This window comes from Methylobacterium sp. WSM2598 (assembly GCF_000379105.1).
Taxonomy (GTDB): Bacteria; Pseudomonadota; Alphaproteobacteria; order Rhizobiales; family Beijerinckiaceae; genus Methylobacterium.
Genome location: NZ_KB900609.1, coordinates 1,086,240 through 1,141,438, shown reverse-complemented (window position 1 = coordinate 1,141,438; position 55,199 = coordinate 1,086,240). Strand labels below are relative to the sequence as shown.

The 55,199-nt window shown below is 73.8% G+C and carries 51 protein-coding genes and 1 pseudogene (1 of these 52 only partly in view); 26 read left to right on the top strand and 26 right to left on the bottom strand.

What is annotated here, in order from left to right; all coding sequences use genetic code 11:
* From MET2598_RS0105520 to MET2598_RS0105485, 8 genes are all read right to left on the bottom strand, one after another.
* Window positions 1-445, bottom strand: the 5' end (the start) of a protein-coding gene (locus MET2598_RS0105520; protein ID WP_012333377.1) for an SIR2 family NAD-dependent protein deacylase. The gene continues 449 nt to the left of window position 1, outside the view; the window shows 445 of its 894 coding nt (coding positions 1-445); the start codon lies at window positions 443-445; the stop codon falls past the left edge of the window.
* A 4-nt stretch (window positions 446-449) separates the two neighbouring features.
* Window positions 450-668, bottom strand: a complete 219-nt coding sequence (gene nifT / locus MET2598_RS0105515) for a putative nitrogen fixation protein NifT (protein ID WP_012333378.1) — start codon at window positions 666-668, stop codon at window positions 450-452.
* The gene (locus MET2598_RS0105510) at window positions 665-988 is read right to left on the bottom strand and encodes a nitrogen fixation protein NifZ (RefSeq protein ID WP_026190532.1); all 324 of its coding nucleotides are present in this window, start codon (window positions 986-988) and stop codon (window positions 665-667) included. Before MET2598_RS0105510 ends, nifT begins: the two co-directional genes overlap by 4 nt.
* A gap of 115 nt (window positions 989-1,103) precedes the next feature.
* Complete coding sequence (locus MET2598_RS0105505) at window positions 1,104-1,856, bottom strand: 4Fe4S-binding leucine-rich repeat protein (RefSeq protein WP_018260138.1); 753 nt, start codon at window positions 1,854-1,856, stop codon at window positions 1,104-1,106.
* 168 nt (window positions 1,857-2,024) lie between these two features.
* Entirely contained in the window at window positions 2,025-2,231 is a 207-nt protein-coding gene (locus MET2598_RS0105500; RefSeq protein WP_018260137.1) for a 4Fe-4S dicluster domain-containing protein, read from the bottom strand.
* Between the two features lie 99 nt (window positions 2,232-2,330).
* Window positions 2,331-3,827 (bottom strand): nitrogenase cofactor biosynthesis protein NifB, encoded by a 1,497-nt coding sequence (gene nifB, locus MET2598_RS0105495; protein WP_012333382.1) that lies wholly within the window; start codon window positions 3,825-3,827, stop codon window positions 2,331-2,333.
* A 191-nt stretch (window positions 3,828-4,018) separates the two neighbouring features.
* On the bottom strand, window positions 4,019-5,341 hold the full coding sequence (locus MET2598_RS35970) for an amidohydrolase family protein (protein WP_018260136.1): 1,323 nt from the start codon (window positions 5,339-5,341) through the stop codon (window positions 4,019-4,021).
* A gap of 5 nt (window positions 5,342-5,346) precedes the next feature.
* Window positions 5,347-5,748 carry a nuclear transport factor 2 family protein gene (locus tag MET2598_RS0105485; RefSeq protein WP_018260135.1) on the bottom strand — a complete coding sequence of 134 codons (402 nt, stop codon included), beginning with the start codon at window positions 5,746-5,748 and terminating at the stop codon, window positions 5,347-5,349.
* A 255-nt stretch (window positions 5,749-6,003) separates the two neighbouring features.
* Here MET2598_RS0105485 and MET2598_RS0105480 point away from each other — a divergent pair, with 255 nt between their 5' ends.
* The 4 genes from MET2598_RS0105480 (at window position 6,004) to MET2598_RS0105465 (ending at window position 10,242) form a co-directional block, all read left to right on the top strand.
* Window positions 6,004-6,867 carry an ABC transporter ATP-binding protein gene (locus MET2598_RS0105480; protein WP_018260134.1) on the top strand — a complete coding sequence of 288 codons (864 nt, stop codon included), beginning with the start codon at window positions 6,004-6,006 and terminating at the stop codon, window positions 6,865-6,867.
* 2 nt (window positions 6,868-6,869) lie between these two features.
* On the top strand, window positions 6,870-7,643 hold the full coding sequence (locus MET2598_RS0105475) for an ABC transporter permease (protein ID WP_012333386.1): 774 nt from the start codon (window positions 6,870-6,872) through the stop codon (window positions 7,641-7,643).
* A gap of 79 nt (window positions 7,644-7,722) precedes the next feature.
* Window positions 7,723-8,760, top strand: coding sequence for an ABC transporter substrate-binding protein (locus tag MET2598_RS0105470; RefSeq protein WP_018260133.1), 1,038 nt, complete (start codon window positions 7,723-7,725; stop codon window positions 8,758-8,760).
* Between the two features lie 6 nt (window positions 8,761-8,766).
* Window positions 8,767-10,242, top strand: a complete 1,476-nt coding sequence (locus MET2598_RS0105465) for an amidohydrolase family protein (RefSeq protein ID WP_018260132.1) — start codon at window positions 8,767-8,769, stop codon at window positions 10,240-10,242.
* A 109-nt stretch (window positions 10,243-10,351) separates the two neighbouring features.
* Here MET2598_RS0105465 and MET2598_RS0105460 read toward each other — a convergent pair whose 3' ends face one another.
* The gene (locus MET2598_RS0105460) at window positions 10,352-11,092 is read right to left on the bottom strand and encodes a GntR family transcriptional regulator (protein ID WP_018260131.1); all 741 of its coding nucleotides are present in this window, start codon (window positions 11,090-11,092) and stop codon (window positions 10,352-10,354) included.
* A 2,006-nt stretch (window positions 11,093-13,098) separates the two neighbouring features.
* Window positions 13,099-13,377 carry a hypothetical protein gene (locus MET2598_RS0105455; protein WP_236728667.1) on the bottom strand — a complete coding sequence of 93 codons (279 nt, stop codon included), beginning with the start codon at window positions 13,375-13,377 and terminating at the stop codon, window positions 13,099-13,101.
* Window positions 13,378-14,117: 740 nt separating this feature from the next.
* On the opposite strand from MET2598_RS0105455, the gene MET2598_RS0105450 reads away from it, so the two are divergent.
* The 6 genes from MET2598_RS0105450 to MET2598_RS0105425 all read left to right on the top strand — a co-directional run bounded on the left by MET2598_RS0105450 (window position 14,118) and on the right by MET2598_RS0105425 (window position 20,920).
* The gene (locus tag MET2598_RS0105450; RefSeq protein WP_018260129.1) at window positions 14,118-15,056 is read left to right on the top strand and encodes a DMT family transporter; all 939 of its coding nucleotides are present in this window, start codon (window positions 14,118-14,120) and stop codon (window positions 15,054-15,056) included.
* Between the two features lie 148 nt (window positions 15,057-15,204).
* On the top strand, window positions 15,205-16,428 hold the full coding sequence (pepT, locus tag MET2598_RS0105445) for a peptidase T (protein ID WP_018260128.1): 1,224 nt from the start codon (window positions 15,205-15,207) through the stop codon (window positions 16,426-16,428).
* Between the two features lie 126 nt (window positions 16,429-16,554).
* Entirely contained in the window at window positions 16,555-17,574 is a 1,020-nt protein-coding gene (locus tag MET2598_RS0105440; RefSeq protein ID WP_018260127.1) for an adenylate/guanylate cyclase domain-containing protein, read from the top strand.
* A 27-nt stretch (window positions 17,575-17,601) separates the two neighbouring features.
* On the top strand, window positions 17,602-18,735 hold the full coding sequence (locus MET2598_RS0105435; RefSeq protein WP_018260126.1) for an FAD-dependent monooxygenase: 1,134 nt from the start codon (window positions 17,602-17,604) through the stop codon (window positions 18,733-18,735).
* Window positions 18,736-19,001: 266 nt separating this feature from the next.
* Window positions 19,002-20,522, top strand: coding sequence for an aldehyde dehydrogenase (gene adh, locus MET2598_RS0105430; RefSeq protein WP_012336432.1), 1,521 nt, complete (start codon window positions 19,002-19,004; stop codon window positions 20,520-20,522).
* Between the two features lie 110 nt (window positions 20,523-20,632).
* Window positions 20,633-20,920, top strand: a complete 288-nt coding sequence (locus MET2598_RS0105425; RefSeq protein WP_018260125.1) for a hypothetical protein — start codon at window positions 20,633-20,635, stop codon at window positions 20,918-20,920.
* Window positions 20,921-20,984: 64 nt separating this feature from the next.
* Here the strand turns inward: MET2598_RS0105425 and MET2598_RS0105420 are convergent, their stop codons facing one another.
* The 5 genes from MET2598_RS0105420 to MET2598_RS0105400 all read right to left on the bottom strand — a co-directional run bounded on the left by MET2598_RS0105420 (window position 20,985) and on the right by MET2598_RS0105400 (window position 27,603).
* The gene (locus tag MET2598_RS0105420; protein ID WP_012333397.1) at window positions 20,985-22,121 is read right to left on the bottom strand and encodes an FIST signal transduction protein; all 1,137 of its coding nucleotides are present in this window, start codon (window positions 22,119-22,121) and stop codon (window positions 20,985-20,987) included.
* A 151-nt stretch (window positions 22,122-22,272) separates the two neighbouring features.
* Entirely contained in the window at window positions 22,273-23,235 is a 963-nt protein-coding gene (locus MET2598_RS0105415; RefSeq protein ID WP_018260124.1) for an FAD:protein FMN transferase, read from the bottom strand.
* The gene (locus tag MET2598_RS0105410; RefSeq protein WP_018260123.1) at window positions 23,232-25,367 is read right to left on the bottom strand and encodes a 4Fe-4S binding protein; all 2,136 of its coding nucleotides are present in this window, start codon (window positions 25,365-25,367) and stop codon (window positions 23,232-23,234) included. Before MET2598_RS0105410 ends, MET2598_RS0105415 begins: the two co-directional genes overlap by 4 nt.
* Before the next feature lie 50 nt (window positions 25,368-25,417).
* Window positions 25,418-26,392, bottom strand: a complete 975-nt coding sequence (locus tag MET2598_RS0105405) for a YVTN family beta-propeller repeat protein (RefSeq protein WP_018260122.1) — start codon at window positions 26,390-26,392, stop codon at window positions 25,418-25,420.
* Window positions 26,392-27,603 (bottom strand): ABC transporter substrate-binding protein, encoded by a 1,212-nt coding sequence (locus MET2598_RS0105400; protein ID WP_018260121.1) that lies wholly within the window; start codon window positions 27,601-27,603, stop codon window positions 26,392-26,394. Before MET2598_RS0105400 ends, MET2598_RS0105405 begins: the two co-directional genes overlap by 1 nt.
* Before the next feature lie 322 nt (window positions 27,604-27,925).
* Between MET2598_RS0105400 and pedF the strand changes: the two genes are divergently transcribed.
* The 3 genes from pedF (at window position 27,926) to MET2598_RS0105385 (ending at window position 31,089) form a co-directional block, all read left to right on the top strand.
* The gene (gene pedF, locus MET2598_RS0105395; protein ID WP_018260120.1) at window positions 27,926-28,360 is read left to right on the top strand and encodes a cytochrome c-550 PedF; all 435 of its coding nucleotides are present in this window, start codon (window positions 27,926-27,928) and stop codon (window positions 28,358-28,360) included.
* An 8-nt stretch (window positions 28,361-28,368) separates the two neighbouring features.
* Window positions 28,369-29,226, top strand: a complete 858-nt coding sequence (locus MET2598_RS0105390; RefSeq protein WP_018260119.1) for a substrate-binding periplasmic protein — start codon at window positions 28,369-28,371, stop codon at window positions 29,224-29,226.
* Between the two features lie 105 nt (window positions 29,227-29,331).
* A complete protein-coding gene (locus tag MET2598_RS0105385; RefSeq protein WP_026190529.1) occupies window positions 29,332-31,089 on the top strand; it encodes a PQQ-dependent methanol/ethanol family dehydrogenase in 1,758 nt (585 codons plus the stop codon).
* Window positions 31,090-31,164: 75 nt separating this feature from the next.
* Here the strand turns inward: MET2598_RS0105385 and MET2598_RS0105380 are convergent, their stop codons facing one another.
* Window positions 31,165-31,425, bottom strand: coding sequence for a hypothetical protein (locus MET2598_RS0105380; protein WP_018260117.1), 261 nt, complete (start codon window positions 31,423-31,425; stop codon window positions 31,165-31,167).
* Window positions 31,426-31,965: 540 nt separating this feature from the next.
* Between MET2598_RS0105380 and MET2598_RS0105375 the strand changes: the two genes are divergently transcribed.
* Complete coding sequence (locus MET2598_RS0105375; RefSeq protein WP_236728666.1) at window positions 31,966-34,401, top strand: HWE histidine kinase domain-containing protein; 2,436 nt, start codon at window positions 31,966-31,968, stop codon at window positions 34,399-34,401.
* Window positions 34,402-34,447: 46 nt separating this feature from the next.
* On the opposite strand, the gene MET2598_RS0105370 is transcribed toward MET2598_RS0105375, so the two are convergent.
* Window positions 34,448-34,642, bottom strand: a complete 195-nt coding sequence (locus MET2598_RS0105370; RefSeq protein ID WP_012333407.1) for a hypothetical protein — start codon at window positions 34,640-34,642, stop codon at window positions 34,448-34,450.
* 208 nt (window positions 34,643-34,850) lie between these two features.
* Here MET2598_RS0105370 and MET2598_RS0105365 point away from each other — a divergent pair, with 208 nt between their 5' ends.
* From MET2598_RS0105365 to MET2598_RS0105325, 9 genes are all read left to right on the top strand, one after another.
* Window positions 34,851-35,381 carry a YsnF/AvaK domain-containing protein gene (locus tag MET2598_RS0105365; protein WP_026190528.1) on the top strand — a complete coding sequence of 177 codons (531 nt, stop codon included), beginning with the start codon at window positions 34,851-34,853 and terminating at the stop codon, window positions 35,379-35,381.
* Between the two features lie 3 nt (window positions 35,382-35,384).
* On the top strand, window positions 35,385-36,302 hold the full coding sequence (locus MET2598_RS0105360) for a YsnF/AvaK domain-containing protein (protein WP_018260113.1): 918 nt from the start codon (window positions 35,385-35,387) through the stop codon (window positions 36,300-36,302).
* Between the two features lie 178 nt (window positions 36,303-36,480).
* Window positions 36,481-36,777, top strand: coding sequence for a hypothetical protein (locus MET2598_RS0105355; protein WP_012333410.1), 297 nt, complete (start codon window positions 36,481-36,483; stop codon window positions 36,775-36,777).
* A 188-nt stretch (window positions 36,778-36,965) separates the two neighbouring features.
* A complete protein-coding gene (locus tag MET2598_RS0105350; protein WP_018260112.1) occupies window positions 36,966-37,814 on the top strand; it encodes a transporter substrate-binding domain-containing protein in 849 nt (282 codons plus the stop codon).
* Between the two features lie 22 nt (window positions 37,815-37,836).
* A complete protein-coding gene (locus MET2598_RS0105345) occupies window positions 37,837-38,499 on the top strand; it encodes an amino acid ABC transporter permease (RefSeq protein WP_012333412.1) in 663 nt (220 codons plus the stop codon).
* A complete protein-coding gene (locus MET2598_RS0105340) occupies window positions 38,496-39,287 on the top strand; it encodes an amino acid ABC transporter ATP-binding protein (protein ID WP_018260111.1) in 792 nt (263 codons plus the stop codon). Before MET2598_RS0105345 ends, MET2598_RS0105340 begins: the two co-directional genes overlap by 4 nt.
* Window positions 39,284-40,033, top strand: a complete 750-nt coding sequence (locus MET2598_RS0105335; protein ID WP_012333414.1) for an SDR family NAD(P)-dependent oxidoreductase — start codon at window positions 39,284-39,286, stop codon at window positions 40,031-40,033. Before MET2598_RS0105340 ends, MET2598_RS0105335 begins: the two co-directional genes overlap by 4 nt.
* A gap of 20 nt (window positions 40,034-40,053) precedes the next feature.
* Complete coding sequence (locus tag MET2598_RS0105330; protein ID WP_442919003.1) at window positions 40,054-41,157, top strand: enolase C-terminal domain-like protein; 1,104 nt, start codon at window positions 40,054-40,056, stop codon at window positions 41,155-41,157.
* 7 nt (window positions 41,158-41,164) lie between these two features.
* Window positions 41,165-42,436 (top strand): NAD(P)/FAD-dependent oxidoreductase, encoded by a 1,272-nt coding sequence (locus MET2598_RS0105325; RefSeq protein WP_018260109.1) that lies wholly within the window; start codon window positions 41,165-41,167, stop codon window positions 42,434-42,436.
* Window positions 42,437-42,733: 297 nt separating this feature from the next.
* On the opposite strand, the gene MET2598_RS0105320 is transcribed toward MET2598_RS0105325, so the two are convergent.
* The 8 genes from MET2598_RS0105320 to MET2598_RS0105285 all read right to left on the bottom strand — a co-directional run bounded on the left by MET2598_RS0105320 (window position 42,734) and on the right by MET2598_RS0105285 (window position 50,233).
* Window positions 42,734-43,984 carry a flavin-dependent oxidoreductase gene (locus tag MET2598_RS0105320; protein ID WP_018260108.1) on the bottom strand — a complete coding sequence of 417 codons (1,251 nt, stop codon included), beginning with the start codon at window positions 43,982-43,984 and terminating at the stop codon, window positions 42,734-42,736.
* Between the two features lie 4 nt (window positions 43,985-43,988).
* Complete coding sequence (locus MET2598_RS0105315; protein WP_012333418.1) at window positions 43,989-44,447, bottom strand: cupin domain-containing protein; 459 nt, start codon at window positions 44,445-44,447, stop codon at window positions 43,989-43,991.
* 141 nt (window positions 44,448-44,588) lie between these two features.
* A complete protein-coding gene (locus tag MET2598_RS0105310; protein WP_012333419.1) occupies window positions 44,589-45,290 on the bottom strand; it encodes an ABC transporter ATP-binding protein in 702 nt (233 codons plus the stop codon).
* Entirely contained in the window at window positions 45,290-46,039 is a 750-nt protein-coding gene (locus MET2598_RS0105305) for an ABC transporter ATP-binding protein (RefSeq protein WP_018260107.1), read from the bottom strand. Before MET2598_RS0105305 ends, MET2598_RS0105310 begins: the two co-directional genes overlap by 1 nt.
* Window positions 46,036-47,040 (bottom strand): branched-chain amino acid ABC transporter permease, encoded by a 1,005-nt coding sequence (locus MET2598_RS0105300; protein ID WP_018260106.1) that lies wholly within the window; start codon window positions 47,038-47,040, stop codon window positions 46,036-46,038. The genes MET2598_RS0105305 and MET2598_RS0105300 overlap by 4 nt, the downstream gene beginning before the upstream one ends.
* The gene (locus tag MET2598_RS0105295) at window positions 47,037-47,957 is read right to left on the bottom strand and encodes a branched-chain amino acid ABC transporter permease (protein WP_012333422.1); all 921 of its coding nucleotides are present in this window, start codon (window positions 47,955-47,957) and stop codon (window positions 47,037-47,039) included. The genes MET2598_RS0105300 and MET2598_RS0105295 overlap by 4 nt, the downstream gene beginning before the upstream one ends.
* Window positions 47,958-47,964: 7 nt before the next feature.
* The gene (locus MET2598_RS0105290) at window positions 47,965-49,155 is read right to left on the bottom strand and encodes an ABC transporter substrate-binding protein (protein WP_012333423.1); all 1,191 of its coding nucleotides are present in this window, start codon (window positions 49,153-49,155) and stop codon (window positions 47,965-47,967) included.
* 187 nt (window positions 49,156-49,342) lie between these two features.
* Window positions 49,343-50,233 (bottom strand): methyltransferase domain-containing protein, encoded by an 891-nt coding sequence (locus MET2598_RS0105285; protein WP_018260105.1) that lies wholly within the window; start codon window positions 50,231-50,233, stop codon window positions 49,343-49,345.
* A 183-nt stretch (window positions 50,234-50,416) separates the two neighbouring features.
* On the opposite strand from MET2598_RS0105285, the gene MET2598_RS0105280 reads away from it, so the two are divergent.
* From MET2598_RS0105280 to MET2598_RS0105270, 3 genes and pseudogenes are all read left to right on the top strand, one after another.
* Window positions 50,417-52,195 carry a c-type cytochrome gene (locus MET2598_RS0105280; RefSeq protein WP_018260104.1) on the top strand — a complete coding sequence of 593 codons (1,779 nt, stop codon included), beginning with the start codon at window positions 50,417-50,419 and terminating at the stop codon, window positions 52,193-52,195.
* Window positions 52,196-52,238: 43 nt separating this feature from the next.
* Window positions 52,239-53,258: pseudogene (locus MET2598_RS35965) on the top strand (zinc-dependent alcohol dehydrogenase family protein).
* A 56-nt stretch (window positions 53,259-53,314) separates the two neighbouring features.
* Window positions 53,315-54,292 (top strand): phosphoribosylaminoimidazolesuccinocarboxamide synthase, encoded by a 978-nt coding sequence (locus MET2598_RS0105270; protein WP_012333427.1) that lies wholly within the window; start codon window positions 53,315-53,317, stop codon window positions 54,290-54,292.
* A gap of 92 nt (window positions 54,293-54,384) precedes the next feature.
* Here the strand turns inward: MET2598_RS0105270 and MET2598_RS0105265 are convergent, their stop codons facing one another.
* Window positions 54,385-54,861: a VOC family protein gene (locus MET2598_RS0105265; RefSeq protein WP_012333428.1), complete on the bottom strand. Its 477-nt coding sequence runs from the start codon at window positions 54,859-54,861 to the stop codon at window positions 54,385-54,387.
* Window positions 54,862-55,199 lie beyond the last annotated feature (338 nt).

Sequence of the window (55,199 nt, the reverse complement as noted above, 5' to 3'; positions counted from 1 at the left end):
CGCCCCAATCCGTCCGGCCGCTCGCCGCGAAGGCCGCCCGCAGCGCGCCGTCGTACCAGGTGTCGACGATCAGCCCGAGGCCGCGCCCCGCCAGCGCGGTCTGGAACGGGGTCGGGGCGAGCGGGGGCGCGAAGATCTCGGCCATCCAGGCGGCGAGGGTGCGGCGGTGGCGGCGCTGCTCGATGAACTGCGCCACGGCCCAGAGGTTGGTGCGGATCCGGCCCGGCGCCGCCTGCCGCTGGCCGAGCGCCGCCGCGAGCGCCTCCGGGCTCAGCGGCACCGTGCCGCCCGCGCCCGCGGCGGCCTGGAGGCCGGGCCCGAGATAGGGCACGAGCCGGTCGTCCGCGAGCAGCGCCGCGGCCTCCCGCAGCGGCGCGAGGCCGTCCGGCGCGGCGAGGGAGCGGGGCGCGGCGAGCGGGGGCGGCGCCTGGATCGACGGGTCCATCGGGTCACTCCTCCTCGTCGCCGAGCTTGCGGGCGTTGACGGTGATCGGAAGGCGGGTCTCGGCCGGCAGCGCCGGCAGCACGAAGGTCCAGCCGTTCTTCAGCCGCACCCAGCCGCCCCAGAGGGCGTCGTGCTCCATGGCGACGATCGGCTCCTCCAGGTCCTTCTTGGGCGCGTAGGCCGAGAGGCCGCCGCGGGGCGATCTGCGGATCATCAGCTTCACGGGCGGGCCTCCTCGCTGGCGGCGCGCGCCGGCGCGGCGCCGGACGCCGTCGGCCGGTCGAGGCTGACCAGCTCCTTGCCGCGCATGCCCACGATGGTGCCGCGGTCGACCCACTCGACCGCGTAGATGTAGAATTGCTGCAGGAAGACCCCGATGTCGCGCACGTAGCCGGTGTCGCCCTTGCGCACCAGGGTCTTGCCGATCTCCCTGTGCGGATAGGTGCCGTCGTTCTTGACGTGCTTGGTCGCGCGGACCTTCTCGCCGGGCCGGAAGGCGGGCTCCCGCCGGATCTCGATCTCCTGCTCGCGTCCCAGTCCCATGCTCTCCTCCTCATCCCCCATCCGCTCGATCCCGTCGGGATGGCGGAATCGGGCTTCGCTCAGGCGCCGCGCGGGCGCGCGATCCGGGATCCGCTTGGATCAACCGGGTCCCGGATCACTCGGCGAGGCGGCGGGACGCCGTCTCGCGGATGGCCGGCACCTCGTCCGCGAGGAGCGGCGCGAGGTGCCGAGGATCGATGCGCTCGGCCACCGCGTGGCGCACGCGCATGTCGGGGTCGCGGATCAGCGCGACGAGGCGGGGCGCAGGCAGCCGCTCGGCCGCCGCGCGCCGCACCAGCGGGTCGGGATCGGCCGCGAAGGCCATCAGCGCCTCGGGCACGACCCGCGCGGCTGCCGCGCGCCGCACCTCGGCCTCGGGGTCGCGGGCGAGCAGCAGGAGCGCGGCCGGCGGCGCCCGGCGGGCCGCCGCGAGCCGCACCGCGTAGTCCGCGTCGCCGAGCAGGGGCACGAGGTCCCGGCCCGAGAGCCGCTGCGCCACCGCCATCCGCACCCGCCGGTCGGGATCCTCCCGCATGGAACCGGCCCGGGCGAGCGGCAGCCGGAAGGCCACCATCGCGCGCACCTCCGGCTCCGGGTCGTCCCGCAGCCGCCCGATCAGGAACACGCTCGCGTGCTTGGCCGCCAGCGTGCGCACCTCGAAATACGGGTGGTCGAGATAGGCCGCCGCGAGGTCCGGGTTGCGGGAGAAGAAGCGGTCGATGCGCTTCCCCCGCCGGTCGAGCACGCAGGCCCGGCCGAGGTCGCAGCGCCCCTCGGCCTGGAGATCCTCGTGGGGGCAATCCTGGCAGCGCAGCGGCCGGCCCTGCCAGTCGAGCGCCTCGGGACCCGGCTCGGCTCCGCCCGCCATCGCCGCCTCCTTGGCATGAAGAGACCAAGCAGAATTGCCCCATGCCGTTCTGCTTTGGCGCATCCCGCGCCGGAGCGTCCGCCGCGCCCGCGTCGCCGAGGGTGAGGGCGAGGGTGAGGGCGAGGGTGACGGACCCGCGACGCCCGGCAGACCCGCCCGGCGGCCCGCTCAGGCCGCCGGGGCGGCCTTGACGCAGGTGTTCGGCACCGGGCAGACCGCCGCGCATTGCGGCTCGTCGAACTGGCCGTCGCATTCCGTGCACTTCTTGGGATCGACGATGTAGATGTCGCCCTTCATGCGGATGGCGCTGTTGGGGCATTCGAATTCGCAGGCGCCGCAGACGGTGCATTGCGAGGCGATGATCTTGAGGGCCATGGCGGTCTCCTGGTGGAAGGGCCGGGCGCGCCCGGCGGGGAAGAGGGGAGGGCGAGGGGAGACGGGGACGGCGCGGGCGGCCCCGCGCCGGGCGCCGCGTCAGGCCGAGAGCATCAGCGGCGCGTCGGTGACGCGGCGGCCGAACTGCTCCGCGTAGACCGCGCCGATCGCCGCCTCGATGTAGTCGAGGGCGTAGCGGTCGGTGGCGCGGATGCCGGCGGCCTCCAGGCTCTCCTTCGGGCAATCGCCGATCTTGGCGCAGAGGACGACCTCGACCCCCTCCAGCGCGGCGATTACGCCGTCGAGCGTCGCGTCCTCGCCGAATCCGCCCAGGCAGTAGGAGTCGACCTTGCGGTGGCCGACGAAGGTCACGCCGCCCGGGCCCGCCTCGTAGACCTGGAACTCCTTGGCGTGGCCGAAATGCTCGTTGATCCGGCCGCCGCCCTTGGTGGCGACCGCGACGAGGAGCGTCTGCTCCGCCCCGAGCGCCCTGAGCTGCGCCACCACGGCCTGCTTGTTGACCTGGTGGTCGCCGCGCTCGTGCGCCACGACCTCCCGGTAGGCGGCGCGCTTGCTCGGATCGTAGCGGATCTGCGCGGGCAGCTGGTCGAGGGTGAATTCCTGGCCGCGATCCTCGCCGAGGAGCCCGACCGCGTCGGCCCGGCACTGGCGGCAGTGGCGCATCAGCTTGGCGCCGCCCTCCAGCTTGTCCTGCAGGGCCTTCAGCTCCATGGCGGTCGGGCCGCGCTGGCCGGTCAGGCCGAAATGCGTGCCGTGCTCGGGCGCCGAGATCAGCGGCATCACGTTGTGCAGGAAGGCGCCCCGCTCCTTCACCCACGCGTTCACGTCGAGCAGGTGCTCGTCGTTGATCCCGGGGATCATGACCGAGTTCACCTTCACCAGGATGCCGCGGTCGCGCAGCATCTCCAGGCTCAGCATCTGCCGCTCGTGCAGGATGCGGGCGGCCTCGACGCCCGTGTAGCGCTTGTGCTGGTGGAAGATCCAGGGATAGATCTTCGCCCCGATCTCCGGATCGACCATGTTGATGGTCACCGTGACGTGATCGACGTTCATCTCGGCGATCTCGTCGACGTGGTCGGGCAGGGCGAGCCCGTTGGTGGAGAGGCAGAGCTTGATGTCGGGGATCTCCCGGGACACCGCGTCGAAGGTGGCCTTGGTCTTCTTCCAATCGTAGCAGCTGTCGCCGGGGCCGGCGATGCCGAGCACCGACAGCTGCGGCACCTCGTTGGCCACCGTCACCACCTTGCGCAGGGCCTGGTCCGGCGTGAGCTTCTCCGACACCACGCCGGGCCGGCTCTCGTTGGCGCAATCGTACTTGCGATTGCAGTAATTGCACTGGATGTTGCAGGCCGGCGCCACCGCGACGTGCATGCGGGCGAAGTAGTGATGCGCCTCTTCCGAGTAGCAGGGATGATCCTTGATCTTGTCCCAGACGTCCTCGGGCATCTCGTCCGGCTTGGCCGAGGAGCCGCAGGACGTGGACGAGCAGCCGCCCTCCTGCAGTTTCGCCCGCATCGCGTCGACCGAGATCGGTGCCGAGACGAGGGCCTCGAGGGAGAACACCGGGGAGGACATGTCTTCACCTCTGCGTCAGTCCGGTGAAGGTTCCGCAAGCGCCGTGCCATCCATCAAGTCATTGTAGTACTTGGAAAATCGACGATCCGCGGCGGGTACACGGATGTCTCGTCCTGTCGGATTCGCGACATCGCGCGTCGGGCCCCGACGCGCCCGCGCGGCGGGCCGGGGCGGCGTGCGCCGGGCGCGGCTCAGCCCAGGGCAGGACCCAGGGCAGGACCCAGGGCAGGACCCAGGGCAGGACCCAGGGGCGGACCCAGGAGCGGGCCCGGGGCGCGGGCGGCCTCGCCGGGCGGCGACAGGAGCGGCATCGGCCGCGCGAAGCTCCGGCGCCCGTTCTTCATGCCCTGGAGCGGCCAAGCCAGGGTGCAGACCGCCTCGGCGGGGCTGCGCGCGTCGAGCACGACGAGGTCGGCCCGGCGGCCCGGGGCGAGGCCGTAATCGGCACACCGCATCAGCCGCGCCGCCTGGTCGGTGACGAGGTCGAGGCAGAGGGCGAGGTCCGGCTCGGACGAGACCTGGGCGACGTTGGCGTAGAGGTTCGCCATCCGCAGCAGCGAGGCGTCGCCGTAGGGCGTGAACGGGTTGAGGACGTTGTTGGTGGCGATCGAGCAGGTGACGCCGGCCCGCGCCAGCCGGTGCGCCGCCGCCACGCCGCGCGGCACGTTGCAGGCGGCCTCGCGCCCCATCAGGAACAGGTCGGTCGCGGGCAGGACCGTGACGGCGACGCCCGCCCCGGCGAGGCGCCGCGCCGCCCGTCCGAAGGCCTCCGGTGGCAGGGCCGAGAGCTTGGTCGCGTGGCCGATGGCGACGCGCCCGCCCCAGCCGGTCCGGTCGGCCCAGCGGCAGACCTCGTCGAGGCGCAGCCAGGTCGGGTCGAGGTCGAAGTCGAGGTGGAAGTCGATGTCGACGTCGAAGCGCCGGGCGAGCGCGAAGATCCGCGCGACGTGGCCGTCCGCGTCCCGGTCGATGTAGGGGACGCCGCCGACGAGGTCCGCCCCCTCCTCAAGGGCCGCGACCAGCACGTCCTCGCAGCCCGGATCGTCGAGCAGTCCCTCCTGCGGGAAGGCGCAGAGTTCGAGATCGACCGCCCAGGCGTAGTCGGCCTTGAGGCGCCTCAGCGCCCGGAAGCTCGTCAGCCCGATGCGGGGATCCACCTCCACGTGGGTGCGGATGCGGGTGGTGCCCTGCGCGACGGCGCGCTCCAGCACCCGGCGCGCCCGCTCGTAGACGTCCGCCTCGGTGAAGCCGCGCTTGGCCGCCGTGACGGCCGCGATCGCCTCCCCGACGCTGCCGGCGCCGCAATCGCAGCGCCCGAGGAGGCAGGCCTTGTCGAGGTGGAGATGCGTCTCGACGAAGCCCGGGATCACCAGCCGCCCGCCGAGATCCTCGCTCGGCCCGTTCGGCGGCAGCCCGGGCTCGACGGCCGCGAAGCGCCCGTCCCGCACCGCGAGGTCCACGAGGCCGTCGCGCCCGGGCAGGCGGGCGTTGGTGAACAGGTGATCGAAGTCCATGGCGGTCAGGCGCCGAGGCTCGGGTCGAGGATGCGCTCGGCGCTGTCGTTCCAGACCTCCTGGCTGACGATGAGCCCGTCGCGCACCACGAAGCGGTCGACGTAGCGGTTGCCCTCGAAGGGGCGCCCGTCCGGCCACGCGCCGTAGAGCGTGCCGAGATTGTACACGACGGTCTCGCCGTCGCCGGGCACCACGTCGTTGCACAGGATGCGCTTCTTCACCCAGCGATAGCGGCCGGCATTGAAGGCGGTGGCCTCGCCCGGATGACCGAACACCCGCCCGCCCGTGAAGACGATGCGCACGTCCGGCGCCATGAAGGCGGCGGCGGCGACGGGATCGGGGCGCATCGAGGCCTCCAGGAAAGCGTCGACGATGCGGGCCGCCTCGGCGGGATCGGATGTCGGCATGGCGGGTCTCCTGAGCGGGCGGCGGCGCGCCGCCCCGGCCCGCGGCCGACGCGGCGGCGCCGAGTGTAAGGCCCTGTCCCGGCAAATCGTATACCGTTTGTGCGGCAAATCGTGCTCGAAAATTGACACAAGTGCCGCTTCGGCGAGCGGATCGCCCGCTTTCCAAGCTCAAGCTTGGCCGCGCGCGCGGCGGGAGACCGGTCTGCGCCGCACCTCGATCGTATACGCTGGCACGGAACCTGCCTTGCCGGCGGCATGAACGCGACCGCCTCGCTGCCCCGGCCCCCCGACGAGACGTCCTTCGCGCCCGGCCGCGTCAAGGCGGTCGAGCTGGAGGGCGCGTCCGTCACCTTCGGGCAGGGGGCCTCCGCGGTCGCGGCGCTGGCGCCGACCAGCCTCGACATCCGCGAGGGCGAGTTCGTCGCCCTGGTCGGCCCCTCGGGCTGCGGCAAGTCCACGATCCTGCGGCTCGCCGCCGGCCTGATGCGGCCGGGCGCCGGCGCGGTGATCGTCGGCGGCCGGGAGGCGAGCGCCAAGGCGCTGCGCATCGGCATGGCCTTCCAGAACCCGACGATGCTCCCCTGGCTCACGATCGAGCGGAACGTGATGCTGCCCCTGCGCATCGTCGCGCCGTACCGGTCGGAATTCCGCGCCAAGCGCCGCGGCGCCTTCCGGGACCGGGTCCACGCCCTCCTCGACCAGGTCGGGTTGAAGGACTTCGCCAGGAGCTACCCCTGGCAGCTCTCGGGCGGCATGCTCCAGCGCGCCAATCTGTGCCGGGCGCTGGTCCACGAGCCGCGGCTCCTCCTCCTCGACGAGCCCTTCGGGGCGCTCGACCAGTTCACCCGCGAGGAGCTCTGGGGCATCCTCCAGGACCTCTGGATGGCGCGGCGGCCGACGGTGATCCTCGTCACCCACGACCTGCGCGAGGCCGGCTACCTCGCCAGCCGCATCTGCGTGATGAGCGCGCGGCCGGGCCGGATCCTCGACGATTCGCCCGTGGCCTTCCCGCGCCCGCGCAGCGTCGCCATGACCTACGAGCCGGGCTTCGTCACCCTCACCCACCGCCTGCGCGACCTCATCGTGAGCGCCCGGGCGGCCCCGGCCGGGAGCCCCTGACCATGCCGGCCCTCCGCCTGCGGCAGCGCGGTCTCGCGCTCCTGATGATCCTCGGCTTCTTCGCCGCCTGGGAGGTGCTGTGCGTTGCCCTCGGCGTGTCGGATCTCGTCCTGCCGCGCCCGAGCCAGATCCTCGCCACCTTGGTCGCCCGCGCGCCGGTGCTCTGGCCGCACATGCTCCAGACCCTCGGCACGACGATGCTCGGCTTCGTCCTCGGCGTGCTCACCGGCCTCGTCATCGGGGCGGTGATCGGCGTCTCGCGGCTCGCCTACGACACCGCCTACCCGCTGCTGATCGGCTTCTCGTCCATCCCCAAGGTCGCGGTGGTGCCGATCTTCGTGCTGTGGTTCGGCTCCGGCACCGTCCCGGCGGTGCTCACCTCGCTGGTGATCTGCTTCTTCCCGATCGTCGTGAACATCGCCACCGGCCTCGCCACCACGGAGCCGGAACTGGAGGACGTGCTGAAGGCGCTCGGCGCCTCGAAGCTCGACATCCTGTGGAACGTCGGCCTGCCGCGCACGATGCCGTTCTTCTTCGCCTCCCTGAAGGTGGCGGTGACCTACGCCTTCGTGGGCACGGTCCTGTCCGAGACCGTCGCGTCGAACCGTGGCATCGGCAACGTGATGATGGCCGCCTCCTCGAATTTCGACGTGCCGCTCGCCTTCGCGGGCCTGTTCATCCTCGCCGGCCTCGGCATCGCCCTCTACGCCGCCTTCTCGCTGGTGGAGGCGCGGGTGACCGGCTGGGCGACGCGCAAGCGCGAGATCGCGGTCTGAGCGGGGCGGGCCGCCGCGCCGCGGCCGGCCCCACCACGGCAACACGGCGCCGGGGAGCGCCCAGAGGGGAGAGCCGACGATGATCCGACGTCTTGCCGCAATCCGGTATCTTGCCGCCACGCTGGTCCTGTGCCTCGCCGCCGGGACGGCGCTGGCCGACACCACGATCAAGTTCACCCTCGGCTGGAAGACGCAGGGGAGCGACGCGGCCTTCTTCCTCGCCCGCGACAAGGGCTACTTCAAGGAGGAGGGGCTCAGCGTCGTCATCGATCAGGGCGAGGGCTCGGGCGCGACCGTGACCCGCATCATGGGCGGCGCCTACGATGCCGGCTTCGGCGACATGAACGCCATCATCCAGAACGCGGCGACCCGCCCGGCCGACGCGCCCGTGATGGTCTACATGCTGTGGAACCAGCCGCCCTTCGCGATCGTCTCGAAGGCGGCGAGCGGCATCCGCGGCCCCAAGGATCTCGAGGGCCGGACGCTCGGCGGCGCCCAGGGCACCCCGACCACCCGCATGCTGCCGGTCTTCGCCAAGACCAACGGCCTCGATCTCGCCAGGATCAAGGTCAGCAACATGGCCCCGAACCTTCAGGAGCCGATGCTGCTCCAGGGCCAGATCGACGCCGCGCTGGTCTTCACGATCACGAGCTACTTCAACCTCGTGCTCAACCGGCAGGATCCGGACAAGGATTTCAACTGGATCTCGTTCGGCGATCACGGGCTCGATCTGTACTCGAACGGGGTGATGGTGTCGCGCAAGCTGCTGAAGGAGAACCCGAAGGCGGTGGCCGGCCTCGTGCGGGCGATCAACCGGGCGGTGGTGGAGATCGGCCGGGACCAGGATCTCGGCATGCAGGCCGTCGTGGCCTTCGACAACCTCGTCAACGCCGCGGTCGAGAAGCGCCGGCTGCAATTCTCCTACGAGACGCTGATCGTCTCGCCCGAGATGAGGGAGATCGGGGTCGGCGACCTCAAGGACGACCGGCTCGCGCGCGCCATCGCCCTGGTGGCGGCGGGCTACGACCTGCCGCGCCGGCCCGAGCCGGCCGAGGTGTTCAGCCGCGGCTTCCTGCCGCCGCGGGCCGAGCGGAGCCTCGACTACGTGAAGAAGTGACGCGCCGTGCGGATCGCGGGCGACGCGCTCCTCGGGCCGGACCTCGCCGCGGCGCCGGCCCGGGCGATCCGCATCGTGGGCGACCGGATCGCGGCGATCTCCGCGATCGCGGCGGATGCGCCGGGCGCAGCTGTCGGGCCGGGCGGGGAGGGGGGCCCGGCAGTCCCGGGCCGGCGCCTGGTGATGCCGGCGCTGGTGAACGCCCACGACCACGCCCGGCCCCTGTCCCTGACCTCCTTCGGCGCGGCCTTCCTGCCCCTGGAGACGTGGCTGCCGCGCTCGGCCCTGGCGACCCCGCCGGACGCCTACCTCGCCGCGGCGGCACCCCTCGCCCGGGCGGCGCGGGCCGGCTGCGCCGCCGTGATGGTGCACTACACCCGCCCGAGCGGCCGGCTCCCGCTCCTCGACGAGGCCCGGGAGGTGGCCCGCGCGGCCCACGACGTCGGCGTTCGCATGACCTTCGCGCTCGCCGTGCGCGACCGGAATCCCCTCGTCTACGGAGCCTCGGACGAGGTGCTGGACGACCTCCCGGCGGGGACCCGCGCGGCGATCGAGGCGGCCTTCCTGCGGCCGGCCCCGTCCCCGGCGGAGTACGTCGCCCTCACGGAGGCGATCGCGGCGGCGATCGAGGGGCCGACCGTGGCGGTCCAGTTCGGGCCGGCGGGGGTGCAATGGTGCAGCCGGCCGCTCCTCGAAGCCGTCGCGGAGCGCTCCGCCCTGACGGGCCGGCGCGTGCACATGCACCTCCTCGAAACCGCCGCCCAGCGCGACTGGGCGCGGCGCGAATACCCCCAGGGGATCGTGCGCTTCCTCAAGGAGATCGGCCTCCTCTCGGCGCGCCTGACCCTCGCCCACTGCGTCCATGCCGATGCCGAGGAGCGGGCGCTGATCGCGGAGGCCGGGGCCACGATCGTCACGAATTTCAGCTCGAACCTGCACCTGCGCTCCGGGATCGGCCCCTTCCGCGAGGCGCGGGCCCAGGGCTGCCGGGTCTGCCTCGGCCTCGACGGCCTCGCCTTCGACGAGGACGACGACATGCTGCGCGAGCTGCGCCTCGTGCAGGCGGTCCATGGTCCCTGGGGCTTCGCGGATGCGGACGACCGCCGCCGCTTCCTCGCGGCCGTGATCGCGGAGGGCCGCGCCAGCCTCGGGGCGCCGGGCCCCGGCCTGCTGGAGGCGGGCGCGCCGGTCGACCTGATGGTGCTCGACCTCGACGCCCTCGACCGGGACGCGATCCTGCCGGTCGACCCCCTCGACCTCGTCTTCGCGCGCGCGACCGCCGCCTATGTCCGCGACGTGGTGGTGGCGGGCCGCCGCGTCGTCGCCGACGGGCGGGTGACCGGGATCGACCTCCCGGCGGCCGAGGCCGAGCTGCGGGCGCGCTACCGCGGCGCCGTGCCGCGGGATCCGCTGCTGCGGGCCTGGCCGCGCTACGAGCGGGCCCTGCGCGCCTGGTACGCGCGGCGCATCGGCTGCGCCTGATCCGGTCGATGGCTTCGCCATCTCCCATTTCGGCCATGCGGATGTCGGCGTCGCTCAGGCGCCGCGCGGGCTCGCGATCCGGGATCGCTTGGATCGAGCGGATCCCGGATCACTCCTGCGCGTAGCGGCGCAGGATCTCGCTCAGGTCGCGGCTGCGCCCCGGCGGGTCGATCAGGGCGCGGGAGACCACCGCCGAGAGGTGCCCGTCCATCACGGCGACCGCGCGGGCCTCGTCGCCCGCCTCGAGCGCCGCGATGATCTCCCGGTGCTCGTGCACGCCGCATTCCGAGGAGTGCGGGCGGCTGTAGAGGGTGAGCGTCAGGCCGCAGCGCCACGCCGCCTCCCCGACGTAGCGCGCCAGCACCTCGCTCCCGGTCATCTCGGCGAGCAGCACGTGGAACTCGGTGGCGAGCCGCACCGAGTGCGGCTCGGATCCTCCCCGGGCGGCGTCCTCGCGGTCGGCATGCTCCTTCAGCCGCGCCACCTGCTCGGGCGTCAGCCGGCCGGCGAGCCGGGCGATGACCAGGCGCTCCAGGGCGCGGCGGATGTCGAAGATGTCCCCCGCCTCCTCCCAGCGGGGCCGCGCCACCCGCGCGCCGCGGTTGCGGCGCATCTCCACCAGCCCCTCGGCCGCCAGCTGGTGCAGGGCGTTGCGCACGATGGTGCGGCTCACGCCGAAGCTCGCTCCGATCGCGTCCTCGGGCAGCTTCTCGCCGGGCTTGAGCGCCTGCTCGATGATCGCGCGCCGCAGCGCCGCGTAGATCGCCGCTCCCCGGTCGCCGGCCGCGGCCGGTCTGCCGCGCGGAAGCCGCACGATCCGGGCCGCCGCGCCCGTTCTCTTTCCCGTCACGCCGTTCTCCGGGCTGAGGGCCGCCCGCCGCCATGATCCGGAAGCTCCGGCGGGTTTTCAAGGACGAAGCGGCCCGCCGCGCCCGGAGGATCGCCTCCCGCCGACGCTCTCCGCGCCGATCCGGGCGGGCGATGCCGGCCGGGGCGCGGACCCTGCCGCCCCGGTGCCGCGGCCGGTTGCCGGTCAGGGGAGGCCAGCCATGCGGCCGCGGCCGGCGGCGGGCGGAACTGTCGCGATCCCGCTCGTCGGACCCGCGGCGGGGGCCGCGGTGGGTCGCCACCGAGACGGAGGCCGCCTCCGCTGCGCGGCGATCGCGCGGACGAGCTTTCACCGGATTTAACCCCAGGCGAACGAACCAACGCGTGACCAGGGTCATTCGAACAGGCAACGCAATCCGTCGCGCGTTGTCATGGACCAAGTCAAACCTTTCAAATTCGCGACCAGATGGACTGGCGACCCGGAGCAGGCGCAAGAGAAGCGCTTGAGCGGCAGGGATTCTTGCTTCCTCCACATTGACTCCATGAGCCGGTCGGTCGAGGCGCTGGCCGTCTCGCGCGAGCTCCTGGCGCGGCCGCTCTTCGACGTGCCGACGGGTCGCGTGGTGCGTCGCCCTTCTCTCGCCCCCCCGAGGGCTGCCGCGATGGGGTGGCTGCGCAGCCGGCAGTTCCTCCACCTTTCCACCCAGACCGGGAGGCGAGCATGTCCCACGATGCGAGAAAGCCCGACCCTGAGGTGCCCCCTGCCTCGGATCCGACCGGGGCAGGGCCACCGCCTCCGGGGGCCAAAGTTCGCCCTGACGGCAAGGTCACCTCGGGGGTTGGAACCCCTCGGGCCAAAACTCAATCAGCATGACTTGTGATCCGGGATCCGGCTGATCACAGCGGGTCCCGGATCACGAGCCCGCGCGGCGCCTGAGCGACGCCCACTTCCGCCATCCCGAAGGCATCGAGCGGATCGGGGAGGAGCGCGACGGCGACCGAGAGCGCTCCGGCCTCGGCCTCGGCAGGCCCACCGCCGTGCCGTCAGTGCCCGTCATCTGCATTCAGCCCCGGGGCTGGCGGCGGGAGACACACCATGGCGGCCTCCGATCCCGATCTGCCTAAGGCCCGTCCGCCGCCCTGACCGGGACATCGTGCGCGAGCATTACCAGCCCTCGCGCTGCTGCGCGCTTCCGGAGGGCTATTGCTGCACGGACAAGCAGACGCGGGACGGTAAGCGCCAGATCATGGCTCTGCTTGCCTGGGCCGGGCCGGAGCCCCTGCCACGCCCGGCCGCCCGTCGCGGCCCGAGCGCGACGGGAGAGCCGGCTGGCTGGCGACGTGGCCTGATCAGCAGATCTCAGGCCCGCCGCGCCGGCGGGATGGCCGTCCGGATCGCCTTTCGCCTCCGGCCCTCAGGTCTGATCCGCATACGGAGGAACCTCGACGAGCGTTCCGATCAAGCGAAGCAAGGCTTGCTGTTCCGGCTTGCCCGTTCCGTCTGCCAAGAAAGCTCCCAGCTCGATATGACTGCGCTTTCCTCCGGAGGGCCCGTTAGGCTGGTGAATGATGAATGCCCTGCCGTTCTGCGGCTCTCGGCCAAGGTACCAAGTGTCCCCGCTCGGGCTTCGGTAGAGTTCTCGGCGTTCCGACATCAGAAATGCCTCCTGGCTGGTCCCGAGCGTATGCCAGCCGGCGTCGGATCGCGAGGGAACGGCAGGGGAACGGCCGCGGCGCGCGCGCGGCTCCACGAGGCGGATCGAGACGCTGCCGGATCGGAGCAGAGGATGGCAGGGACGGCGCGCGCCGTTCACCCGGCGGGGTTCTTCGGCCGGTCGGACGCGGCCTGCGCGCCCGTCCGTCGAAGTCTTCCAGCCACTCCTCGCGCTCCTCGAAGCCGAGCGGGCAGGGGCACGCATCTCGGGGCTCGCCACGCTGGCGGGCCCGGGCCCCTTCCGCGGGGCGATCGGGCAGGGAGCCCAAGGATCGGGACCGCTGGTCCGCATGCATGCGCTCGACGCGCGCAAGCTACCGGGAGCTCATCGACCCTCGGCCGAGGATTCTGTCCCGTCCCGCCTCCGGCGCAAGGACGTGCGGGTCGCGCGTGACCAGAGCGCCGGCAGCGGCCGACATTTGCAGCGCTTTGATCCGCAACGCGCGGCCCACGCCGCTGATCGCCTCAGCCCTGGAGGCATTCCCGCAGCCATGCAACTGCCGGGCGATTTCGGCGCACTCGCCGGCAAGGGCGTTACCGAGCGCCGCGGCCTCGACCAGGGCAGCGTGCAAGTCGCGAACGTTCTCGTCCATCAGCGCCACCAAGCCCGCGGGATCGCGCCCCGGTGGCCAACGCTTGAACTCCCACACCCGGGTCCGATGATGTCTCCCCACCGTCCGCCTCGACGCGTGGCGACGGCGCAGACCGGCGGCTCCGGAGCCCCTTCCTGCCGCGCTGAGCGGGCCGCTGGCGGCTGTTCTCTTCGCATAAGGGAACGCGTCGACGCTCTACGGACGGCGTCGACCTCGCCTCAGCGCCGCCCATCCTCGACGAGCGAGATCAGCGAGACTGAACCACACGAGGATGACGCCCAGTCGCAGAAGCCTCCGCCAGCGCGGCGCCTGCGATGGCGTGGGAAGATCGGTCGGCACGTGGGGGTACCTCTGTGCCGCACTCCGCGTGCCCTCCATCCGTAACACCGAGATCACCGGAAACCTAATGCGCAGCCCCGGCACATTCCGAGCAGCGTGACCGTGTGCGAGCCCAGCCGATCGGCCTCGGGCCCGAACGCGTCCCCGGAGCGATGGTGGTCCTCCGGGGTGGTTGCCCACTCGTCAGGCCGGAAGCCGGGGCAGGGCGGCTGGCCGGGCGAGAGGCCGGCCAGGCCGCGGGACCACGCGCGGAGGGTGGGGCGAGGGACGCGGAATCGAGCCTTGCGGCACGGTCGCGGCGCGGCCGACCGGGGGCGAGCCCAGGTAGCGGATGCCCACGCCTTGGCCTATCGCCTTGTTCCCTGGCCCATCCGGCGGCCGGAGGGCGAATGAGAACGGCCATGCGTGAATCCTGGCGCCCGAAATCCGGGGTTTCCGGCGGAAGAGACGGCGCCTTTCGGGCCTACGCGCTCCTCACGCTCACCGCCCTGATCTGGGCCGGCAACGCCGTGGCGAGCAAGTGGGCGGTGGGCGAGGTCTCGCCGCTCGCGCTGACCAGCCTGCGCTGGCTCGTCGCCTGCGCGGTCCTGGCGCCCTTCGCGGCCCGACGGGTCGCCCGCGAGTGGCGCCTGCTGCGCCCGGCCTGGCTGCGCATCCTGCTGATGGGCGGCTGCGGCTTCACGGTCTTCAACGCCCTGTTCTACGCGGCGGGCGCCGCCACCACGGTCACCAACATGGCCCTGTTCCAGGGCGCGATGCCGGTCGTGGTGCTGGCCTGCAGCTTCCTCGCCTACCGCACGCCCGTCACGCGCATCCAGGTGCTCGGCGTCCTCGTGACCTCCCTGGGCGTGGTCGTCGCGGCGACGCACGGCGACCTCGCGGTGCTGCGCACCTTCGCGTTCAACCGGGGCGACCTGCTCCTGCTCCTCGCCTGCCTGCTCTACGCCGGCTACACGGTCGCGCTGCGGGCGCGGCCGGCCGTGTCGGGGGCGACCTTCTTCGCCGCGCTGGCCCTCGCCGCCCTGCTCACCTCGCTGCCGCTCCTCGTCGCCGAGTGGGCGGCCGGGCGCCTGATCTGGCCGAGCGCCGCGGGCTGGGCGATCATCGCCTTCGTCGGGCTGGGGCCGTCGCTGATCTCGCAGCTCTTCTTCATGCGCGGCGTCGAGCTGATCGGGCCGAACCGGGCGGGCATCTTCGTGAACCTCGTCCCGGTCTTCGGGGCGGCGCTGGCCGTCACCGTGGCCGGGGAGCCGTTCCGGCTCGACAACGCCGTCGCCCTCGCCCTCGTCCTCGGCGGCATCGTCATTGCCGAGCGGCTGGGGCGCGGCCGCGGGGCGTGAGCCCCGGGGACGGCATCGCCGCCCCCCGCCCGGCACGGGTCCGGCGCCTTCGGGCCTCAGCGGTGGCAATGGTCGCCACCGCTGAGGCCCGAAGGCGCGCCGAAGCGGTTATGCTCCCGGGCGCCCGCCCGGGCCGAGAGGAGCAACGATGAGCATTCGCGCGCAGCTGGTCGAGCGGTTCTTCCGCTATGTCGCGGTTCCGAGCCAGAGCGACGCCGCCGCGGCGACGCTGCCGAGCACGCCGGGCCAGCGCGACCTCGCGGCCCTGCTGGCCGCGGAGCTGCGCGAGATCGGGCTCGCGCGGGTGACCCTCGACGACGCCGCCATCGTGACGGCGCTGAAGCCCGGCACCCGGCCGGGCGCCCCGCGGATCGGCTTCGTCGCGCATCTCGACACGGTCGATGTCGGGCTCTCCCCGGTGATCCGCCCGCAGGTGCTGCGCTTCGACGGCCGCGACCTCTGCCTGAATGCCGAGCGGGACATCTGGCTGCGCGCCGCGGAGCACCCGGAGATCCTGCCCTGGCGGGGCCAGGACGTGATCGTCGGCGACGGCACCAGCGTGCTGGGGGCCGACAACAAGGCCGCCATCGCGGTGATGATGACGCTGCTGGCGACGCTGGGCCCGGCGGACGCGCACGGCGACATCCTCGTCGCCTTCGTGCCCGACGAGGAGATCGGGCTGCGCGGCGCCAAGGCCCTCGACCTCGCGCGGTTCGCCTGCGACTTCGCCTACACGATCGATTGCTGCGAGGTGGGCGAGGTCGTGCTGGAGACCTTCAACGCCGCCAACGGCGAGGTCGTGTTCACCGGGGTCAGCGCCCACCCGATGGCGGCCAAGGGCGTGATGGTCAACCCGCTGCTGATGGCGCAGGACTTCATCGCGCAGTTCGACCGGGCGGAGACGCCCGAGCGCACCGCGGGCCGCGAGGGCTATTACTGGTTCAGCGGGATGGTGGCGAACGACAGCGAGGCGCGGCTCCAGGTCCGGATCCGGGACTTCGACCGGGACGCCTTCGCGGCCCGCAAGGCGCGGGTGGAGCGGGAGGCCGCCCGCGTCGCCGCCCGCTACCCGACCGGCCGCGTGGCCTGCCGCCTGGACGACGTGTACGGCAACATCCGGGACTCGCTCGGGGACGACCGGCGGGCGGTGGACCTGCTGTTCTCCGCGCTGGCGGCGCTGGAGATCACCCCGAAGCTGATCCCGATGCGCGGCGGCACCGACGGGTCGGCCCTCTCGGCGCGGGGCGTGCCGACGCCGAACTTCTTCACCGGCGCCTGCAATTTCCACTCGCGGTTCGAGTTCCTGCCGGTTCCCGCCTTCGAGGCCTCCTTCGAGGTCGCGCGCACGATCTGCCGGCTCGCGGCCGCCTGAGGGCCCCGGCGGCCCTGGATCGGCCCGCATCCCACCCCGGCCTCGCGCGGCGTCGGACATGAACTCGCGCGCCGGGTGATGTATCGGGAGCGCGCTGCGCCCGCGGCGCGACCCGACAGGAGCCCGATGCCCTCGTCCCGACCCGGCTTCTGGATCGCCGCGCCCGCGCTGGGGGCGCTGGCGGGCCTCGCCTACGCGGCCCTCTCGGGCACCGGCCCGCTCTCGGAGCCGGCGCTCCGGGGCGCCCTGATCGGGTCGCCGATCCTGTTCTACGAGCGCGGGCTGCTGCTCGCGGCCTGGCGCGACCGGGTCCGCCGGGCCGCCACGCCCCTCTTCGCCGCGGCCACGGTCGCGACCTACGTGGCGATGATCGTCCTCGGCAACGCGGCCGCCGGGACGCTGCTGCACCACGTCTTCGGCCTGATGCCGAGCGCCCGCGCCGCCATGATGATGTCGCGGACCGGCTTCCTCTACGCGCTCGCGATCTCGGTGCTGATCGCCTTCGTGTTCCGCGTCCGCGACCTGATCGGCCCGCGGGTCTTCGCCAACCTGCTGATCGGCCGCTACCACCGGCCGATCAGCGAGGAGCGCATCTTCCTGTTCCTCGACGTGTCCGGCTCGACGCGCTTCGCCGAGGAGCGCGGCGACCTCGCGGCGCAGCAATATCTCGGCGAGATCTTCAGCGCGCTCGCCCTGCCGGTCCATCGCTCGCGCGGCTCGATCGACGACTATGTCGGGGACATGGCCCTGGTGAGCTGGACCCTGGCGCAGGGCAGCCGCGACGCCGCCTGCCTGCGCTGCGTCTTCGATTTCGCCGCCCGCCTCGCCGCGGACGCCGCCTCCTGGGAGTCGCGGTTCGGTCAGGTGCCGGGCTTCCGCGCGGCCCTGCATTGCGGCTCAGTCGTCACCGCCGAGATCGGCCTGGAGCGGCACAAGATCGCGTATTTCGGCGACACCCTGAACACGACGAGCCGCCTCGAGGCGCTCGCCAAGGAGCTCGGGGTCACGGTGCTGGTCTCCGGCGACCTGCTCGACCGGCTCGGCCCGCTCCCGCCCGACCTCCTGGCCGAGGATCTCGGCGCGCATGCCCTGCGCGGCCGCCACGAGCCGCTCCGGGTCGCCTGCGTGCGCGCCCGGCCGGCGTGAGGCCGCGGATCCGAGAAAGGCACCCCGATGAACCCTGAGACGGCGGACCGAGTCCTGATCGGCGGCGGCGGCATCGCGGGCCTCGCCGTCGCGCGGGCCCTGCACCGGCGCGGCATCCCCTCGCTCACCCTGGAGCGGCGGGACGAGCCGGCCGCGGCCGGGCTCGCCATCAACCTGCCGGGCAACGCGGTCCAGGCCCTGGACGCGCTCGGCCTCGGGGAGGAGCTGCGCGGTCTCGGCCAGCCCCTGGCGCGGCGCGAGTACCGCGACGCGGCGGACCGCCTGATCTTCCGCGTCGACGAGGAGGCGTTCTGGGGCGCGCGGGCGCGGCCCCGCTGCCTGCGGCGCGCCGACCTCCTGCGCCTGCTGCGGCGCGGCCTGCCGGAGGAGGCGGTGCGGCAGGGGCGCGGCCTCGCGGCGGTCCGGCAGGATCCGGGCGGCGTCGCGGCGGTGCTGAGCGACGGCACGGCCGAGACGGGCGGCCTCCTGGTCGGGGCGGACGGCGTGCACTCGACCGTCCGCCGGGCCGTGTTCGGGGGCGCGGCGCCCGAGGCGGCGCGCCTCGCCGGGGCGAGCTGGCGCTTCATGATCCCCAATCCGGGGGTCGAGGCCTGGACGCTCTGGAGCGGAGGGGGCGGCCTCTTCCTGCTCATCCCGGTCGACCGGGGCGAGGCCTACGGCTGGGTCGCGGTGACCGGCGCCGCGCCGGCGGGCGACGCCCTCGGATCCGTCGCGCCCGTCTTCGCCCGCTTTCCCCGGCGGGTGCGCGAGGCGCTCGCGGCCGCGCTCGCGCGGCCGTCCTCCCTCCATCACTCGCCGCTGGAGGAGGTGCGCGCGCCGCGCTGGCACGCCGGCCGGGTGCTGCTGGCGGGGGATGCGGCGCACGCGACCGCGCCGGTCTGGGCGCAGGGGGCCGCCCTCGCCCTGGAGGACGCGCTGGTCCTGGCGCGGGTGCTGGACCGCCCGGCGGCGTGGGGCGAGGCCGGCGCCGCCTACGAGCGGCTGCGGCGCCCCCGCGTGGCCCACGTGCAGGCCATGACCGACCGGATGTCGCGCGCGGCCCGGATGCCGGATCTGGCGAGGCGCCTGCTCCTGCCCTTCCTCGGGCCGCGCAGCTACCGGGCGACCTATGGGCCCCTGCGCCGGCCGGTCACCGGCTGAGCGCCGCCGCGCGCTGTCGCAACCTGCGACAGCCGCAACAGCTGTCGCAGCTTCGGCCGCGCGACCGCCCGCGACCCGGCCGGGACCCAACCCGGGTCTTGCCCGGCACGCTCCCCGCATGACCCCGCGGCCGTGAAGCATTGCCAGGGACTTACCGCGTCGCAAGATCCGGCGGCGGGGCGGCGGCGGCGGCCTGGCACGCGGGCTGCTCAGGACAGGACGGCTCGCCCCGCACCCGACGAGGGCGAGGATCCTGGGAGGACACCATGAACAAGCCGGAATTCCTGCGCGGCCAGACCGCCTCGCCGTTCGCGGCGCGCTACGACAACTTCATCGGCGGGCAGTGGGTGGCGCCGGCGGCGGGCCGCTACTTCGAGAACACGTCGCCGCTCACCGGGCGGCTGATCTGCGAGGTCGCCCGCTCCGACGCCCAGGACATCGAGCGCGCCCTCGACGCCGCCCACGCCGCCAAGGACGCCTGGGCCCGCACCGCCCCGGCCGAGCGCGCCCGCATCCTCACCAGGATGGCCGACCGCATGGAGGACAACCTCGACCTGCTGGCGCTGGCCGAGACCTGGGACAACGGCAAGCCGATCCGCGAGACCACCCACGCCGACATCCCGCTGGCCATCGACCATTTCCGCTACTTCGCCGGCTGCGTGCGCGCCCAGGAGGGCTCGCTCTCCGAGATCGACCACGACACCGTCGCCTACCACTTCCACGAGCCGCTCGGCGTGGTCGGCCAGATCATCCCGTGGAACTTCCCCATCCTGATGGCGGTCTGGAAGCTCGCCCCGGCCCTGGCGGCCGGCAACTGCGTGGTGCTCAAGCCCGCCGAGCAGACCCCGGCCTCGGTCCTGGTCCTGGCCGAGATCATCGGCGACCTGCTGCCGGCCGGCGTGCTCAACATCGTCAACGGCTTCGGCCTGGAGGCGGGCAAGCCGCTGGCCTCCTCGCCGCGCATCGCCAAGATCGCCTTCACGGGCGAGACCTCGACCGGGCGGCTGATCATGCAGTACGCCAGCCAGAACCTGATCCCGGTGACGCTCGAGCTGGGGGGCAAGTCGCCCAACATCTTCTTTGAGGACGTGATGGCGCGGGACGACGCGTTCCTGGACAAGGCGCTGGAGGGCTTCGCGATGTTCGCCCTCAACCAGGGCGAGGTCTGCACCTGCCCGAGCCGGGCGCTGGTGCAGGAATCGATCTACGAGCGCTTCATCGAGAAGGCGGTGGCGCGGGTGGAGGCGATCCGGCAGGGCTCGCCGCTCGACCCGGCCACGATGATCGGCGCCCAGGCCTCGGGCGAGCAGCTGGCCAAGATCCTGTCCTACATCGACATCGGCCGCCAGGAGGGGGCGCAGCTGCTGACCGGCGGCGAGCGGGCGGTGCTGGCGGGCGAGTTCGCCGAGGGCTTCTACGTGAAGCCGACGGTGTTCCGGGGCCACAACCGGATGCGGATCTTCCAGGAGGAGATCTTCGGGCCGGTGCTGTCGGTGACGACGTTCAAGGACGAGGCCGAGGCGCTGGCGATCGCCAACGACACGCTCTACGGGCTGGGCGCCGGGGTGTGGACGCGGGACGGGACNCGGGCCTACCGNTTCGGGCGGGAGATCCAGGCCGGCCGGGTGTGGACGAACTGCTACCACGCCTACCCGGCCCACGCGGCGTTCGGGGGCTACAAGCAGTCGGGCATCGGGCGCGAGACCCACAAGATGATGCTCGACCACTACCAGCAGACCAAGAACCTCCTGGTCAGCTACTCGCCAAAGGCCCTCGGCTTCTTCTGAGACCCCGCTCCCCCGCCGGCCTTCGGGCCGGCGAGGATTTCGGGGAGCCGCGCGCCCGCGCGGCTCCCCCCCTTCCACGCCTTGGCAATTCCTCTCAGGTGAGCGCACCGATGGCGTTCCGGCCGAGCAATCCCTCCATCCCGACGAAACTCGAGCGCAAGGCCCTCCGCGCGCTGCTGCACGCGGAATGGGCGTCCATCGCGCAGGTCTATTCCGGCCCCAAGACCCACGCCGACCTCGTGGCGAAGGGCTGGATGGAGTACCTGCCCGGGTCCACCGACCGGGTGCGGATCACCGGCCCGGGGCGGGCCGCCTACAGCCGCCCGATCCCGGCCCGCGGCCAGCGCCGCCTCGACCGGCCGGCGGAGGGCGGGGCCTTCGCGATCCCGGGGCTCTGACGGCCGACGGCCCTTCGGGCGGGTCCATCAGCCACTCGGCCGGGGGGCGCCGCCCCGCGCCCCGTCACATCCGGCCGATCGCGATCCCCGTGAAGGTCTGGTTGAGGTGGGTCGATCGGTACTGCTCCCCGAACGTCTCGAAGCCGACCACACCGTACTTCCGATAGAGTTCCGAGATCGGGTGTCGGATCTGGTGCATCTCGGCGTCGAGCCGGCGCAGCACGCACTCGAAGCCGATCACGAGGTCGAGGCCGCCCAGGCGCGCGTCGAGGTCGACCAGAGCCTCCTCGGTCGAGGCCAGGAGGTCGCGCTGGCGCGCCAGAGTCAGCACCACCCCCTCGTCGATCGCGCAGAACAGGCCGAGCGAGCCGTCCGGGTTGAGGCGGCGGATCGCGCGGCAGAAATAGTCGCCCCCCACCCGCACCACCAGCGGGTGGGTCGCGAAGGTCATCGGCGAGAGCTCGCCCGGGCGCAGGCCGACCGCGCGCGCGTACTCGGCGGCCGCCGGCTCGGCGTTGAGCTCCCGCACCGTGCGGTTGGCCGCGTCGGTCTCGGTCACCACGAATTTCACCGGCGTCGGCTCGAAATTGTCGATCTTGAAGATCTCGACCGGGTAGGTCGTCTCCACGACCGCCACCACGGCGGCGTTGCGGTACGCCTGCCCGTCGTGGATCAGCGCGGTGCGCGAGAAGGTCAGGGCGTCGCCGGCCGAACCGCCCACCAGGGGGATGGCGTCGAGGCCCCAGGCCACCGCGGAGATGACCCTCTCCTCCGCGTGGGTGCGGCCGTCGATCAGCGACAGGGCGAAGCGGTGCAGCGGGACGGGGGCGGCCTGGCCGAGCCGCGCGCGCAGCCCGCGCATCGCCGCGACCGTCGCTTCCCCGTCGAGGCAATCGATGCCGGTGAGGACCGTCGAGACCACGCGGAAGCCCTCGCGCGGGAAGGCGACGGCGACGAGACCCCGCTCCAGGCCGCCCGCGGCGCAGATCTCTCCCGAGGCGGTGCAGCCCGCGACCCCGATGCCCGGAAACCGGGTCCGCAGCGCCTCGGCCAGGGCGGCGGCGTCGTATTCCGCGGAGAAGAACACCAGGAGGTGGCCGACCTCGTCCCGGTCGAGGGCGGCGGCGATGGCCTCGGCCGCCTGCGCGGCCCCGTCCGCCTCGGTCCACGCCGTCTGCACGCCGCAGGCATGCGCCCGCATCGGTCGTCCCGTGCCCACCAGGCCCCTCCCTGACGGAACCGGCCCGGGCCGATCCCCGCCGCGCGCCGGCCCGTCGGCCGCTCCGCTTCCGGCTTCGCCACAGGCTGCGCGAGAACGGCGGCCGCCGCAAGCCGGGCATGATCAGTTAAGATCAGATCTTTGCAATGAAATGTCCTGAACAACCGGAGTAACGGGCGAGCAGGGCCCGGGCCCCCGTCTCGCCCAGGACCATCGCGGCGGTCGACAGCCCGTCCGCCAGCAATCCCGACGGGGCCAGGACGGTGACCGAGGCGAGGTCGGGGGGCGAGGCGCGGGTGGCCGGATCGACGATGTGGTGGTGGCGGAAATCCGGCGTGAAGGCGGTGGCGTAGTCGCCCGAGGTCGCGGCGAAGCCCGCGAAGGGCGCGACCGTCGCCGCGAGGGTGCGGGCGCGCCGCGGATGGGCGATCCCGAGCCGCCACGCCGACCCGTCCGCCCGCCGGCCGGCCGCGCCCAGCTCGCCCGTGTCGATGAGGGCGTCCCGCACGCCGCGGCGCGCCAGGGCCGCCATCACCCGGTCGGCGGCGTAGCCCTGGGCGATCCCGTTCAGCGTCAGGGCCGCGCCCGGCCGGAGCAGGCGCAGGCTGTGCCCGTCGATCCGGACCTCGCGCCAGTCGACGAGGGCGCCGGCCCGCGCGAGGGCGGCGGGGGTCGGGCGCGCCCCGCGCGCCGCCGCCTCGGCCCAGGCCTGCCAGAGCGGCTGCACGGTCGGGTCGAAGGCCCCCGCGCTCGCCGCCGCGAGGTCGAGGGCGAAGCGCGCGAGCGCGAGCAGGTGCGGGTCGGCCCCGTCGAGCCGGCCCTCGCGGTTGAGCCGCGACAGGGCGCTGTCGGCGCGAAACAGGCTCGCGGCGCGCTCCACCGCCCGGATCTCCGCGAAGCCCTCGGCGAGGGCCGCCTCGAGGGCGGCCGCGTCCGGCCCCGCGAGCGTGAGCGACACGGTGGTCCCGAAGGCGAGCCCGGCCCGGCTCGCGGTGCGCAGCCCCCGCGCCCGGGCGAGGGCGAGGAGGCCGGCCCCGCCGAGCCCCGCGAGGGCCCCGGCGGCGCCGACGAGGAGGCGGCGCCGGCCCGGCCTCACGCCGTCTCGGCCGGGGCCGGCCGGGGCCGCGCCGGGTGCTTGTGGCCCGGGTACTTGCGGGCCGGATGCTTGCGCGCCAGGATCGCCGGCACGCATTGCCGGGGATCCTGGATGATCGTGACGCAGTCCATACACTGGAAGCACTCCGCGTAGTCGATGCGGCCGCTCGGCGCGATGGCGCCGTAGCGGCAGCGCACGCGGCAGAGCTGGCAGGGGCTGCCGCATTCGGGCCGGCGCGGGATCCAGTCGAGGAGCCGCAGGCGGCCGAGCAGCGCGAGGCCCGCGCCGAGCGGGCACAGGTAGCGGCAGAAACCCTTGTAGACGAAGAGGTTGAGGAGCAGGAGGGCGGCCGCGTAGGCGCAGAAGGGCGCGCCCCGGACGAAGCCGAGCGTGATCGCGGTCTTGAACGGCTCGGCCTCGGCCAGGGCATCCGCCAGGGGGGCCGAGAGGGCGGCGCTCGCCAGGATGGCGGCGAGGAGGAGGTGCTTGAGCCGGCGCAGCGCCCGGTCCGCGGCGGGGCCCGGGACGCGCGGGCGCAGGCGCAGGCGCAGGGGACGGGCGGCGGCGGCCGCGAGTTCCTGCAGCGCCCCGAAGGGGCACAGCCAGCCGCAGAAGGTGCCGCGGCCCCAGACCGCGAGCGTCGCCAGGGCGAAGCCCCACAGGAGGAGCGAGGGCGGGTCGTAGAGGAGGAAGCTGAGGTCGCCCGTGACCGTCGCGGCGCGCACGAGGCCGATCAGGGTGACGACCGAGAGCTGCGCCTGCCCCACCCAGCCGATCACCACGAGGGTGAAGGCGAGGTAGGCGAGGCGGAAGGCCGCGAAGGGCCGGGGACGGGCCGCGAGGCCGCGCGGGCGCGCGAGCACGGCGACCAGGAGGGCGAGGGCGGCGCCGATCAGCGCGAGGTCCGCCGCCCGCGCTCGCCACGGCTCGGTCCAGGTCGCGGGTTCCTCCGGCGCCTCCCGGACGAAGAGGTCGGGCGGCAGGGCGTAGTCGGCGGCGACCTCCCGGGTCGCGCGCTCGGGGAAGATCTGGCCCTTCTCGCGGGTGATCCGCAGGGTCAGGCTCCAGGGCGCCGAGGGGTCGAAGCCCGCCTCGGGGGCGATCCTCAGGATCGACCAGGGCCCCTCCGGCATGCCGGGCGGTCCGGCGCCGCGGCGCTCGATGGCGAGGTCGCGGGCGGTCACCCCGAGCCCGCGCTGGCCGAGGCCGAAGCGCTCCGGGATCGCGCCGAGCACGAAGTCCTCGCCGAGCGCGCTCCAGGCCCCGGCCGACAGGACTAGGACCGCGTGGGCGCCGGGGCCGATCTCGGCCATCAGCGCCGCGTGCCGCGCCTCGCCGAGCAGCGCGCGGCCGATGGTCGGCAGGTTGAGATAGGCGAGGTAGATCTCCGCGAAGGGCGCGTCGGGCGCGGCCGGCGCCGGGCCCTCGAAGCCCGATCCCGCGAAGGCCGCCTCGACGGCCCGGTGCGTGGGCGCGAAGCGCCGCACGAAGCCGCGGGCGAGGAGCGCGTCCCAGGTCAGGCTCTCGACGGGGCCGGGCCGCGCCTCGACGCGCAGGGCCGCGCTCTGGCCGGCGCCGAAGCCGAGCTTGGCGCGCGCCACGGCGAGGGAGGCGGCGAGCAGCGATTCGTTGATGACCCGGGTCGAGGCGGTCGCCATCGACACCCCGTCCACCGTGGAGGCGGGTGGGGCGCCGTTGGCCCGCGCGTTGGCGCGCCCGACCCGGATCGGCCGCCGGGCCGACATCCCCCCATATTGCGCGACGAAGGCGAAGAGCGGCCCCTCGCCGAGCCCTTCCAGGAAGACCGGCTCGCGGTGCGAGAGCACCCGCACGTCCCGGAAGCTGCCGTCGGGCGCCAGCGCGACCAGCAGGTTCGGCGGCGTGCCGCCGAAGCCCGGGATCGGCGCGAGGTCGGCCGATTCGTACGCGTAGGCGAAGACGTCGTAGCGGCCCGCCTCCTGCTTGAGGATCGGCCAGACCGGCAGGGCGTCGTCGCGCTCGCCGACCACGAGGGGAGGGGGGAAGAGCCGCTCCAGCCCGGCCCGGTCGAGGGTGCCGGCCCCGGCCGCGGCGGGGAGCCAGAGGGCGAGCAGCGGGGCGAGGAGGCGGATGGCGCGCCGCGCCGCCCTCACGGCCCGTGCGGGCCACGGCGGCGCCAGGGGGAGGCCGGCTGAGCCCCCCCTCACGGCGCGGCCCCGGTCGGGCGCACGGCGGCGCCCCAGGGATAGCGCCCGACCTTGACGCTGCGCAGGGCCCGGCGGGTCGCCACGTCGATCACCGTCACGTCGCCCGAGACGCCGTTGGTGGTGAACAGGCGGCCCTCGTCCTGCGTGAGCGCGAGGTGCCAGACCCGGCGCCCGACCAGGATGAAGCCCAGCACCTCGAAGGTCGCGGCGTCCACCACCGCCACGCGGTCGGCCGGGCCGAGCGCCACGAAGGCGAGGCGCCCGTCGCGGGTGAGCCGGATCCCGACCGGCTGGATCCGGTCCGGCGCCACGCCCCTGATCTCGAACCCGATCGTGCGGCGGACCCGGCGGGTCCCGACGTCGATCACCGCCACCGTGCCGCCGACCTCCGAGGAGACCCAGAGCGTCGCGCCGTCCGCCGTGAAGGCGGCGTAGCGGGGCCGCTGGCCGACCGGGGTGGCGTCGACGACGCGCAGCGTCGCCGCGTCGATCCAGTGGACCATGTTGGTGGTCTCCGAGGTCGTGACCGCGAGGGTCCCGTCCGGGCTCACCGCCATGCCCTCCGGCTCGATGCCGACGTCGATCTGGGCCAGCACCCGGCGCTCGGCCGCGTCCACCACCGTCGTGGTGGCGTTCTCCTCGTTGGCGATGAAGAGGCGGCGCCCGTCCGGGTGCAGGGCGAACTGCTCCGGGTCCTGGCCGGAGGGCAGGTTGTCGAGGAGCCGGCCGGTCTCGGGGTCGATCACCTGGACGGCGTCGGAATCGCTCGCGCAGACGAAGAGGCGGCGCCCGTCCCGCGAGAAGGCCACCCCGCGCGGCCGGCGCCCGACCGCGAAGGTGCGGACCACCTCGAGGCGCTCCGAATCGATCACCGAGACGGTGTTGTCGCGCTCGTTGGTGACGAAGACCTCCGCCCCGGGCGCCGCGCCCGCCCGGAGCAGCGCGAGGAGGCCTGCCGCGCGCCGCCGCATCAGCTGCCGCGCCGCGGGTCGCGCATCGCCCGGCAGGCGCTCTCGGGCTGGTCGAGGCCGAGCGTGTCGAGTTCGGTGCGCTGGTGGAGGAAGCCCGCGAGCGGCGCCGTCGCCGCGACGGCGCCGGGCCAGAGCAGGAAGACCGGCTGGCGCAACTCGCCGCTCCAGGGCCGGAAGCTCAACGCCCGCCCCTTGAAGCCGCCGAGTTCGAAGCGCCCGGACAGGAGCAGGTCGGCGATCGCGTCGGGATCGGCGCTGCGCAGTTGCGCGGCCGCCTCGCCGACCGCGTGCACGGCGAGCCAGCCCGCGTAATCGACCGCGTCCATCGGCCGGCCCGCGAGCTTGCGGAAGCGGGTCTGGAGCTGGGCCGCCGCCCAGGCCTCGACCGGCCGGCCCCAGGCCGTCGGGGTGAGCCCGTGCGTGCCGACGACGGGCCGCGGCGAGGCCGTGTTGTAGACGAGGCTCGCCCCGAAGGCGCCCGCCTCGTCGGCCACCGCCACCACGTCGTGCTCGGGCCCGCGCGAGGCGAGCGCCAGTTCCTGCGCGGCGGAATCGCGGATGTCGGCCCCCTGCGGGTCGAAGCGCGCCTCCGCCACCACCCGGGCCCCGAACTTGCGGGCGCTGCGGCGCAGGGACTCGGCGTAGAGCGCGTCCGCCGGGGCGGGCCCGGACAGGAGGAGGAGCCGGGTCCAGCGCTTGGCGACCAGGAACTGCACCAGGGCGTCGGTCAGCATCGCCCGGGAGGGCAGCAGGTGCAGCACCCGCGCCCGGCAATCCTGGTCGCGCAGGCGCGTGTCGGCGGCGCCGATGTTGAGGAAGACCGTGCCTCCCGCCGCCTCCGCGTCGGCCAGCGCCAGGAGGTCGCCCGCCGGGGCGTTCACGACCACGAAGCGCGGCGCCTGCGCGGCGAGGATGCGCGAGAGCGCCGCGCGGATGTCCTCGCCCGGCCCGACCACGGTGCTGTTCAGGGAGAAGCCCAGGCCCACGAAGCGCCCCGTCGCCTGCGCGTCGCGCAGACCGAGTTCGGCGCCGCGCAGACCCTGGTCCTCGGGGACCGGCTCCTCGTTGTTGAGCGGGACCGGGCGGTCCACCCGGCGCTCCAGGTAGTGGACGGCCACCACGGCCTGCGCGGCGGCGGCGAGGCCCGTGGACAGGAAGGCGACGGCCCCCGCCAGCAGCAGGCGCGCCGCGCGAAGGCCGGTGCCTCGCATCGCTGCATCTCCTCGCGGCGGTCGTGCCGCCTCGTGCCCCGCAGGATAGGCCGCCCGGCCCAGACGAGCCACTTGGACCAAAAGTTAAACACTGAATTGTACCAAAGGTTGAACAGTCTAGATTGCTATTGATTTGGTACATGAAAGCATTATGGTCGCAGCCAGGCCGCTTTGTCGGCCGGATGAAGACATCCAGCGTGCAGAACTGAGAATCAAGTGCGGTCCCGCCCGGCGCTCCCGGAGCGGCCGAGGACGGGCCGAAGCATGCGATCACGCTCCGTGGTCGCCGGGGATGAACTCACCAAGGAAGAGGTTGAGACCGATGCGGATTCCGCCGATCGCCCGCCGCACCCTGCTGGCCGCGGCCCTCGCGGCCGCGAGCGCAAGCGTCGTCCACGGCCACGGGGACGTGCAGCCGCAGCCGGTGGACACCAAGGGCCTGCCGGCGCTCGGGCCGGACCTGCTCGCCGAGAATCCCTACCGGGGCAATCCCAAGGCCGTGGAGATCGGCTACTCGGGCTACACCCAGAACTGCGCCCGCTGCCACGGCCTGGAGGTGATCTCCGGCGGCCTCGCGCCCGACCTGCGCAGGCTCGAGACGGGCAGCGAGGGCGACGCGTGGTTCATGGAGCGGATCCAGAACGGCGCCATGATCAACGGCACCTACAAGATGCCGCCGTTCCGGGACGCGCTCTCGCAGGAGGCGATGTGGGCGATCCGCTCCTACATCGAGTCCCGCCACGTGGACGAGGGGTGAGCGGGGCGATGCGCCGCCTCGTCCTCCTCGCCGCCCTGTCCGCCGCCCTGTCCGCCGCCCTGGCGGCGCCGGCCGCCGCCCGCCCCCTCGACGACGTGGTCGCCTCGGGCACGCTGCGGGTCGCGGTCTACCGCGAGAACGCCCCCTTCTCGGATGACGGCGCGGCCGGGCCCGCGGGGATCGAGGTCGACCTCGCCCGCCGGATCGCCGAGCGCCTCAAGGTCGCCCTCGACCTGCGCCTCGTCGAGGCGGGCGAGAGCGTCGACGGCGACTTCCGCCTCAACCTCTGGCGCGGCGACCTCGCCGGCACGGCCCTCGCCGACCTGATGCTGCACGTGCCGACCGACCGGCAGCTCGCGCTGCGCAACGCGCAGGTCTTCTTCACCCTGCCCTATTGCGAGCAGCGCGTCGCCTTCGCGTATCGCCGGGACAGGGTGGAGGCCTTCGATTCCCTGGCGGCGAGCGAGGCCAACCCGGTCGCCGTCGAGGGGACCAGCGCCGCCGACACGCTGCTGATGCTGGCCGAGGGCGGGCGGCTGCGCGCCCATATCCGCCACTTCCGCAGCTTCGAGGCGGCGGCAACGGCCTTCCTCGCCGGGGAGGCCCCGGTGCTCGGCGGCACGCGGGCGGCGATCGAGGGGGCCCTGCGCGCGGCCGGCCCGAAGGCCGAGGGCGTCGCCGTCACCGAACTCGCCGTGCCGGGGCCGGTGCGCACCCGCTGGGCGATCGGCGGCGCCGTGCGCCAGGATTCCCGGGACCTCGCCTACGCGGTCGGCGACGCGCTGGCCGCCCTCGCGGCGAGCGGGGAGATGCAGGCCCTGTTCGCCCGGCACGGCGTCACCTTCACGCCCCCGTCCGACGACTGACCGGAGGGAGGGCGACACGGGCGGTCGCCGCGGCGGCCGCCGCGCAAGCTTCACTCGCCCTGCGCACGAGAACGGGCGGCAGGGTCTCGCGGAGGAGGACACATCATGCGATTACGTGCGATTTTGTATACGACGGCGGGCGCGCTGGCGCTGATGCTCGGCGCCGCCCGGGCCGAGGGCGTGACGGACCAGGACATCGCCAACGACGCCAAGACCCCGGGCGACGTCGTCACCTACGGGCTCGGCCTGCAGGGCCAGCGCTACAGCCCCCTCAAGGCCCTGACCCGGGACACGATCAAGGGCCTCGTCCCGGCCTACTCGTTCTCGTTCGGCGGCGAGAAGCAGCGCGGCCAGGAGAGCCAGGCGCTGGTGCACGACGGCGTGATCTACGTGACCGGCTCCTACAGCCGCGCCTTCGCCATCAACGCCCGCACGGGCGAGAAGATCTGGGAGTACAACGCCCGCCTGCCGGAGGGCATCCTGCCCTGCTGCAACGTCGTCAACCGCGGCGGCGCGCTCTACAAGGACCGGTTCTACTTCGGCACCCTCGACGCCAAGCTGGTGGCGCTCGACGCCAGGACCGGCAAGGTGATCTGGCGCAAGGACATCGACGATTACAAGGCCGGCTACTCCTTCACGGCGGCGCCGATGATCGTGAAGGGCAAGATCATCACGGGCGTCTCGGGCGGCGAGTTCGGCGTGGTCGGCCGGGTCGAGGCGCGCGACGCCGAGACCGGCGAACTCGTCTGGTCGCGGCCGGTGATCGAGGGCCACGTCGGCACCCTCCACGGCAAGCCCTCGACCATGACCGGCAAGGTCAACGAGAGCTGGCCGGGCGACACCTGGAAGTTCGGCGGCGGCGCGACCTGGCTCGGCGGCACCTACGACGCCGAGACCAACCTGATCTACTACGGCACCGGCAATCCCGGCCCGTGGAACAGCGCGACGCGGCCGGGCGACAACAAGTGGTCGTCGTCGCGGCTGGCGATCAACCCGGATACCGGCGAGATCGTCTGGGGCTTCCAGACCACCCCGCACGACGGCTGGGACTACGACGGCGTCAACGAGTTCATCCCCTTCGACCTGCACAAGGACGGCAAGGTGGTGAAGGCGGGGGCGACCGCCGATCGCAACGGCTTCTTCTACGTGCTCGACCGCGCGAACGGGACGTTCCTGAGCGCGATGCCGTTCGTGGCGAAGATCAGCTGGGCCAAGGGCATCGACGGCGACGGGCGGCCGATCTACGACCCGGCCTTCCGCCCCTCCGACCCGTCGCAGTCGCAGGACGGCAAGAAGGGCAGCACGGTCTTCGCCGTCCCGAGCTTCCTCGGCGGCAAGAACTGGATGCCGATGGCCTACAGCCCGGACACCAAGCTGTTCTACGTGCCCTCGAACGAGTGGGGCATGGACCTGTGGAACGAGCCGGTGGCCTACAAGAAGGGCGCCGCCTATCTGGGCGCCGGCTTCACCATCAGGCCGGTCTTCGAGGACCATATCGGCTCGCTCAAGGCGATCGATCCGGCGACCCAGAAGGTGGTGTGGGAGTACAAGAACAAGGCGCCGCTGTGGGGCGGCGTGCTGACCACGGGCGGCGACGTCGTCTTCACCGGCACGCCGGAGGGCTACCTCAAGGCCTTCGACGCGAAGACCGGCGAGGAGGTCTGGAAGTTCCAGCTCGGCACCGGGGTCGTGTCCTCGCCGATCACCTGGGAGCAGGACGGCGAGCAGTGGATCGGCGTCGCGGCGGGCTGGGGCGGCGCGGTGCCGCTCTGGGGCGGCGAGGTGGCGAAGTCCACGGCCGGCATCACCCAGGGCGCGAGCTTCTGGGCCTTCCGCCTGCCCAAGCAGCTCGCCGCGCGCTGAGGCCGTGGCGGGAGCCGGCCGGGCGGCCGGCTCCTCCGCCGCGCGGGAGCAGCGATCCCGCGCGGCCGAACGCGCTCACCGCGCGACGACGGGTCCCGGATAGACGACCCGCACCGCGCGCCGCGGCTCGCCGGAGGGCATCGCCTTGGGCCCGGCCGCGCGCGGTGCGGCGACCGGGTGGCTTACCGCGGCCGGCGCCGAGGGTGACGAGATGGCCGGCTCGGGGGCGAGGGTCAGGCCGGCCAGCAGCGCCGTCACAGCACCGACGGCCCCGAGCAGCCCGATCGAGATCGCCGAGCGGCTCGGGCCGGGAATCGTGAGGGCGATGCGGGTCATGGAAGCCTCCCAGGGCCACATTGGAATTGTACCGTTTGCAATAGACATCTAATATTTCGTGCACAATGTTTCCCGGCGACCTAGGCCGTTGGGCCGAGCGTCCAACCGGATCGCGCCCTGGAGCAGAGGCTGCCATCCGCTCCCTTTGGTTGCGGGGCGTCGTTTTCATGACTTCTTGGTTGTAGGGCTCCTTGGCTAATCGCCGGGAGAGCGATCGCGACGGCGACCGAGGCGGCGAGTCCGCCAGGCTACTCCAGGACCCGCTCGCGGAGGAGCGAGCTCACGGAACGTCGGCGGGACAGCATCGCAAAGCAGATCCCTTGTCCGTCGGCCGACGAGATCGATCGATCCCGGTCACTTGCGGGGCGGGAGGCCGAGATCGTCTCGGATGCGACTTATCGTCGGTCGGCGCGGCTCGACGGCGGCGCTCGGTTGACAGCAATCCCGCTCTGGCGTCGAACTGCCGGCCACGCTGCGGCCGGCGGGAGGCTCCGGATGCGCGATGGTCCTCGGCGTGAGCGCGGAAATGGGTGTGCATCCTTGCGTCATGAGCGCGAGAGCGCCGGGAGCGGCACGTGGCCGTACGGCGGCGGCGAGATGGGCGGGTGCATCCGCGCCCACGCCTGGGACGCGACGCCGCTCGGGCCGCTGGCGGGCTGGCCGCGGGACCTGCGCACCACCCTTCAGCTGGTGCTCGCCATGCGCCAGCCGGCGGGCCTCTGCTGGGGGAAGGAGGCGGCGCTGCTCTACAACGACGCCTACCGGGCGATCCTCGGCGACAAGCATCCGGGCGCGCTCGGGGCGCCGCTGGTGCGGGTCTGGCCGGAACTCGCCGATTTCCTGCGCCCGGCGGTCGAGGCGACGCTCGCCGGGACGTCCCAGCTCTGGGACGACACCCCCTTCGACCTCTGGAGCCGCGGCGACGGCCCGCGGACCGGATGGTTCACGGCGAGCTGGACCCCCGTCCGGCTGGAGAGCGGTGAGGTCGGCGGCTTCCTGATGGTGGCGGTCGAGACGACGGCCCGCCGGTTGGCCGAGCGCGCCCTGCGCAGGAGCGAGGAGCGCCAAGCCTTCCTGCTGACGCTGAGCGACGCGCTGCGCGACCTCGACGACCCGGTCGCGGTGCAGCAGGCGGCCCAGCGGGCCCTCGGGGAGCACCTGGGCGCCGACCGGGTGGCCTACGCGGAGGATGTGGGCGACGGCGCGCATGTCGACCTGAAGCAGGACTGGACCCGGGGGGGGCCCAGCATCGCCGGGCGCTACCGCTACGCCGATTACGGGCGCGAGCTGATGGAGGCGCTGCGGGCGGGGCGCCCCTGCGTGCGCCCCGACATCCAGGCCGATCCGCTGATGACGCCGGCCGAGAAGGCCGCGCATGCCACGCTGGGGGTCGGCGCGACGCTCTGCGTGCCCCTGGTCAAGCAGGGCCGGCTCGTGGCGATCCTCACGGTGCACTATGCCGGCCCGCACGATTTCCGGCCCGACGAGGTCGCGATCACCGAGGAGACGGCGGAGCGCACCTGGGCGGCGGTGGAGCGGGCCCGTGCCGAGGCGGCCCTGCGCGGCAGCGAGGAGCGCTTCCGGCACTTCGCCAACGCGTCCTCCGACATCCTCTGGATCCGGTCGGCCGACACGCTCGCGCTGGAATTCCTGAGTCCCGCCTTCGAGCCGATCTACGGCCTGCCGCGCGAGGCGGTGGCGGGCGACCCGCGCCGCTGGGGCGCCCTGATCGTGCCGGACGACCGCGAGGCGGCGCTGCGGCGGCTCGACGAGGTGCGGCAGGGCCGTTCGGTGACGCACGAGTTCCGGATCCGCCGGCCGGCGGACGGCGCCTTCCGCTGGATCCGCAGCACCGACTTCCCGCTCTTCGGCCCGGAGGAGCGGGTGCAGCGCCTCGCCGGCATCGCCAGCGACGTCACCGAGGCGAAGCAATCGGCCGAGCACCAGGCGGTGCTCCTGGCCGAGCTGCAGCACCGGGTGCGCAACATCATGGCGATGATCCGCTCGGTCACGGCGCGCACGGCGGACACCGCGATGCACGTGCGCGACTACGCGGAGCTCCTGTCGGGGCGGCTGATGGCCCTCGCCCGGACCCAGGCGCTGCTGACCCGGGCGGCGAATCTGGGCGTGGAGGTCGACGCGCTCGTGCGGGCCGAACTCGAGGCCCAGGCCCAGGACCCGGGGCAGTACGACCTCTCCGGCCCGCCCGTGACGCTCGCCCCCAAAGCCGCCGAGGTGCTGTCGCTGGCCGTCCACGAACTCGCGACGAACGCCCTGAAGCACGGGGCCCTGGCGGGGTCCCGGGGGCGGGTCGTCGCGCGCTGGCGCCTGACCCGTCCCGACGGACGGCCCTGGCTGCGGCTCGCCTGGTCCGAGACCCGCCCGCCCGAGCCCGACTGGGCGCCGCCCGCCCACCGCGGCTTCGGCACCAGCCTGATCGAGCAGCGGGTCCCCTACGAACTCGGCGGCCGCGGACGCCTCGCGGTCACCCGCGAGGGCGCCGAGGCCAGCATCGAGTTCCCCTTGGGGCCGGCGCCCAGTATCCTCGAAACCGACGCGCCGGTCCGCACGGGCGTCAGCGGAGGTGCCCTCGACATGATCGGTGAGCCCAGCCTCGTCGGGCAGCGCGTCCTGGTGGCGGAGGACGATTTCTTCCTCGCCAGCGACGCGGAAGCCGCCCTGCAGGCCGCCGGTGCCGTGGTGGTGGGACCCTTCCCGCGCGAGGAGGCCGCCCTCGCGGCCCTGCGCGCGGGCGGCGTGACCGCCGCCGTGGTGGACATCAACCTGGGCGCCGGCCCCTCCTTCGAGACGGCCCGCGCGCTCTTCCAGGCCGGCACGCCGTTCATCTTCCTCACCGGCTACGACCAAGCCGTCATCCCGGCCGAGTTCGGGGACGTCGTGCGGCTCCAGAAACCGATCGAGCCGCGGCACATCGTGCGGGCGATCGCGCGGCTCGTCGAGGGCCGCCGCGGCTGACGGCCCCGCGTGGCGCGAAGCCCGAAGGTGGGCGCGGCGGCTCCGGTCAGAGGGTGCCGGGCCGCGCGATCTCGATGTCGCGCGGGTCGGGCACGTAGGCGCACCAGCCGCAGCGCCCGGTCGGCTCGGCCTGGGGCGAGTTCTTCTGGGAGCAGAGCGGGCAGACCTTCAGGAGGATGCGTCCCTGGATGCGGGAGGCGTGGCCGCGCCCCTTGAAGGTGATGGTCTTGGCTTCTGACACGATGGACGGAGGGGATTTGCGCCGGGAGGAGTGCCGGGAACGCTCCCGTCCGATCGGAGTTCGGCCCCCGCGCGCAGCTGACGGTTAAATGGCGGCGGATCCGGCGGCGCCGTCCCGGCGCGAGAGCTTGGCCGATGTGAAAGAAATTAACATTCCTTGGAACAGCTCCGCCCCGCCCTGGGTTCTCCCGCCGAGCAGGTGGCGGACGATGAAACCAAGCTCTGACCCGATCAGCATTGCTGAAGGAAACGATCAGGCGAGCTCTGATCGTCATGCGGAACGGCATTCCGAGACGTCTGTGAGGTCGACTGCAGCGGTAGAGCTGTCGGAGTCCTCCCAGACTATCCCGATTGCGGAAGAAACCGCCCGGATCGACAAGCGCGTGGTCGAGACGGGGCGGGTGCGGGTGCGGACCCACGTCGCGCTGAGCGAGCAGGTGCTGCGCGAGACCCTGCGCAGCGACGCCGTCGGGGTGAGCCGCGTCCCGATCGACCGCGTCATCGCCGAAGGCGAGCCGGCCCCTCAGGTTCGCACCGAGGCGGGGGTGACCATCATCCCCGTCCTGGAAGAGGTCCTCGTGGTCGAGAAGCGCCTCATCCTCAAGGAGGAGGTGCATATCCGCCAGACGACCCGGGGGGAGGACGTGGAGCTCCCCGTCACCCTGCGCCGCCAGCACGCGACCATCGAGCGTCTCCGGCCCGATGGCACCCCCAACCCCGATTTCCCCACGGAGGAGTAGAGTATGTCGCAGACCATCACGGCCCTCTTCGACAGCCGCCGCGAGGCCGAGGCCGCCATCGAGCGCGTCGTCGCGCTCGGCGTGCCCCGCACGAGCATCCGCCTCTCCCCGGAGACGCAGAGCAGCACCACGGCGACGGGCACGTCCTACGACCATCGCCGGGACGAGGGCGGCTTCTGGGCGTCCCTGAAGGACATCTTCATGCCCGACGAGGATCGCTACGCCTACGCCGAGGGCATGAGCCGGGGCGGCACCATGGTGATCGTCACGGCCGAGCCGGGCGATGCCAGCCGGATCGCGGACGTGCTCGAGGGCGCGGGCGCGGTGCACATGGACGAGCGCGAGGCGGCGTGGCGCCGCGAGGGCTGGACCGGCTACCCCGCCGCCGCCTCGGGCACGACCGCGACGGCGCGGGGCGCCACCGCGTCGGGCACCGCGACCGCCCGCACCACCGCGGCGACCGGCGCCGCGACCGCGCGCGGCGGCACGGCGACCGGCGCGACCGTGGGCCGCGACGAGACGATCCCGGTGGCCGAGGAGCGGCTGCGGGTCGGCAAGCGGGTGGCCGAGGCCGGCCGCGTGCGGGTGCGTTCCTACGTGGTCGAGACGCCCGTGCAGGAGCAGGTGGGCCTGCGCGAGGAGCGCGTCCATCTCGAGCGCCGGCCGGTGGACCGGGCGCCGACCCAGGCCGACGAGCGGCTGTTCGCCGAGCGGACGATCGAGGCCGCCGAGCGGGCCGAGGAGGCGGTGGTCTCGAAGGACGTCCGCGTGAAGGAGGAGATCGGGCTGCGCAAGGACGTCGAGCAGCGCACCGAGACCGTCTCCGACAAGGTCCGCCGGACCGAGGTCGAGATCGAGGACGAGCGCGACAAGGTCACCCGCACCGGCACGACGGACACTCCCACCACGCCGCGGCGCTGACCGGCCCGTTCGCGATCCCGCTTCCCGCCCGGGCCGCGCCACGGCGCGGCCCGGGTGTGGCCGCGCCACAACGGTGCCGCCCGCGCGCGCGCCGACGCCTCGTCCGCTCTGGGCGAGGCGTTTCGCTGCCGTTAACCAGCGTGACAGCACGATGACACGGGCGGCGGGATGAACGGGGATGCGCCACATCCAGGTTGAGGACGGATTGCGCCTGCGCTTTCCGGGGCGGGACGCGAGCTTCCAGGAAGGCGTGGAGATCGGGCTGCTGGTCGCGCAGCTCGCGCAGCAGGGCGGCCGCAGCTTCACGCGCCTGCTCTCGAGCGCCAGCCTCGATCAGGCGCGCAGCGTGGCGCGCGGCTTCGGCTGCGCGATCGAGGTCGTCGCGGAGCAGGACGGGGTGAGCGAGGTGGTGGTCTCCTCCGGGCGGCGCCGGCCGGTCCTGACCGTGGTGCCGGGCGGCCTGCGGACGGCGTAGGAGCCCGCGCGACGGGTTCGGGCGCGAGCGCCGGATCGGACAAGACGCCACCGCTCGGATATCCTCCGCATCGACGCGCGGGAGCGTCGTCGGCCATCCGGTCCGCGCGGTCGTCGGCGCCGGCCTCACGGCGAGCTTGACCATTCCCCTGCGTCGCCGGACAACCGAGCCGGGACAGGAGACAGGTCATGATCTCACGCCGGGATATCGCCTCCCTGGTCGGCATGGGCGCCCTCGCCGGGGGAGCGGCGGCCGTGGCCGCGCCAGCCGCCGCCCAGCCGACGGCCGGAGAGACCACCTTCGAGCGCGTCCGCCGCACCCGGAAGCTGCGCATCGGCGCGGTGAACGGCGGCGCCCCCTACTATTACAGGGACCTCGCCAGCGGCCAGTGGAAGGGCTTCTACATCGACATCTGCAAGGCCCTGGCCGACGAGCTCGAATGCGAGCTCGACGTCACCGAGACCACCTGGGGCAACTCCGTCCTCGACCTGCAGGCCGGCAAGACCGACGTGTTCTTCGGCCTGAACCCGACGCCGAAGCGCGCCCTGGTCGTGGACTTCTCGGTCCCGGTCTTCGCCAACGCCTTCACGTTCATCACCCGGAAGGGCTTCGAGAGGAAGACCTGGGCGGAGATGAACGATCCGGCCGTGCGCATCGCGGTCGATGCCGGCTCGTCGCACGACGCGGTGGTGACGCGGCTCGCCCCGAAGGCCCAGATCACCCGGCTCAAGGGGGCGGACGACGCCACCGCCGCCCTCCAGGCCGGGCGGGTCGACGCCCAGTGCCTCGTCTTCATCCTCTCCCTCACCGTCCTCAAGAAGAACCCCGCCCTCGGCCAGTTCACGCTGCCGATGCCGATCTTCTCGACCACCTCGAACGCCGGCTTCCGGCGCGAGGCCGACAAGACGTGGCGCGACTACGTCAGCACCTGGATCGAGTTCAACAAGGGCATGGGCTTCATCCGCTCGGCGATCATCGGCAACCTCGAATCCGTCGGGGTGACCGAGGCCGATTTCCCGCCGGGCGTGTCGATCTGAGCGGCCGGCCCGGGGGCGCGGCATGTACGTGTGGGATTTTGGCGTCCTCTGGGGCTACCGCTGGCTGCTCCTCAACGGGCTCGCCGTGACGGTGGCCTTCACGGCCGGCATCGTCGCCCTCGGTCTCGCCGTCGGCCTCGTCGGCGGGCTCGCCAGCCTGTCGCGCCTCGCTCTCGTGCGCGGCCTCGTCCTCGGCTTCGTGGAGATCTTTCGCTGCACCCCGGTCCTGGTGCAGCTGATCTGGTTCTACTACGCCCTGCCGATCCTCACCGGCCTCGAGATGTCGCCGGTCACGGCCTCGCTCCTCGCCCTGTCCTGCTACGGCGGCTCGTTCTACGCCGAGATCATCCGGGCCGGCATCGTCTCGATCGATGCCGGCCAGGGCGAGGCCGGCGCCGCCCTCGGCATGACCCCGGGCCAGACCATGCGCCGGATCATCCTGCCGCAGGCCTTCCGGCGCATGGTCCCGCCGCTGATGAACCAGTCGATCATCCAGCTCAAGAACACCTCGCTCGTCTCGGTGCTGGCGGTGCCCGACCTCGTCTACCAGGCGCAGGTGGCGGCCCATGACAGCTACCGGCCGCTCGAAACCTACACGGCGGTGGCGGTGGCCTATTTCGTGATCCTGTTCCCGCTGACCGTCCTGGTGCGGATCGGCGAGCGCCGGCTCGGAGCGGGCGCGTGACCGCCGCGCCCAAGATCGAGATCACCGGGCTGCGCAAGAGCTTCGGAGCCGTTCCGGTGCTGAGGGGGGTCGACCTCGCAGTCCCGGCCGGCGGGGTCGTCGCCCTGATCGGCCCCTCCGGCTCGGGCAAGTCGACGCTCCTGCGCTGCATCAACCTCCTGGTGGTGCCGGATGGCGGGACGATCCGGGTCGGCGAGACGCGCTTCGCCTTCGGGCCCGGCGCGACCCTGCCGGGCGCGAGGCCGCTGGCGGCGTTCCGCGCCCGCACCGGCATGGTCTTCCAGCACTTCAACCTGTTCCCGCACCGGACCGTGCTCGGCAACGTGACCGAGGCGCTCGTCACGGTCCGGCGCCTGCCGAAGCCGGAGGCGGAGGCGCGGGCGATGGCGCAGCTGCGCAAGGTCGGGCTCGCCGAGCGGGCCGCGCAGCATCCGGCCACGCTGTCGGGCGGCCAGAAGCAGCGCGTCGCCATCGCCCGGGCGCTCGCCATGGAGCCCGAGGTGATGCTGTTCGACGAGGCCACCTCCGCCCTCGATCCCGAACGCGTCGGCGAGGTGCTGGGCGTGATCCGGGACCTCGCCGCGGAGGGTATGACGATGGTGCTGGTCACGCACGAGATCGCCTTCGCGCGGGAGGTGGCCGACCGCGTGGTCTTCCTGCGCGACGGCGTCGTGGTCGAGGAGGGCCCCGCCCGCGAGGTCATCGACGCGCCGCGGGATCCCGCCACGCTGAGCTTCCTCGGCCATTTCCACCGAGGGCGCCTGCCCTTCCCGGGGGCGGGCGCGTGACGCCGGCGGTGACCCGCGCCACCCTCGTCACCGGGGCCGCGAGCGGCATCGGCCGGGCGACGGCCCTGCGCCTCGCCGCTCCCGGCGCCGGGCTGCTCCTCGCGACCCGGGCGAATGCGGAGGGGCTCGCCGCCGTCGCGGCGGCGGCCCGCGCCGCGGGGGCGGCCGTCGCGACGCGGATCGCCGACGACGCCGCGCCGGAGACCGCCGCATCCCTCGCCCGGGCGGCGGCGGACGCGTTCGGGCGCCTCGACGCCCTGGTCGCGGTGGCCGGGAGCGCCCGGCGCGGGCGGGTCCTCGACCTTCCGCCCGCCCTGCCCGGGCGCGACGAGGCGGACGCCTTCCTGCGGCTCGTGGCGGCCTGCCGGCCGCTCCTCGCCGCCGCCGCCGCGCCGCGGGCCGTCGCCGTCTCCTCCTTCGTGGCCCACGCGATCCGCCCCGGGCTCACGCCCTTCGCGGCGACGGCGCTCGGCCGGGCGGCGCTGGAGACCGCGGTGCGCCTGCTCGCCCTCGAACTCGCCCCGGAGGGGATCTGCGTGAACGCGGTCGCGCCCGGGCTGATCGCCAAGGACGACCCGGCCGCCGGCAAGCTCGGGGCGGAGGCGAGGGCGCGGACCATCGCGGCCGTGCCGCTCGGGCGCGTCGGGCGGCCCGACGAGGTCGCGGCCGTGCTCGCCTTCCTGGCCTCGGAGGCCGCCTCCTACGTCACCGGGCAGGTCTGGCACGTCGACGGAGGCTTGGCGTGAGCGCGCCCGTGATCGACCGCATGCGGCTGTTCCCGATCGAGAGCCCGATCCGCATGGCCCGGCTGCAGGGCGTCGGGACCGTCGAGGGCGCGGTCACGCGCGTCCTCCTCGACCTCACCGCCAGCGACGGCGTGGTCGGCTGGGGTGAGGCGGCGCCCTGGGCGGTCTTCACCGGCACGCCCGAGGCCGCCTTCGCGGCCCTCGACCGCTACCTGCGCCCGCTGGTGCTCGGCGCCCCCGTGCGGCGCATCCGGGCCCTCGGCGCGGCGATGGACCGGGCCCTGGTCGGCCATGCCGAGGCCAAGCTCGCGGTCGAGACGGCCCTGTTCGACATCCTCGGCCGCCAATCCGGGCTCTCGGTGGCGGACCTGCTCGGGGGCCGCGTCCGCGACACGATCCCGCTCTCCTTCTCCATCGCCGATCCCGACTTCGCCGCCGATCTCGACCGGATGCGGGCCATGGTCCCGGCCGGCGCGCGCATCGTCAAGGTCAAGACCGGCGTGCGGGAGCACCGCCGGAAGATGGCGCGGCTGGAGGCGATCCGGGCCGAGTTCGGCGCCGCCCTCGACCTGCGCGTCGATGACAACCAGGCCCTCGCGCCCTTCGGGGCGATCCGGCTGCTGCGCGACGTCGAGACGCTGGCGCCGACCTTCATCGAGCAGCCGGTCGCCCGCGGCCACCTCGCCGCGATGACCTCCCTGGCGGCGGCCCTCGACACCCCGATCCTGGCCGACGAGAGCTGCTTCGACGCGAGCGACCTCGCGGAGATCGTGCGGCTCGGCGCGGCGGACGCGATCTCGGTCAAGCTGATGAAGACCGGCGGCCTGCTCAAGGCGCAGGGGCTGATGGCGCTCGCCGACGCGGCAGGCCTGCCCGGCTACGGCGGCACGCTGTGGGAGGGCGGCGTCGCGCTCGCGGCCGGGACCCAGTTCATCGCCGCGACCCCGGGCGTCTCGCCCGGATGCGAGTTCTACATGCCCCACCACGTCCTCATCGAGGACGTGCTGGAGACGCGGGTGGAGAATCGCGGCGGCGAGGTCGTCGTGCCGGACGGCCCGGGCCTCGGCATCACCGTGTCGGAGCACGCGGTGCGGGCGAATGCCCGCGTGCGCGCGCAGGCCTGAGCGCGCGATGGCCCTCCACGTCGCAGTCATCGGCGCCGGCATCGTGGGTGCGGCGACCGCCCTCGACCTCGTGCGCGCCGGCTGCCGGGTCACGCTGATCGAGCCGGGCGAGCCCGGCGGCGCGCAGGCGGCGAGCTACGGCAACGGCGCCTGGATCAGCCCCGGCTCGATCGTGCCGATGGCGCTGCCGGGGACCTGGCGCAGGGTGCCGGGCTACCTCCTCGACCCGGCCGGCCCGCTGACGATCCGCTGGGCCGACCTGCCCCGTCTCGCGCCCTGGCTGGCGCGCTTCCTCCTCGCCGGGCGGAGCGTGGCGGCGGTGGAGCGGACGGCGCGGGCCCTGGCGCCGCTCCTGGCGGACGCGCCCTCCCGCCACGCGGCCCTGGCCGCCGGGATCGGCCGGCCCGACCTGATCCGGCGCGAGGGGCTGCTCTACGCCTATCCGGACCGCGCCGCCTTCGCGGCGGAGGCCCTGGCCTGGCGGCTGCGCCGCGACAACGGCCTGTCCTGGGTCGAACTCGGCCCCGAGGACCTGTCCCGGCGCGTGCCCTGCCTGTCCGGGCGCTACGGCTTCGGCGTCCTGATCGAGGAGGGCGCCCACTGCGTCGATCCGGGCGGCTACGTCGCGGCCCTGGTCGCCGAGGCGGTCGCGCGGGGCGCCGTCCTCGCCCGGATCGCGGCGCGGGATTTCCGCGTCGCGGCGGGCCGCCTGCGGGCCGTGATGACCGAGGCGGGCGAGATCCCCTGCGATCGGGCGGTGATCGCCGCGGGGATCGGGGCGGGGCGCCTCGCGCGCCTCGCCGGCGACCGGGTGCCGCTCGCGAGCGAGCGCGGCTACCACGTGGTGGTGCCCGCGCCGCGCGCGGCCCCGCGCATCCCGATCATGCCGAGCGACGGCCGGATGGCGAACACCTTGACGATGCAGGGCCTGCGCCTCGCCGGACAGGTGGAGCTCGCCCGCGTCGAGGCGGCGCCGGACTGGCGCCGGGCCGCGATCCTGCTGCGCCACGCGAACGCCGCCTATCCGGACCTGCGCGCCACGCCGGAGGAGAGCGCGCGCTGGATGGGGCATCGCCCCTCCACTCCCGACGGCCTGCCGGTGATCGGCCCCGCCTCTTCCACGCCCGACATCGTGCACGCCTTCGGGCACGGCCATGTCGGGCTGGCCGCCGGGCCGATCACCGGCCGGGCCGCCGGCGCCCTCGCCCGCGGCGCGGCGCCCCCGCTCGACATCGGCCCCTACGCGGCGCGGCGCTTCCGCCGCTGGCCGGGGGCCTGATCCGGGATCCGCTCGATCGAAGCGGGTCCCGGATCACGCGCCCGCGCGGCGCCTGAGCGAAGCCGACACCCGCATGGCGACGCAATCGACCGGATGGCGTATGAGGCGAGGGCGGCGAGCCGGCCGGTTTGCGTCCTCGCGCTCCCCGCCTGCCGGACCCGTCTCCGGCCCGCGCGATTGAACCAGCGGGGCGGGGGAGATCCGGGGCAGCGGGGCGCGTCCCTCCGGCGAGTGCGAGGATGAGCGCCGCGCCGTCCCGTCGGGCGGGCCGTCGCCACCCAGGACCGGGCCGCCGTCCTACTCCGCCGCCACCCGCAGGGCGGACGCGGCGGCGAAGCCGGCCTTGCCCGCGTAGCCGCTGACGATCGCCTGGCGCTCGGCGTGGCTCATCACCGCGTCGATCGCCGAGAAGCCCGCCGGGGCGCGCTTCTCCACCTCGTCGATCACCCGCTCGGGGCCGCCCTTGCGGTTGAGGAGCACGATCTCGGCCGTCTTCGGCCGGCGCTCGGCCTCGTAGGCCAGGAGCGCCTGGGCCGGGTGCTCGGCCCGGGCGAGCGCGTCGGCGAGCGCCCGCGCGTCCAGGATGGCCTGCGAGGCGCCGTTCGAGCCGACCGGGTACATCGGATGGGCCGCGTCCCCGAGCAGGGTGACCCGCCCGTGCGTCCAGCGCGGCAGCGGGTCGCGGTCGCACATCGGGTACTCGAAGGCCTGGGGCGTGGCCTCGACCAGCCCGGAAAAATCAAAATCCGGGAGCGTGAAGCGGCGCGCGAAGGGCAGCACCGTCGCGCGCTGGGCCGGGCGCGACCAGCTCTCCTTCGGGGGCGGCGAGACGCGCCCGTCCGCCACCTTGGCGAGCACGACCCAGTTCATCAGCTGGCGCCCGTCCTCGGCCTCGGCGATCGGGTAGAGCACGCACTTGCCGCCCATGCCGCCGCCGATCGCCATGGTGCGCCCGTCGCCCCAGGGGGCCCAGGGCGCGGCGCCCCGCCACATCAGCACGCCGTTCCAGCAGGGCGGCCCCTCGTCCGGGTAGAAGCGGCGGCGGGCGACCGAGTGGATCCCGTCCGCCGCGATCAGCACGTCGGCCCGCACCGTGCGCCCGGCCCCGCCCCGCACCGCGTCGGTGAAATGCGCCGTGACCCCGCCCTCGTCCTCCAGGAAGCCGGACAGCGCGAGGCCGGTGCGCACGGCCTCCCCGCCCAGGCGCTCCCGCACGGCCGCGTCCAGCACGCCCTGGAGGCGCCCGCGATGGATCGAGAATTGCGGCACCGGATGCCCCGCATGGGTGCCGCGCAGCTCGCGCCAGACCTCCTGGCCCTGGCGGTTGTAGTAGCGCAATTCGCGGGTGCGGATCGCCACCCGGTCGAGGGCGGCGAGCAGGCCGAGATCGGCGAGTTCGCGGATCGCGTGCGGCAGGGTGTTGATGCCGACCCCGACCTCGCGCACCTGCGCGGCCTGCTCGTAGATCTCGGCCCGGATGCCGCGCCGGTGCAGCATCAGGGCGGTGGCGAGCCCGCCGATCCTGGCGCCGACGATGACGACGCGCATGGCCTCACTCCGCCTCGGGCGGGGGCAGGAAATCGACCTCGTGCTGGGCGGAGATCGCCGCGAGGTCGGCCGGGGCGGCGTTCGGCCCGAGATTGTGCAGGGCCCAGAACAGGTCGTAGAGGCGGCGCGACGGCGCGACCCAGAACAGGCACTTCACGTCCGCGTCGCCGCGGTTGAACAGGCCGTGCGGGACGCCGCGAGGCAGGCGGATCGTGTCGCCGGGCTCGGCGAGGCCGGGCTCGCCGTTCAGCTCCAGGCTGAGCCGGCCCTGCAGCATGTAGACGAACTCGTCCTGGGTCGGGTGGATGTGCGGCGGCACGAAGGTGCCGGGGGGCAGCGTCGCGTGCCAGCCGAAGGAGGCCTCCGAGAGCTGCTTGGGCACGTAGGTCTGGCCGAGGATGTTCCAGCGGATTCCCTCGATGCCCTCGCCGGCCCGGGTCACGCCTGCGGTCATGGCCGTCATGATTCGTCCTCCCTGTCCGTCCGCCGGTCCCGCCGCGCGCCCGGACGCCGCGGCCCCCGGATCGCGGGGCCGCCGCAACCCCACCGCGACCGGGTGGCCGCCGTCAAGCGGCCGCGGCGGGCTGATCACATGTCCGGCGGCTCACACGTGCAGGAAGCGGTCCTTCACCTCGGGGCTGCGCGCCAGCGCCGCGCTGGTGCCGGTCCAGGCGACGCGGCCCTTCTCGATCACCACGTGGCGGTCGGCGAGGCGGGTGAGCGCCTCGACGTTCTTGTCGATCACCAGGATCGCCGCGCCCTCGTCCCGGATCGCCCGCAGGCAGGCCCAGATCTCCTCGCGGATCAGGGGCGCCAGCCCCTCGGTCGCCTCGTCGAGCACCACGAGGCGCGGATTCGTCATCAGGGCGCGGCCGATCGCCAGCATCTGCTGCTCGCCCCCCGAGAGATCGTTGCCGCCGTGGTGCCGCCGCTCCTTCAGGCGCGGAAACAGCCGGTAGACCGTCGCCAGCGTCCACGGGGCGGGGCCCCGCGCCGGCCTGCGGTGGGTGGCGACGAGGTTCTCCTCCACCGAGAGGGTCGGGAAGACCTGCCGGCCCTCCGGGACCAGCCCGAGGCCGCGCCGGGCGATGAGGTGGGACGGGCGCCCGGCCATGTCCTCGCCGTCGATCAGCACCCGGCCCGCCCGCGGCGTCAGCAGCCCGAAGAGCGAGCGGACGATCGTGGTCTTGCCCATGCCGTTGCGGCCGAGCAGCGTCACGGCCTCGCCGGGCCCGACCGCGAGGTCGATGCCGAACAGCACGCGGGATTCGCCGTAGGCGCTCTCCAGCCCCTCGACGCGCAGCATCAGGCCGCCTCCTCGCCCAGATAGGCCGCGCGCACGAGCGGGTCGGCCCGCACCGCCGCGGGGGCGCCGCTCGCCACCACGCGGCCGTCGACCAGCACGCTGATCCGGTCGGCGAGGGCGAAGACCGCCTCCATGTCGTGCTCGATCAGCACGATCGTGTGCGTCGCGCGCAGGTCGCGCAGGAGCCGCACCAGGGCGGCGGATTCCTCCGCGCCGGTGCCGGCGAGCGGCTCGTCGAGGAGGAGGAGGCGCGCCCCGGTGGCGAGCGCCACCGCGATCTCGAGCTGGCGCTTCTCGCCGTGCGACAGGCTCCCGGCCCGCCGCGCGGCCCGGTCGGCGAGGCCGACCCGGGCGAGGGCCGCCGCCGCCTCCTGGTTGAGCGCCGCCTCGCGGCCCGCCGCGCCGAAGAAGCGGAAGCTCGACCCGGCCCGCGCCTGCACGGCGAGGGCGGCGTTCTCCAGCACCGTGAAGCCGTCGAGCAGCGAGGTGATCTGGAACGAGCGCGCGAGGCCGCGGCGCACGCGGCCGACCATCGGGAGGCGCGTGACGTCCTCCCCGGCGAAGAGCACCGTGCCGCCGTCGCTGCGCAGGCGCCCGGAGAGCTGGTGGATCAGGGTCGTCTTGCCGGCGCCGTTCGGCCCGATGATGGCGTGGATCTCGCCCGCCGCCACGTCGAGGCAGACGTCGTCGGTGACGCGCAGCGCCCCGTAGGACTTGCGCAGGTGGCGGACGCGCAGGAGCGGGCTCACGGCCGGCCTCCCCGGCCGGGAACGAGGCCCGCGAGGCCGCCGCGGCCGAGGAGCACGCTCGCGACCAGGATCAGGCCGAGGCCGAGCCGCCAATGCTCGGAATGCCGCGCCAGCACCTCCTCCAGCGCGATCAGCGCCGCCGCCCCGACCACCGGCCCGACCAGGGTGCCCCGGCCGCCGAGCACCACCATGACGATGAGTTCGCCCGAGCGCTGCCAGCTCATGTAGGCGGGCGAGACGAACTCGGCCTGGTTGGCGAGCAGCACGCCGGCGAGGCCCGCCAGCGCCCCCGCCAGGCCGTAGGCGGTGAGCCGGTAGGGGAAGGCCGGGAAGCCGATCGCCTCCATGCGGGTCGGGTTGTCGCGCGTGCCGCGCAGCACCCGGCCGAAGCGCGAGCCCGCCACCCGCCGCAGGCCGAGGAGGGCGCCGGCCATGACCGCGAGGGCGGCGTAGAACAGGGCCTCGTCCCCGTCGAGGAGCGGGCGGCCGAACAGGGTCGAGCGCCGCGACAGGGCCATGCCGTCGTCCCCGCCATAGGCCGCGAGCGAGACCGCCAGGAAATACGCCATCTGCCCGAAGGCGAGCGTGATCATGATGAAGTAGACGCCGCGCGTGCGCAGCGCGATCGCCCCGGTGACGAGGGCGAAGAGCCCGCAGGACGCGACCGCGGCCGGCACCTGGACGGCGAGGTCGCGCAGGCCGTGCGCGTCGAGGATGCCGAGCGCGGTGGCGCCGATGCCCAGGAAGGCCGCGTGCCCGAACGAGACGAGGCCGCCCAGGCCGAGCACGAGGTCGAGGGAGAGGGCGGCGAGCCCGAAGATCAGCATGCGGGTCGCCGTCGCGGTCAGGAAGGGCAGGCCGAGCGCCTGCGCGGCGGGCGGGACGAGCGCGAAGGCGGCGAGCAGGGCGAGCGCCGCGAGGCCGGACCGCGACGGGCGAAGCCGCCCGCCCCCGCCGGTCCGCGCGGCGAGCCGCGCGCCGAGTGAGGGGGCGCCGCTCATCGGCCGCGCGCCGGGAACAGGCCGGCCGGGCGGAAGGCCAGCACGCCCGCCATCAGGATGTAGGTCAGCATCGGGGCCAGCGTCCGCCCGGTCTGGGCCGCCGCCGAGGCCTCCATCAGGCTGCGCAGCAGGATCGGCCCGAAGCTGCGCCCGAGCTGGTCGGCGAGGCCGACGATCAGGCTCGCCACGAAGGCGCCCCGCACCGAGCCGACCCCGCCGATCACGATGACCACGAAGGTCAGGATCAGCACGGAATCCCCCATGCCGGGATCGACCGAGAGGATCGGCGCCACCATGGCGCCGGCGAAGCCGGCCAGCACGGCGCCGAGCCCGAAGACGAGCCGGAACAGGCGCCGGACGTCGACCCCGAGGGCCGCCACGATCGGCCCGTGCGTGGCCCCGGCGCGCAGCTGCATGCCGAGCCGCGTGCGGTGGACCAGGAGGTGCAGGAGGAGGGCGGCGGCGAGCCCCGCCGCGATGATCGCCACCCGGTAGAGCGGGTAGCGCAGCGTGCCGGTGAGCGGCACCGCGCCCGACAGGGCCTCGGGCAGGGCCACGCTCATCGGGGCGTTGCCCCACAGGATCCGCACCCCCTCGTTGAGGATGAGGATCAGCCCGAAGGTGGCGAGCACCTGGTCGAGGTGGTCGCGCTCGTAGAGGTGGCGGATCACCAGCGCCTCCACGAGGAGGCCGAAGGCCAGGGAGGCGGGCAGGGCGAGGAGGAGGCCGAGCCCGAAACTGCCCGTGAGGCCGGCCAGCGTCGCGGCGAGGTAGGCGCCCACCATGTAGAGCGCCCCGTGCGCCAGGTTGATCAGGTCCATCACGCCGAAGACCAGCGTCAGCCCCGCCGCCACGAGGAACAGCAGGATGCCGAGCTGCACGCCGTTCAGCGCCTGGATCAGGAACAGGTTCAGCATCGCCCCGTCACATCTTGCACTCGGCGGCGTAGGCGTCGCGGTAGTCCGAGAAGATCTTCTCGACGATTTGGGTCTCGTACTTGCCGTCGGGGCGCTTGGCGGCGCGGACGAGGTAGAAGTCCTGGATCGGGAAGTGGTTGTTGCCGATCCGGAATCGGCCGCGCAGCGACGGGAACTCGGCCGCCTTGAGGCCGGCGCGCAGCGCGTCCCTGTCCTTCAGGTTGCCCTTGGCGGCCCTGACGGCGCTGTCGATCATCTGGGCGGCGTCGTAGGCCTGCATGGCGTAGGTGCCGGGCACGCGGCCATACGCCTTCTCGTAGGCGGCCACGAAGGCCTTGGATTGCGGGTTGTCGAGGTCGGGCGCCCAGTTGGCGCCGCCGTAGAAGCCGACTGCGGCGTCCTTCTGGGCCGGCAGCGTGCTCTCGTCGACCGTGAAGGCGGAGAGGAACGGGATCTGGGCGAGGCCCGCCTGCCGGTACTGCCGCACGAGGTTGACCCCCATGCCACCCGGCATGAAGGCGAAGACCGCGTCCGGGCTGGCGGCCGCGATCTGCGCCAGCTCGCCCGAGAAGTCGAGCTGGCCCAGCGGGGTGAACATCTCGCTCACCACCTCGCCCTTGTAGGAGCGCTTGAAGCCGGCCAGCGAATCCTTGCCGGCCTGGTAGTTCGGGGCGAGGAGGACGAGGCGCTTGTAGCCCTTGTCCTGCGCGACCTTGCCCAGGACCTCGTGGACTTGGTCGTTCTGGTAGGAGGAGACGAACAGGTTCGGGTTGCACTCGGACCCGGCGTAGTTCGAGGTGCCGGCATTGGGGCTGATCAGGAAGGCGCCCGATTCGGTGACCGGCCGCACGATCGCCCGCAGCACGTTCGAGAAGGTCGGGCCGACCACGAAATCGACCCGGTCGCGCCGCGCGAAGTCCCGCGCCCGGTTGGCGGCGACGTCGGGCTTGAGCTCGTCGTCGACCACCAGCACCTCGGTGTCGAGGCCGCCGAGCTTCCGGCCCATGGTCTCGAGCGCGAGCAGGAACCCGTCGCGCCCCTGCTCGCCGAGCACCGCCGAGGGGCCGCTCAGGGTGAACATCAGGCCGACGCGCAGCTTGCCGTCCTCGCCCGGCTCGGCGCGGGCCGGCGCCGTGAGGAGGGCGGCGAGGAGACAGGCCCCGAGACCCTGGATCGCGACCCTGCCGATCGGCTTCATGTGCGTGTGTCCCCCATGCGTGAGCGCGGCCGCACTCTCCGGCGTGGCGGTCCGGAAGTCGAGTCGGTGCGGGCGCGTTCGCGCGCAGGACGAGGGGCGCGGCGGCCGAGCGCCCATGCCCCCGAGTGGACGATGCCCCCGAGTGGACCATGCCCCCGAGCGGCCCATGCCCCCGGGCGGTCCGCCCCTACGCGTGCGAGTAGTGCAGGTCGTAGATCTCCGCCACCTCGGCGTCCCAGGACACGGCGGGCGGCGCGACCTTGCGCACGAGGCAGCTCGAACTCAGGAAGGCCGGCTGCCGGTCGATGCCGGCGATCGGCCCGGCGCCGGAGAAGCTCGGCACCGTGAAGCCTTCGAGCCCCATCTCGGTCTCGACCACCTCGAAGCCGGTGTGCCGGTTGAACAGGCCGCGCCACGCATTGTCGGAGAAGCGCCAGAAGTCCCACGGCGCCTCGTGCAGCGGCCAGGCCTGATGCGAGCCGATATAGGCGAGGCCGCCGTCGGTCAGCACGCGGTTGAGTTCGAGGGCGGCCTTCCAGGGCATCAGCAGGTGCTCGAAGACCGAGACCGAGAACGCGAAGTCGAAGCGCCGGTCGAGGACGCGCGACAGGTGGTGGGCGTCGCCGACCACGTCGACGTTGGGCCCGGCCAGGATGTCCAGGCCCGTATAGGCGACGCTCGCCGGGAAGAGGGTGCGGTAGACGTGGCCGCTGCGCGCCCGGGCGCCGATCTCCAGGAGCGAGCCGCCCCGCTCGGCGACCAGGGCGACGAATTTCGGGAGCAGCCGGCCGCGGTTGCGGTCCGCGTAGGCGGTCAGCGGGACGACGTCGCGGAAGCCGAACCGGATCGCGACCCGCTCCGGATCCGGCTCCGGCAGCGTGGTCACGGCGGCGAGCCGGAAGCCCCAGCGGGCGGCCCGCTTGCCGAAGGCGGCGACGACGTCGGGGCGCTCGATCGCCTGGAAGGCGCTGGCGAGCGGCCGGCCGTCGTACAGGATCCGCGGCCGGCGCCCGGTCGTCCAGCCGGACGCGATGACGATGCCGCGGGCGATCGTGAACGTGTCGAGGGCTCTGCCCATGGGGGATGCTCGCCTTTCAGGGCCGGTGCCGGCTCGTCCGGACGCGGCCCGCTTGCCGGCGCTCCCCGCCGCCGTCAAGCGAGGGCGGCCGGCTCCCTCCCGGCGCGGCGCGCCCTAGATCCTGGCCGACCCGGGGTCGCGCCCCTCGCGGAGCCCCGCTCGCCCAGCCCAGGAGGCCGCGCCATGCGCGCCCGCTTCGCCGCGCTCGAGACGCGCCGCCCCGCTTCCCGCCCGCTCCGGGCCGCCGCCTCCCTCGGCCTCGCGCTCGCCGCGGCCGTCCCGGCGCTCGCGGCCGAGGGCGCCTGCCCGGGACCCAATGCCGGGCTCTCCCTGCCGCCGGGCTTCTGCGCCACGGTCTTCGCGGACGATCTCGGCCATGTCCGCCAGATGGCGGTGGCGCCCGACGGCACGCTCTACGCCAATACTTGGAGCGGGTCCTACTACAAGACCGCCGCGCCCCCGGGCGGCTTCCTGCTCGCCCTGCGGGACCGCACCGGGACCGGGAAGGCCGACGCGGTCGAGCGCTTCGGCGAGAGCGCGGCCGAGGGCGGGCACGGCGGCACCGGCCTCGCCCTGTTCGAGGGCGCCGTCTACGCGGAGAGCAACGACCGCATCCTGCGCTACCCGCTCGCGCCGGGGGACCTCGCGCCGACGGCGAAGGCCGAATTGGTCGTCTCCGGCCTGCCGCTCGGCGGCGACCACCCGATGCACCCCTTCGCGATCACGCCGCAGGGCGACCTCCTCGTCGATCTCGGCTCGGCCACCAATGCCTGCGAGGTGAGGAACCGCATGCCGGGCTCGCGCGGCCACGCCCCCTGCACCGAGAAGGAGACGCGGGCCGGGATCTGGCGCTACGACGCGCGCCGGACCGGCCAGACCTTCTCGCCCGCCGAGCGCTACGCCACGGGCCTGCGCAACGCCGAGGGCTTCGCCCTCGACGCCGAGGGCCGCGTCCTCGTCACCCAGCACGGCCGCGACCAGCTGCACGAGAACTGGCCGGCGCTCTACACCGCCCGGCAGGGATTCGAGCTGCCGGCCGAGGAGGTGGTCGAGCTCAAGACCGGCGCCGATTACGGCTGGCCCGAATGCTACTACGATGCCGAGCAGAGGAAGCTCGTCCTCGCTCCCGAATACGGCGGCGACGGCGGCAGGAAGGTCGGGCTCTGCGCCGACCGCCAGGGGCCGGTCGCGGCCTTCCCGGCCCATTGGGCGCCCAACGACATGAAGATCTACCTCGCGGCGGGGCCGAAGGCCTTCCCGTCCGCCTATCGGGGCGGTGCGCTCATCGCCTTCCACGGCTCCTGGAACCGCGCCCCCGGGCCGCAGGGCGGCTACAACGTGGTGTTCCAGCCCCTCAGGGACGGCAGGGCCGCCGGGCCGTTCGCGGTCTTCGCGGACGGGTTCGCGGGCGCGGTCAAGGAGCCGGGCCGGGCGCAGTTCCGGCCGACCGGCCTCGCGGTCGCCCCGGACGGGGCGCTGTACATCTCCGACGACGTCCGCGGCCGGATCTGGCGCGTCACCTACCAGGGCGGCAATCCGCAGGCGGCGGTTGCCGCCGCCCCCGAGGCCAGGCCGGCCGCCAGGGGCTCGCGGGCGGAGCTTCCCCCCGAGGGCATCCACCCGGATGCGGGGCGCGAGGCCGCCTCCCTGCCAGTGCCCGAGGGGGCGACGCGCGAGGAGGTGGCGCGCGGGGCGCGGATCTTCGTGGGGGAGATCGGTGGGGCGACCTGCGGCGGCTGCCACGGCTCGGACGCCAAGGGCTCGCCGATCGGACCCGACCTCACCGACCATGAGTGGGTGTGGAGCGACGGCAGCCTCGCGGGCATCACCCGCACGATCGCGAGCGGCGTGCCCGAGCCCAGGAAGCACGGCGGCGCGATGCCGCCGATGGGCGGGGTCGCGCTCTCGGAGCAGGACCTCAGGGCCGTCGCGGCCTATGTCTGGGCGGTGGGGCACCGCTGAGCCCCGCCGCCTGCCCGCAGAGCCCGTGAGACGGAGACCCGCCATGCGCGCCATCAGGATCGGAGCCCGAGGAGGCCTCGACGCGCTCGAAGCCGTCGACCTGCCGGAGCCCGGCGAGCCCGGACCCGGCCAGATCCGGGTGCGGCTGCGGGCGAGTTCGCTCAATTACCACGATTACGGCGTGGCCCGGGCGACCGATGGCCGCTTCGCCGGCCGCATCCCGCTCTCGGACGGCGCCGGCGAGGTCGAGGCGGTGGGCGAGGGCGTCGCCGAATTCGCGCCCGGGGACGCGGTCGTGTCCTGCTTCTTCCCGCTCTGGCAGGACGGCCCGGCGGAGGTCGGGGACTTCTCCACCGTGCCGGGCGACGGCGTCGACGGCTACGCCCGCGAGGCTTTGGTGCGGCCCGCGACCTGGTTCACGCGCGCGCCTGCCGGCTACAGCCACGCCGAGGCCGCGACGCTGACCACCGCGGGGCTCACCGCGTGGCGGGCGCTCGTGGTCGATGGCGGGCTCAAGGCCGGGGACAGCGTGCTGGTGCTCGGCACCGGCGGCGTCTCGATCTTCGCGCTTCAGCTCGCAAAGGCGATGGGCGCCACCGTGATCGCCACCTCCTCATCGGACGAGAAGCTCGCCCGGGCGCGGGAGCTCGGGGCCGACCACCTCGTCAATTACCGCGCCGAGCCGCACTGGGGCGAGGCGGTCCGGCGCCTCACGGGCGGGCGCGGCGTCGACCACGTCGTCGAGGTCGGCGGGCCGGGCACGCTGCCGCAATCGATCGCGGCCGTGCGCGTGGGCGGCCACATCTCGCTGATCGGCGTGCTCACCGGGCGCGGCGGCGAGGTGCCAACCGCGGCGCTGATGGCCAAGCAGGCCCGGCTGCAGGGGCTGATCGTCGGCAGCCGGCGCCACCAGCAGGATTTCGTGCGCGCCCTCGACGCGACGGGCCTGCGGCCGGAGATCGACCGCAGCTTCCCCCTGTAGGCGCTGGCGGAGGCGTTCCGGCACGAGGAATCCGGTGCGCATCTCGGCAAGATCTGCATCGCCATCGGGGCGCCGGTTTGACAGCGGCGCCCCCGCGGGCGCACGCCGCTCCCCCGAGACCCGACCCCGGAGCCCCCATGAGAGCCGAAGACCTCGCCCCCTATGCCGGTCAGGCGCTCGCCGAGGCCGTGCTCCCGGACCTGCCGAACTACGTGCGCGGCAAGGTGCGGGACAATTACGACCTGCCCGACGGGCGGCGCATCCTGATCAGCAGCGACCGGATCAGCGCCTTCGACCGCATCCTGGCGGCGATCCCCCTCAAGGGGCAGGTTCTGACCCAGACGGCGCGCTTCTGGTTCGAGGCGACCCGCGACCTCTGCCCGAACCACGTCCTCGCGTATCCCGACCCGAACGTCGTGGTGGCGCGGCGCCTGACCATCCTGCCGGTCGAGATCGTGGTGCGGGGCTACCTCGCGGGCACCACCGCCACGTCGATCCTGACCCTCTACCGGGCCGGCCAGCGGGAGATGTACGGCCACCGCCTGCCCGAGGGGCTGCGCCCGAACGAGAAGCTGGCGCAGGCCATCCTGACCCCGACCTCCAAGGCCGGGGAGGGGGGGCACGACGCGCCGCTCACGCCGGAGGCGATCCTCGCCCAGGGCCTGCTCACCGAGGCGCAGTGGCGGACCGTCTCGGAGACGGCCCTGGCGCTGTTCGCCCGCGGCCAGGACTTGGCGGCCCGGCGCGGCCTCATCCTCGCCGACACCAAGTACGAGTTCGGCACGGATGCGCAGGGCCGCATCGTGCTCGCCGACGAGATCCACACGCCCGACAGCAGCCGCTACTGGTTCGCCGGGAGCTACCCGGCGCGCTTCGCGGCCGGGGAGGCGCCGGAGAGCTTCGACAAGGACTTCGTCCGCAACTGGGTGGTGGCGCGCTGCGATCCCTACCGCGACCCGATCCCGGCGATCCCGCCCGAGGTCGTGATGGAGACGGCGCTGGTCTACGTCCGGGCCTTCGAGACCATCACGGGGCAGCCCTTCGCCCTGCCCGACCCCGCCGAGCCTCCCCTCGCGCGCATCCGCCGCAACCTCCGCACCTATCTGGGCGGCTGAGCCGCTGTCCGGACGATCACGTCCGGACCGCGTATGGCCGCGCCCTCGACGCACCGCGAGCGGGAGCACGGATCTCGGTCAGCCCACGCGCCTCATCCGCGCCGGGCCGCCTCGATCGCCGCGACGTCGATCTTGCGCATGGTCATCATGGCCGCGAAGGCGCGCTTCGCCTCCTCGCCGCCGGCGGCCATCGCGGCGGTGAGCGCGCGCGGCGTGATCTGCCACGAGATGCCCCAGCGATCCTTGCACCAGCCGCAGGCGCTCTCCTGTCCGCCGTTCCCGACGATCGCGGTCCAGAGACGGTCCGTTTCCGCCTGATCGTCCGTGGCGATCTGGAAGGAGAAGGCCTCGCTGTGCCGGAAGGCGGGCCCGCCGTTCAGGCCGATGCAGGGGATGCCGGCTACCGTGAACGTGACCGTCAGCACGTCGCCCGCCTTCCCCGACGGGTAGTCGGCCGGCGCGCGCTGGACGCTCCCCATCGCGCTGTCCGGAAAGGTCTCGACGTAGAAGCGGGCAGCCGCCTCGGCGTCCTTGTCGTACCACAGGCAGATCGTGTTCTTGGCGACCATGGTGGCTCCTCCCTCGCGCCGCCGGCGACCGGGACTCGCCTTCGGGCTGCGCGGATGCGGCCGCGGCAATGCCATCCAACCATCCGGCATCGGGCCTGCAAAGGGGGTGCGGGACACGCCCCGGGCGCCGCGGGGAGACGGCCCGGTGCCCTCCAGGCCGCGCGGCAGCTTCCTCCATGCGCTGCGAAGCGGAGGCGCGGGACGGCGCACGAAGGACCCGTACCGGGTCCGACGAGGCGACACGCGCCGCGCGGTGCGGGACCCAGAGCGGCGGAGGTCGGCCGCCTGAAGCGCCGCCGAGAATCACCCCAATGGCGTCCGTCCCATGGCGTCCGTCG

Coding starts and splice junctions, on each gene's coding strand:
- MET2598_RS0105470 (WP_018260133.1), top strand. CDS start 7,723: ATGATCCGACGTCTTGCCGCAATCCGGTATCTTGCCGCCACGCTGGTC.
- MET2598_RS0105480 (WP_018260134.1), top strand. CDS start 6,004: ATGAACGCGACCGCCTCGCTGCCCCGGCCCCCCGACGAGACGTCCTTC.
- MET2598_RS0105355 (WP_012333410.1), top strand. CDS start 36,481: ATGCGCCACATCCAGGTTGAGGACGGATTGCGCCTGCGCTTTCCGGGG.
- MET2598_RS0105455 (WP_236728667.1), bottom strand. CDS start 13,377: ATGGACGAGAACGTTCGCGACTTGCACGCTGCCCTGGTCGAGGCCGCG.
- MET2598_RS0105310 (WP_012333419.1), bottom strand. CDS start 45,290: ATGCTGCGCGTCGAGGGGCTGGAGAGCGCCTACGGCGAATCCCGCGTG.
- MET2598_RS35970 (WP_018260136.1), bottom strand. CDS start 5,341: ATGGACTTCGATCACCTGTTCACCAACGCCCGCCTGCCCGGGCGCGAC.
- MET2598_RS0105500 (WP_018260137.1), bottom strand. CDS start 2,231: ATGGCCCTCAAGATCATCGCCTCGCAATGCACCGTCTGCGGCGCCTGC.
- MET2598_RS0105400 (WP_018260121.1), bottom strand. CDS start 27,603: ATGCGAGGCACCGGCCTTCGCGCGGCGCGCCTGCTGCTGGCGGGGGCC.
- MET2598_RS0105315 (WP_012333418.1), bottom strand. CDS start 44,447: ATGACGGCCATGACCGCAGGCGTGACCCGGGCCGGCGAGGGCATCGAG.
- pedF (WP_018260120.1), top strand. CDS start 27,926: ATGCGGATTCCGCCGATCGCCCGCCGCACCCTGCTGGCCGCGGCCCTC.
- nifB (WP_012333382.1), bottom strand. CDS start 3,827: ATGTCCTCCCCGGTGTTCTCCCTCGAGGCCCTCGTCTCGGCACCGATC.
- MET2598_RS0105425 (WP_018260125.1), top strand. CDS start 20,633: ATGGCGTTCCGGCCGAGCAATCCCTCCATCCCGACGAAACTCGAGCGC.
- MET2598_RS0105295 (WP_012333422.1), bottom strand. CDS start 47,957: ATGCTGAACCTGTTCCTGATCCAGGCGCTGAACGGCGTGCAGCTCGGC.
- MET2598_RS0105405 (WP_018260122.1), bottom strand. CDS start 26,392: ATGCGGCGGCGCGCGGCAGGCCTCCTCGCGCTGCTCCGGGCGGGCGCG.
- MET2598_RS0105365 (WP_026190528.1), top strand. CDS start 34,851: ATGAAACCAAGCTCTGACCCGATCAGCATTGCTGAAGGAAACGATCAG.
- MET2598_RS0105420 (WP_012333397.1), bottom strand. CDS start 22,121: ATGCGGGCGCATGCCTGCGGCGTGCAGACGGCGTGGACCGAGGCGGAC.
- MET2598_RS0105300 (WP_018260106.1), bottom strand. CDS start 47,040: ATGAGCGGCGCCCCCTCACTCGGCGCGCGGCTCGCCGCGCGGACCGGC.
- MET2598_RS0105385 (WP_026190529.1), top strand. CDS start 29,332: ATGCGATTACGTGCGATTTTGTATACGACGGCGGGCGCGCTGGCGCTG.
- MET2598_RS0105325 (WP_018260109.1), top strand. CDS start 41,165: ATGGCCCTCCACGTCGCAGTCATCGGCGCCGGCATCGTGGGTGCGGCG.
- MET2598_RS0105435 (WP_018260126.1), top strand. CDS start 17,602: ATGAACCCTGAGACGGCGGACCGAGTCCTGATCGGCGGCGGCGGCATC.
- MET2598_RS0105505 (WP_018260138.1), bottom strand. CDS start 1,856: ATGGCGGGCGGAGCCGAGCCGGGTCCCGAGGCGCTCGACTGGCAGGGC.
- MET2598_RS0105510 (WP_026190532.1), bottom strand. CDS start 988: ATGGGACTGGGACGCGAGCAGGAGATCGAGATCCGGCGGGAGCCCGCC.
- pepT (WP_018260128.1), top strand. CDS start 15,205: ATGAGCATTCGCGCGCAGCTGGTCGAGCGGTTCTTCCGCTATGTCGCG.
- MET2598_RS0105485 (WP_018260135.1), bottom strand. CDS start 5,748: ATGCCGACATCCGATCCCGCCGAGGCGGCCCGCATCGTCGACGCTTTC.
- MET2598_RS0105390 (WP_018260119.1), top strand. CDS start 28,369: ATGCGCCGCCTCGTCCTCCTCGCCGCCCTGTCCGCCGCCCTGTCCGCC.
- MET2598_RS0105290 (WP_012333423.1), bottom strand. CDS start 49,155: ATGAAGCCGATCGGCAGGGTCGCGATCCAGGGTCTCGGGGCCTGTCTC.
- MET2598_RS0105380 (WP_018260117.1), bottom strand. CDS start 31,425: ATGACCCGCATCGCCCTCACGATTCCCGGCCCGAGCCGCTCGGCGATC.
- MET2598_RS0105360 (WP_018260113.1), top strand. CDS start 35,385: ATGTCGCAGACCATCACGGCCCTCTTCGACAGCCGCCGCGAGGCCGAG.
- MET2598_RS0105475 (WP_012333386.1), top strand. CDS start 6,870: ATGCCGGCCCTCCGCCTGCGGCAGCGCGGTCTCGCGCTCCTGATGATC.
- MET2598_RS0105345 (WP_012333412.1), top strand. CDS start 37,837: ATGTACGTGTGGGATTTTGGCGTCCTCTGGGGCTACCGCTGGCTGCTC.
- MET2598_RS0105330 (WP_442919003.1), top strand. CDS start 40,054: ATGCGGCTGTTCCCGATCGAGAGCCCGATCCGCATGGCCCGGCTGCAG.
- MET2598_RS0105440 (WP_018260127.1), top strand. CDS start 16,555: ATGCCCTCGTCCCGACCCGGCTTCTGGATCGCCGCGCCCGCGCTGGGG.
- MET2598_RS0105280 (WP_018260104.1), top strand. CDS start 50,417: ATGCGCGCCCGCTTCGCCGCGCTCGAGACGCGCCGCCCCGCTTCCCGC.
- MET2598_RS0105320 (WP_018260108.1), bottom strand. CDS start 43,984: ATGCGCGTCGTCATCGTCGGCGCCAGGATCGGCGGGCTCGCCACCGCC.
- MET2598_RS0105265 (WP_012333428.1), bottom strand. CDS start 54,861: ATGGTCGCCAAGAACACGATCTGCCTGTGGTACGACAAGGACGCCGAG.
- MET2598_RS0105350 (WP_018260112.1), top strand. CDS start 36,966: ATGATCTCACGCCGGGATATCGCCTCCCTGGTCGGCATGGGCGCCCTC.
- MET2598_RS0105285 (WP_018260105.1), bottom strand. CDS start 50,233: ATGGGCAGAGCCCTCGACACGTTCACGATCGCCCGCGGCATCGTCATC.
- MET2598_RS0105270 (WP_012333427.1), top strand. CDS start 53,315: ATGAGAGCCGAAGACCTCGCCCCCTATGCCGGTCAGGCGCTCGCCGAG.
- MET2598_RS0105450 (WP_018260129.1), top strand. CDS start 14,118: ATGCGTGAATCCTGGCGCCCGAAATCCGGGGTTTCCGGCGGAAGAGAC.